43 protein-coding genes and 4 pseudogenes (1 of these 47 cut by a window edge) are annotated in these 57,671 nt (G+C 70.9%); 19 read left to right on the top strand and 28 right to left on the bottom strand.

The annotated features are described in order from the left end of the window. The 3 genes from ACIBJF_RS18475 to ACIBJF_RS18465 form a co-directional block, all read left to right on the top strand. Window positions 1-156, top strand: partial view of a shikimate dehydrogenase gene (locus tag ACIBJF_RS18475; RefSeq protein ID WP_399174803.1) — the final stretch only. It extends 738 nt beyond the left edge of the window; the window shows 156 of its 894 coding nt (coding positions 739-894); its start codon lies off the left edge, out of view; its stop codon occupies window positions 154-156. Between the two features lie 14 nt (window positions 157-170). After that, the gene (locus ACIBJF_RS18470) at window positions 171-1,952 is read left to right on the top strand and encodes a bifunctional sugar phosphate isomerase/epimerase/4-hydroxyphenylpyruvate dioxygenase family protein (RefSeq protein WP_399174852.1); all 1,782 of its coding nucleotides are present in this window, start codon (window positions 171-173) and stop codon (window positions 1,950-1,952) included. 184 nt (window positions 1,953-2,136) lie between these two features. Further along, window positions 2,137-4,083, top strand: coding sequence for an ArnT family glycosyltransferase (locus tag ACIBJF_RS18465; RefSeq protein ID WP_399174800.1), 1,947 nt, complete (start codon window positions 2,137-2,139; stop codon window positions 4,081-4,083). 62 nt (window positions 4,084-4,145) lie between these two features. Here the strand turns inward: ACIBJF_RS18465 and ACIBJF_RS18460 are convergent, their stop codons facing one another. From ACIBJF_RS18460 to tkt, 8 genes are all read right to left on the bottom strand, one after another. Continuing rightward, window positions 4,146-5,366 (bottom strand): RNA-guided endonuclease InsQ/TnpB family protein, encoded by a 1,221-nt coding sequence (locus ACIBJF_RS18460; RefSeq protein ID WP_399174798.1) that lies wholly within the window; start codon window positions 5,364-5,366, stop codon window positions 4,146-4,148. Window positions 5,367-5,589: 223 nt separating this feature from the next. Next, a complete protein-coding gene (locus tag ACIBJF_RS18455) occupies window positions 5,590-6,177 on the bottom strand; it encodes a histidine phosphatase family protein (protein ID WP_399174796.1) in 588 nt (195 codons plus the stop codon). Between the two features lie 6 nt (window positions 6,178-6,183). Beyond that, entirely contained in the window at window positions 6,184-7,062 is an 879-nt protein-coding gene (gnd, locus tag ACIBJF_RS18450; RefSeq protein ID WP_356311003.1) for a phosphogluconate dehydrogenase (NAD(+)-dependent, decarboxylating), read from the bottom strand. A 1-nt stretch (window position 7,063) separates the two neighbouring features. Next, on the bottom strand, window positions 7,064-8,725 hold the full coding sequence (pgi, locus tag ACIBJF_RS18445) for a glucose-6-phosphate isomerase (RefSeq protein ID WP_399174794.1): 1,662 nt from the start codon (window positions 8,723-8,725) through the stop codon (window positions 7,064-7,066). A gap of 1 nt (window position 8,726) precedes the next feature. Further along, window positions 8,727-9,653 carry a glucose-6-phosphate dehydrogenase assembly protein OpcA gene (gene opcA, locus ACIBJF_RS18440; RefSeq protein ID WP_399174791.1) on the bottom strand — a complete coding sequence of 309 codons (927 nt, stop codon included), beginning with the start codon at window positions 9,651-9,653 and terminating at the stop codon, window positions 8,727-8,729. Then, window positions 9,650-11,257, bottom strand: coding sequence for a glucose-6-phosphate dehydrogenase (gene zwf / locus ACIBJF_RS18435; protein WP_365322974.1), 1,608 nt, complete (start codon window positions 11,255-11,257; stop codon window positions 9,650-9,652). Before zwf ends, opcA begins: the two co-directional genes overlap by 4 nt. Continuing rightward, on the bottom strand, window positions 11,254-12,399 hold the full coding sequence (tal, locus tag ACIBJF_RS18430; protein WP_399174788.1) for a transaldolase: 1,146 nt from the start codon (window positions 12,397-12,399) through the stop codon (window positions 11,254-11,256). The genes zwf and tal overlap by 4 nt, the downstream gene beginning before the upstream one ends. Window positions 12,400-12,429: 30 nt before the next feature. Continuing rightward, window positions 12,430-14,505, bottom strand: a complete 2,076-nt coding sequence (gene tkt, locus ACIBJF_RS18425) for a transketolase (RefSeq protein WP_399174787.1) — start codon at window positions 14,503-14,505, stop codon at window positions 12,430-12,432. 146 nt (window positions 14,506-14,651) lie between these two features. On the opposite strand from tkt, the gene ACIBJF_RS18420 reads away from it, so the two are divergent. Further along, window positions 14,652-15,557: a helix-turn-helix domain-containing protein gene (locus ACIBJF_RS18420; protein ID WP_399174785.1), complete on the top strand. Its 906-nt coding sequence runs from the start codon at window positions 14,652-14,654 to the stop codon at window positions 15,555-15,557. A gap of 89 nt (window positions 15,558-15,646) precedes the next feature. On the opposite strand, the gene ACIBJF_RS18415 is transcribed toward ACIBJF_RS18420, so the two are convergent. From ACIBJF_RS18415 to ACIBJF_RS18365, 11 genes and pseudogenes are all read right to left on the bottom strand, one after another. Further along, window positions 15,647-17,047, bottom strand: a complete 1,401-nt coding sequence (locus ACIBJF_RS18415; protein WP_399174783.1) for a glycoside hydrolase family 16 protein — start codon at window positions 17,045-17,047, stop codon at window positions 15,647-15,649. A gap of 182 nt (window positions 17,048-17,229) precedes the next feature. Continuing rightward, window positions 17,230-17,457, bottom strand: a pseudogene (locus ACIBJF_RS18410) (hypothetical protein); the annotation flags it as partial. Window positions 17,458-17,618: 161 nt separating this feature from the next. Next, window positions 17,619-18,374, bottom strand: a complete 756-nt coding sequence (locus ACIBJF_RS18405; RefSeq protein WP_399174781.1) for an IclR family transcriptional regulator — start codon at window positions 18,372-18,374, stop codon at window positions 17,619-17,621. 127 nt (window positions 18,375-18,501) lie between these two features. Continuing rightward, window positions 18,502-20,334 (bottom strand): annotated as a pseudogene (locus ACIBJF_RS18400) (LamG-like jellyroll fold domain-containing protein). 75 nt (window positions 20,335-20,409) lie between these two features. Next, the gene (locus ACIBJF_RS18395; RefSeq protein WP_399174779.1) at window positions 20,410-21,630 is read right to left on the bottom strand and encodes an RNA-guided endonuclease InsQ/TnpB family protein; all 1,221 of its coding nucleotides are present in this window, start codon (window positions 21,628-21,630) and stop codon (window positions 20,410-20,412) included. A 202-nt stretch (window positions 21,631-21,832) separates the two neighbouring features. After that, window positions 21,833-24,751, bottom strand: a complete 2,919-nt coding sequence (locus ACIBJF_RS18390) for a glycoside hydrolase family 2 TIM barrel-domain containing protein (RefSeq protein WP_399174778.1) — start codon at window positions 24,749-24,751, stop codon at window positions 21,833-21,835. Then, window positions 24,748-25,719: an alkaline phosphatase family protein gene (locus tag ACIBJF_RS18385; protein ID WP_399174850.1), complete on the bottom strand. Its 972-nt coding sequence runs from the start codon at window positions 25,717-25,719 to the stop codon at window positions 24,748-24,750. The genes ACIBJF_RS18390 and ACIBJF_RS18385 overlap by 4 nt, the downstream gene beginning before the upstream one ends. An 84-nt stretch (window positions 25,720-25,803) precedes the next feature. Then, complete coding sequence (locus ACIBJF_RS18380) at window positions 25,804-26,673, bottom strand: carbohydrate ABC transporter permease (protein ID WP_399174776.1); 870 nt, start codon at window positions 26,671-26,673, stop codon at window positions 25,804-25,806. Further along, window positions 26,670-27,644 (bottom strand): carbohydrate ABC transporter permease, encoded by a 975-nt coding sequence (locus tag ACIBJF_RS18375; protein WP_399174848.1) that lies wholly within the window; start codon window positions 27,642-27,644, stop codon window positions 26,670-26,672. The genes ACIBJF_RS18380 and ACIBJF_RS18375 overlap by 4 nt, the downstream gene beginning before the upstream one ends. A 34-nt stretch (window positions 27,645-27,678) precedes the next feature. Then, window positions 27,679-28,956 (bottom strand): ABC transporter substrate-binding protein, encoded by a 1,278-nt coding sequence (locus ACIBJF_RS18370; RefSeq protein WP_399174774.1) that lies wholly within the window; start codon window positions 28,954-28,956, stop codon window positions 27,679-27,681. A 49-nt stretch (window positions 28,957-29,005) separates the two neighbouring features. Then, window positions 29,006-30,094 (bottom strand): carbohydrate kinase family protein, encoded by a 1,089-nt coding sequence (locus tag ACIBJF_RS18365; protein ID WP_399174772.1) that lies wholly within the window; start codon window positions 30,092-30,094, stop codon window positions 29,006-29,008. Between the two features lie 128 nt (window positions 30,095-30,222). Between ACIBJF_RS18365 and ACIBJF_RS18360 the strand changes: the two genes are divergently transcribed. From ACIBJF_RS18360 to ACIBJF_RS18345, 4 genes are read left to right on the top strand one after another with little or no spacing between them, the layout of a single operon-like run. Then, window positions 30,223-30,987, top strand: coding sequence for a DeoR/GlpR family DNA-binding transcription regulator (locus ACIBJF_RS18360; protein ID WP_399174846.1), 765 nt, complete (start codon window positions 30,223-30,225; stop codon window positions 30,985-30,987). Further along, entirely contained in the window at window positions 30,984-32,321 is a 1,338-nt protein-coding gene (locus tag ACIBJF_RS18355) for a 6-phospho-beta-glucosidase (protein WP_399174770.1), read from the top strand. Before ACIBJF_RS18360 ends, ACIBJF_RS18355 begins: the two co-directional genes overlap by 4 nt. Before the next feature lie 55 nt (window positions 32,322-32,376). Next, complete coding sequence (locus ACIBJF_RS18350) at window positions 32,377-35,418, top strand: alpha-mannosidase (protein WP_399174769.1); 3,042 nt, start codon at window positions 32,377-32,379, stop codon at window positions 35,416-35,418. 4 nt (window positions 35,419-35,422) lie between these two features. Further along, window positions 35,423-36,673: an alpha-L-fucosidase gene (locus ACIBJF_RS18345; protein ID WP_399174767.1), complete on the top strand. Its 1,251-nt coding sequence runs from the start codon at window positions 35,423-35,425 to the stop codon at window positions 36,671-36,673. Window positions 36,674-36,733: 60 nt separating this feature from the next. On the opposite strand, the gene ACIBJF_RS18340 is transcribed toward ACIBJF_RS18345, so the two are convergent. Beyond that, window positions 36,734-38,419 (bottom strand): carbohydrate binding domain-containing protein, encoded by a 1,686-nt coding sequence (locus ACIBJF_RS18340; protein WP_399174765.1) that lies wholly within the window; start codon window positions 38,417-38,419, stop codon window positions 36,734-36,736. A 122-nt stretch (window positions 38,420-38,541) separates the two neighbouring features. Continuing rightward, window positions 38,542-39,651: an ATP-grasp domain-containing protein gene (locus ACIBJF_RS18335; RefSeq protein ID WP_399174763.1), complete on the bottom strand. Its 1,110-nt coding sequence runs from the start codon at window positions 39,649-39,651 to the stop codon at window positions 38,542-38,544. Between the two features lie 318 nt (window positions 39,652-39,969). On the opposite strand from ACIBJF_RS18335, the gene ACIBJF_RS18330 reads away from it, so the two are divergent. Then, window positions 39,970-40,875, top strand: a complete 906-nt coding sequence (locus ACIBJF_RS18330) for a metallophosphoesterase family protein (RefSeq protein ID WP_399174762.1) — start codon at window positions 39,970-39,972, stop codon at window positions 40,873-40,875. Beyond that, window positions 40,823-41,518 carry a 4'-phosphopantetheinyl transferase gene (locus tag ACIBJF_RS18325; RefSeq protein WP_399174761.1) on the top strand — a complete coding sequence of 232 codons (696 nt, stop codon included), beginning with the start codon at window positions 40,823-40,825 and terminating at the stop codon, window positions 41,516-41,518. The genes ACIBJF_RS18330 and ACIBJF_RS18325 overlap by 53 nt, the downstream gene beginning before the upstream one ends. 83 nt (window positions 41,519-41,601) lie before the next feature. Here the strand turns inward: ACIBJF_RS18325 and ACIBJF_RS18320 are convergent. Then, window positions 41,602-42,788 (bottom strand): annotated as a pseudogene (locus tag ACIBJF_RS18320) (RNA-guided endonuclease InsQ/TnpB family protein). Window positions 42,789-42,799: 11 nt separating this feature from the next. On the opposite strand from ACIBJF_RS18320, the pseudogene tnpA reads away from it, so the two are divergent. After that, window positions 42,800-43,228, top strand: a pseudogene (gene tnpA, locus ACIBJF_RS18315) (IS200/IS605 family transposase). Between the two features lie 147 nt (window positions 43,229-43,375). On the opposite strand, the gene ACIBJF_RS18310 reads toward tnpA, so the two are convergent. The 3 genes from ACIBJF_RS18310 to ACIBJF_RS18300 all read right to left on the bottom strand — a co-directional run bounded on the left by ACIBJF_RS18310 (window position 43,376) and on the right by ACIBJF_RS18300 (window position 45,063). Continuing rightward, window positions 43,376-43,603, bottom strand: a complete 228-nt coding sequence (locus ACIBJF_RS18310) for a hypothetical protein (RefSeq protein ID WP_399174759.1) — start codon at window positions 43,601-43,603, stop codon at window positions 43,376-43,378. Window positions 43,604-43,834: 231 nt separating this feature from the next. Next, window positions 43,835-44,392 carry a toxin-antitoxin system, toxin component gene (locus ACIBJF_RS18305; RefSeq protein ID WP_399174757.1) on the bottom strand — a complete coding sequence of 186 codons (558 nt, stop codon included), beginning with the start codon at window positions 44,390-44,392 and terminating at the stop codon, window positions 43,835-43,837. Window positions 44,393-44,406: 14 nt separating this feature from the next. Beyond that, on the bottom strand, window positions 44,407-45,063 hold the full coding sequence (locus tag ACIBJF_RS18300) for a helix-turn-helix transcriptional regulator (RefSeq protein ID WP_351806899.1): 657 nt from the start codon (window positions 45,061-45,063) through the stop codon (window positions 44,407-44,409). 240 nt (window positions 45,064-45,303) lie between these two features. Here ACIBJF_RS18300 and ACIBJF_RS18295 point away from each other — a divergent pair, with 240 nt between their 5' ends. The 7 genes from ACIBJF_RS18295 to ACIBJF_RS18265 all read left to right on the top strand — a co-directional run bounded on the left by ACIBJF_RS18295 (window position 45,304) and on the right by ACIBJF_RS18265 (window position 54,341). After that, window positions 45,304-45,975: a hypothetical protein gene (locus tag ACIBJF_RS18295; RefSeq protein WP_399174755.1), complete on the top strand. Its 672-nt coding sequence runs from the start codon at window positions 45,304-45,306 to the stop codon at window positions 45,973-45,975. Between the two features lie 105 nt (window positions 45,976-46,080). After that, window positions 46,081-47,079 carry a LacI family DNA-binding transcriptional regulator gene (locus ACIBJF_RS18290; protein ID WP_351806903.1) on the top strand — a complete coding sequence of 333 codons (999 nt, stop codon included), beginning with the start codon at window positions 46,081-46,083 and terminating at the stop codon, window positions 47,077-47,079. Window positions 47,080-47,220: 141 nt separating this feature from the next. Further along, window positions 47,221-48,576 carry an ABC transporter substrate-binding protein gene (locus ACIBJF_RS18285; protein ID WP_399174753.1) on the top strand — a complete coding sequence of 452 codons (1,356 nt, stop codon included), beginning with the start codon at window positions 47,221-47,223 and terminating at the stop codon, window positions 48,574-48,576. Between the two features lie 5 nt (window positions 48,577-48,581). Further along, window positions 48,582-49,538, top strand: coding sequence for a carbohydrate ABC transporter permease (locus tag ACIBJF_RS18280; protein WP_399174751.1), 957 nt, complete (start codon window positions 48,582-48,584; stop codon window positions 49,536-49,538). Then, window positions 49,535-50,410, top strand: coding sequence for a carbohydrate ABC transporter permease (locus ACIBJF_RS18275; protein WP_399174749.1), 876 nt, complete (start codon window positions 49,535-49,537; stop codon window positions 50,408-50,410). Before ACIBJF_RS18280 ends, ACIBJF_RS18275 begins: the two co-directional genes overlap by 4 nt. A gap of 57 nt (window positions 50,411-50,467) precedes the next feature. Then, window positions 50,468-52,075, top strand: a complete 1,608-nt coding sequence (locus ACIBJF_RS18270; RefSeq protein ID WP_399174747.1) for an alpha-amylase family glycosyl hydrolase — start codon at window positions 50,468-50,470, stop codon at window positions 52,073-52,075. An 88-nt stretch (window positions 52,076-52,163) separates the two neighbouring features. Next, window positions 52,164-54,341 carry a discoidin domain-containing protein gene (locus ACIBJF_RS18265; protein ID WP_399174745.1) on the top strand — a complete coding sequence of 726 codons (2,178 nt, stop codon included), beginning with the start codon at window positions 52,164-52,166 and terminating at the stop codon, window positions 54,339-54,341. Between the two features lie 12 nt (window positions 54,342-54,353). Here ACIBJF_RS18265 and ACIBJF_RS18260 read toward each other — a convergent pair whose 3' ends face one another. The 3 genes from ACIBJF_RS18260 to ACIBJF_RS18250 are packed head-to-tail and all read right to left on the bottom strand — an operon-like array spanning window position 54,354 to window position 56,511. Continuing rightward, window positions 54,354-55,283, bottom strand: coding sequence for a PDR/VanB family oxidoreductase (locus ACIBJF_RS18260; RefSeq protein ID WP_399174744.1), 930 nt, complete (start codon window positions 55,281-55,283; stop codon window positions 54,354-54,356). Further along, window positions 55,280-55,450, bottom strand: a complete 171-nt coding sequence (locus ACIBJF_RS18255; protein ID WP_399174743.1) for a hypothetical protein — start codon at window positions 55,448-55,450, stop codon at window positions 55,280-55,282. The genes ACIBJF_RS18260 and ACIBJF_RS18255 overlap by 4 nt, the downstream gene beginning before the upstream one ends. Next, window positions 55,447-56,511, bottom strand: coding sequence for a Rieske 2Fe-2S domain-containing protein (locus ACIBJF_RS18250; protein ID WP_399174741.1), 1,065 nt, complete (start codon window positions 56,509-56,511; stop codon window positions 55,447-55,449). Before ACIBJF_RS18250 ends, ACIBJF_RS18255 begins: the two co-directional genes overlap by 4 nt. 137 nt (window positions 56,512-56,648) lie before the next feature. On the opposite strand from ACIBJF_RS18250, the gene ACIBJF_RS18245 reads away from it, so the two are divergent. Further along, window positions 56,649-57,194, top strand: a complete 546-nt coding sequence (locus ACIBJF_RS18245; RefSeq protein WP_399174740.1) for a Crp/Fnr family transcriptional regulator — start codon at window positions 56,649-56,651, stop codon at window positions 57,192-57,194. Window positions 57,195-57,671 lie beyond the last annotated feature (477 nt).

Here is a 57,671-nt window from a genome sequence, read left to right as displayed (position 1 = left end):
CGTGGCTGTGCCGCATTGGGCGGGGGCGGGATGGCCGTGTTCCAGGCCGCCGACGCGTTCCGGCTGTTCACGGGGCGAGAGCCGGACAGTGGGCGGATGCTGGCCGACTTCGAGGAACTGGCGGGCGTCGAGCGCTCGGGGAGTGCCGTCGGATGACGAGGAACACGGACATGCACACCTCCATCGCCACCGTCTCCCTCAGCGGCACCCTCACCGAGAAGCTCGCCGCCGCCGCGCGTGCCGGGTTCGGCGGGGTGGAGATCTTCGAGAACGACCTCCTCGCCTGCCCGCTCGCTCCCGAGGAGATCCGTGCCCGCTGCGCCGACCTCGGGCTGAGCATCGACCTGTACCAGCCGATGCGCGACGTCGAAGGCATACCCGAGGAGATCTTCGTGCGCAATCTGCGGCGCGCCCGGCACAAGTTCGAGCTGATGAACCGGCTCGGCGCGGACACCGTCCTCGTGTGCTCCAGCGTGTCGCCGGACGCCGTGGACGACGACGCACGAGCGGCCGGTCAGCTCGCACGACTGGCCGGACTGGCCGAGGAGTTCGGGATACGGGTGGCGTACGAGGCGCTCGCCTGGGGCCGGCACGTGAACACCTACGAGCACGCGTGGCGCATCGTCGAGGCCGCCGACCACCCGGCGCTCGGCGTCTGTCTGGACAGTTTCCACATCCTGTCCCGCGGCTCCGACCCGAAGGGCATCGAGGACATCCCCGGCGAGAAGATCTTCTTCCTGCAACTCGCCGACGCCCCGCTGCTCGCGATGGACGTCCTGCAGTGGAGCCGCCACTACCGCTGCTTCCCCGGCCAGGGCGGCTTCGACGTCGCCGGGCTGGTACGGCACGTCCTCGCCGCCGGATACCGCGGGCCGCTGTCCCTGGAGGTCTTCAACGACGTCTTCCGGCAGGCCGACGCCGGCCCCACCGCCGTCGACGCCCACCGCTCCCTGCTGCTCCTGCGGGAGGCCGTCGGCGCCGCCGAACTGCCGCCGCCCGTCGTGCCCACCGGGGTGGCCTTCGCCGAACTCCTCACCCCGGACGCCGAACCCGTCACCGCGCTGCTGACCGCGCTCGGCTTCACCCGCGCCGCCCGGCACCGCGGCAAGCCCGTCGACCTGTGGCAGCACGGCGAGGCCCGCGTCCTGGTCAACACCGCCGCCACCGCCCGCCGCGACGGCACCCGGCTCGCCGCGATCGGCCTGGAGTCCCCGGACCCCGCCCCTGCCGCCCGCCGCGCCGAGGCCCTGCTCGCCCCCGTGCTGCCCCGCCACCGCGCCCCCGGGGACGCCCCGCTCGACGCCGTGGCGGCCCCCGACGGCACCGAACTGTTCTTCTGCGCCACCGGCAACCCCGAACTCCCCGACTGGCGGGCCGACTTCGCCGACCTGCCGGACACCCCGGCGCCCTCCGCCACCCGCATCGACCACCTCGCCCTCACCCAGCCCTGGCACCACTTCGACGAGGCCACGCTCTTCCACCGCAGCGTCCTCGGCCTCACCGCCCAGGAGAGCGTCGACCTCGCCGACCCCTACGGCCTCATGCGCAGCCGGGCCGTCGCCAACGCCGACGGCAGCGTCCGTATCGCCCTCGGCGTCGGCGCGGCACCCACCGACGACACCGTGCACGCGGCGCACATCGCGCTGGCCACGGACGACGTGGTGGCCGCGGCCCGCGCCTTCCGCGCCGCGGGCGGCCGGCTGCTGCCGGTGCCGGGCAACTACCACGACGACCTCGCCGCCCGGTACGACCTCGCCGACGACGAGCTGGAGACCTACCGGGACCTCGGCATCCTCTACGACCGGGACGCGGGCGGCGCCTTCCGGCACTGCTACACCGAGACCGTCGGCCGGGTCTTCTTCGAACTCGTCCAGCGCGACCCCGGCTACCAGGGGTACGGCGCCGCGAACGCCCCGGTCCGGCTCGCGGCCCAGCACGCCGGGCGGCGCTGAGGGAGGCGGGCGAAGGAGCAGGACGGAAGAGGAGGTGAAGGAGCCGGTGAGCCCGCGGTGAAACCTCGGTGAGACCCGGCCCCGGCACCCGCCGCCCTTCGTTCCGGCGGCCGATACTCGCACGGTCCAGGACATACCCGGTGTCCCGGACCCGAGTGTCCCGTACCGGGTGCCTGGAACCCCCATGCCGATCCCCGCCGGCCGCCCGCTGCTGCGGCCCCACCTGCCGCCGACCGCAACCGCCCCGCCGCCGGCCACCCCGCCCCCCCGGCCCCCGGCCACCCGTGCCGACCGCTACGAGCGGCCGGTGCTCGCCGCCATCGCCGCACTCGCCGCCGTGCTGTGCCTGTGGGGCCTGGAGCACAGCACCTACCACGCCTTCTACGCGAGCGCGGTGCGCAGCATGACGGACAGCCCGGCCGGTTTCTTCTACGGCTCCTTCGACCCGGCCGGCTCCATCACGCTGGACAAACTGCCCGGTTTCCTGTGGCCGCAGGCGCTCGCGGCGCTGCTGTTCGGCTTCCACCCGTGGGCGCTGGTGCTGCCCCAGGCCCTGGAGATGGTGGGCTGTGTCCTGCTGCTGCATCTGCTGGTGCGCCGCTGGGCCGGGATGCCCGCCGGGCTGCTGGCCGCCGCGTTCCTGACGCTGACCCCGGTGACGGTGGGCCTCGGCCGATCGGTCACCGAGGACGCCCCGTTCGTGCTGCTCCTGCTGCTGGCCGCCGAGGCCACCTGGCGGGCCACCGAGAAGGCCCGCCCGCGCACCCTGCTGCTCGCGGGCGTCTGGGTGGGCCTCGCCTTCCAGTGCAAGATGCTGGAGGCGTGGGCGGTGCTGCCCGCGCTGGCCGCGACCTACCTCGTCGCCGCGCCCGCCGCGCCGCGCCGCCGTATCGGCCATGTGGCGCTGGCCGGAGCGGTGACCGTGGCGGTGTCGGTGTCGTGGATGCTGGTGGCCGCCCTCACCCCGGCGGGCGCTCGCCCGTACCTCGACGGCACCACCGACGACTCGCCGTTCGCGCTGGTCGTCGGCTACAACTTCCTGAACCGTTTCCACGCCGTCGGCATCGACGCGGCCGGCACCGGCAGCGTCGATGCCGGCCGCGCGGTCCGTGCGGGCGCCCACCTGGGGCCGGGCATGGGCGACGGCATGGGGAAGATGTTCAGCCCCGGCCTCGCCACCCAGACCGGCTGGCTGTACCCGCTGGCCGCGCTCGGTCTCGTCGGAGGGCTGCTGGCGCTGCGCCGGCGCAGGGTGCCGCGCACCGACCGGCTGCTCGCCGGACACGTGCTGTGGGGCGTGTGGCTCGTGACCTTCTTCGTGGTCTTCAGCCTCGGCAGCGTCACCGGCCACACCTACTACATGGGCGTCGTCGCGGTGGCCGTGGCCGCCCTCGCCGCGACCGGTGTCGTCCAGGCCCGCCACTCCCGCGCGCTCGCCGCCGTCATCGCCGTCAACGTCGTCTGGTGCGCGGCCCTGACGCTGTGGTACCCGCGCTTCCAGCCCTGGTCGGCGCCCTGCGCGGCCGTCCTCGGCCTGCTCGCGCTGCTGCTCGCGCAACTGCGCCGGCGCTCCGGCGAGGCCGCCCGCCGCATCCGGCCGCGGGCCGCGCTCGCCACCGCCCTCGCCGCAGTCCTGCTGGTCCCCGCCGTCTGGACGGCGTCCGCGCTGTCCCTGCGCTACAACCAGCCCGGCTCCTTCGGCCGGGTCGGCCCGACCAGCACCGGCACCGGCACCGCGTCGACCACCCTCGGCCCCCAACGCCTGCGGCTGCTGGCCTACTTGACCGCGCACCGCGACGGCGCCCGCTACCTGGCCGCCGTACCCGGCTGGCAGAGCGCCGCGCCGTACGTCATCGCCGCCGACGCGTCCGTGCTGCCGATGGGCGGCTTCACCGGCCGCGTCCCCTACCCGGCGCCGGCCGCCTTCCGGAAGCTGGTGGACACCGGACGGCTGCACTACGTCCTCGTGCCGCGTGCCGACCTGCGTCCCGGCGCCCTCGCGGCCGCCCGTCCCGTCGGTGTGCTGCTGCGCTGGACCGCCACCCACTGCGCGCTCGTCCCGCCGGCCGCCTACGACCCCGGCGACCGGATCCGGCTGCTGTACCACTGCGGCCCGGCTCACCAGGGTTGAAGGCTCCCCTCCCTGAAGGGAGGGGATGCGTCGCCCTCCAGGGCTGAGCGGGGATTTACGGCTCAGGCCGCCACCGGAGCCGGCGGCTCGGGTGGTCTTACGCCCTCGGCACCGTCCGGGTTCCAACCTGCCCGGACCAGCATCACGCGGGCGGAGTTCTTGTCCCTGGGGGACACCGCTGCGCACGCGGTGCAGGTATACGTTCTCATCGACAGAGGCAGTGCGTGCTTGGTTCTCGCTCCGCACGTGGCACAGTCCATCGTGGTGTGCGCCGGGTGCACGAGACGGACCTCCCGCCCGTGCTTGCGGCCCATCTCGACCAGGGCACGCTTCGTCGCGGCGATGGCGGCATCGGCCGCCTTGCGGGCCATGGTGGTCTTCGCCAGGAACCTCGGCCTGAAGTCCTCCACCGCAACCCCGTCGTGGCCGCGCATCACGGACTTGGCCCACTTGCGGGCGGTGTCCTCCCGCTGCCGCGCGATCTTCTTGTGCAGCTTCGCCGCCTGTGCCTGCGCCTTGCGGTAGCCGGCGGATGCGGGCTGTCCCTTCGAAGGCCGGCGCCGGGCCATCATCCGCTGGTACCTCGCCAGCCGCTGCGCGGCCCGCCTGCCGTGCTCGGCATGGGGGAGATCGTAGGCGTCGTCGGTGGTGGTGGCGGTCTCCTTCACACCCCAGTCCACCCCGAGCACGCGCCCCGTGGGGGCGAGCGGTTCGCTCTGCGCGGCAACGACGAAGGACACATACCAGTGCCCGAGCGTGTCCTGGTGCACGCGCACACTCGACGGGTCGGCGGGCAGGTCCCGCGACCACACCACCCTCAGCACAATCCCGCCCGCCAGGTGCAGGCGGCCGTCCCTGAGGCGGAAACCGCGCTTGGTGTAGTTGAGGCTGGGCCGCGCCTCCCGCTTCTTCTTGAAGCGGGGCATCCCGGCCCGGCGCTGCTGCGGCAACCGGTCCTTGATGTCCTTCAGTGCTTTCGCCCTCGACCTGGCGAAGTCCCGAATCACCTGCTGCTGCGGCACGCTCGCGCCCTCAGCCAGCCAGGGCGTCACCCTGCGGGCCTCGGTCAGCATCTTGTCGAGCTGAGCCGGACCACACGTCAGCTTCTCGCCACCCGCTTTGCCCTGCACGTGGACCTGCCGGGACTTGGCCACGCACTCGTTCCAGATCCAGCGGCAGCGATCCCACTCGGCTTCGAGCCGGCGCCTGGCCGTGTTCGACAGGCGCACACGGAAGGTGTACCGGGCATGCCCGGTGTCCTTCGTGGTCGCCTCTGTCGTCATGCATCCGAACCTACCTGAGAGCACTGACAGTTGAGAGTTCTTGATCATGGTGGGCGGCATCACCGCCGTGCGGGGCGGGGCGCCGGATCGCCCTGACAGCGATCCGGCTATCCCTGCCCTGCTCCGCAGGAGTCCGATTCCTCCCCGGCCTGACGGCCGGGGCATCCTCGGAGGAACACAGTAAACCGGGCCGCGCACAACGGGACTTGCCGAGCGGGAGCCGTTACGGCCGTCTGTTCCACTCGGCGATCACGGGCCGCCCGTGCTCGGTGGACAGCCGGCTGACCGTGCCCGTGGCCAGCTGGAACAGCCGGCCCTCGGCGGGCGGCAGACCCAGCCGGCGGGCGGTGAGCACCCGCAGGAAGTGGGCGTGGGCGACGAGGACCACGTCCCCCTCCGCCAGGGCCGGGGACAGCCGGGCCAGCACCCGGTCGGCGCGGGCGCCGACCTCCGGCGGTGACTCGCCCGGGTGCCCGTCGGGTCCGGGCGGCACGCCGTCGGTCCACAGGTCCCAGCCGGGGCGCGTGCGGTGGATGTCGACCGTGGTGACGCCCTCGTAGCCGCCGTAGTCCCACTCGTGCAGGTCGGGGTCGGGCACGACCCCGGTCAGGCCCGCCAGTTCGGCGGTGCGCAGCGCGCGGCCCAGCGGGCTGGCGAGTGCCAGGGCGTAGGTCCGGCCGGTGAGGAGCGGGGCGAGGGACTTGGCCTGTTCCTCACCGGGCCCGGTCAGGGGCAGGTCGGTCCAGCTGGTGTGCTGTCCCGACCGGCTCCACTCCGTCTCACCGTGGCGGACCAGCAGGAGGTCCCCCACGGCGGGTCAGCCCTTCTTCTCGACCGCGTGGCCGCCGAACTGGTTGCGCAGCGCGGCGATCATCTTCATCTGCGGGGAGTCGTCCTGCCGGGAGGCGAACCGGGCGAACAGGGAGGCGGTGATCGCGGGCAGCGGCACGGCGTTGTGGATCGCCGCCTCGACGGTCCAGCGGCCCTCGCCGGAGTCCTCCGCGTAGCCGCGCAGCTTCTGCAGGTGCTCGTCCTCGTCCAGGGCGTTGACCGCGAGGTCCAGCAGCCAGGAACGGATGACGGTGCCCTCCTGCCAGGAGCGGAACACCTCGCGGACGTTCTCCACCGAGTGCACCTTCTCCAGCAGCTCCCAGCCCTCGGCGTAGGCCTGCATCATGGCGTACTCGATGCCGTTGTGGACCATCTTGGAGAAGTGCCCGGCGCCGACCCGGCCCGCGTGGACGTAGCCGTACGGGCCCTCCGGCTTGAGCGCCTCGAAGATCGGCTTCAGCGGCTCGACGTGCTGCTTGTCGCCGCCGACCATGAGGGCGTAGCCGTTCTCCAGGCCCCACACACCGCCGGAGACACCGGCGTCGACGAAGCCGATGCCCTTGATGCCGAGGGCGGCGGCGTGCTTCTCGTCGTCCGTCCAGCGGGAGTTGCCGCCGTCGATCACGGTGTCGCCCGGCTCCAGCAGGTCGCCGAGCTCGTCGATGACGGTCTGCGTGGCGGTGCCGGCCGGGACCATCACCCACACGTGGCGGGGCGCGTCCAGCTTCTCGACCAGTTCGGCGAGGGACTTGACGTCGGAGACCTCGGGGTTGCGGTCGTAACCGAGGACGGTGTGGCCGGCGCGGCGGATCCGCTCGCGCATGTTGCCGCCCATCTTGCCGAGACCGATGAGACCGAGCTGCATATCAGTTCACTTCCGATGCGTTCTTGAGCGTGCGGTAGGCGGCGACGAGGGCCGTGGTGGACGGGTCGAGACCCGGGACGTCCGCGCCCTCGGTGAGCGCGGGCTCGACGCGCTTGGCGAGGACCTTGCCCAGCTCCACGCCCCACTGGTCGAAGGAGTCGATGTTCCACACCGCGCCCTGCACGAACACCTTGTGCTCGTAGAGCGCGATGAGCTGGCCGAGGACGGACGGGGTGAGTTCCTTCGCCAGGATGGTCGTCGTCGGCCGGTTGCCCCGGAAGGTCTTGTGCGAGACCAGTTCCTCGGGGACGCCCTCCGCGCGGACCTCCTCGGCGCTCTTGCCGAAGGCGAGGGCCTGGGTCTGGGCGAAGAAGTTGGCCATCAACAGGTCGTGTTGCGCCTTGAGTTCCTCGCTCAGCTCGCCGACGGGCTCGGCGAAGCCGATGAAGTCCGCCGGGATCAGCTTGGTGCCCTGGTGGATCAACTGGTAGTAGGCGTGCTGGCCGTTGGTGCCGGGCGTGCCCCACACCACCGGCCCGGTCTGCCACTCCACCGGCCGGCCGTCGCGCTGCACCGACTTGCCGTTGGACTCCATGTCCAGTTGCTGGAGATAGGCGGTGAACCTGGACAGGTAGTGGCTGTAGGGCAGGACGGCGTGTGACTGGGCGTCGTGGAAGTTGCCGTACCAGATGCCCAACAGACCTAGGAGCAGTGGGGCGTTGGCCTCGGCGGGTGCGGTGCGGAAGTGGTCGTCGACCAGCCGGAAGCCGTCGAGCATCTCCCGGAACCGCTCCGGGCCGATGGCGATCATCAGGGACAGGCCGATCGCGGAGTCGTACGAGTAGCGCCCGCCGACCCAGTCCCAGAACTCGAACATGTTGTCCGGGTCGATGCCGAACTCGGTGACCTTCTCCGCGTTGGTGGACAGCGCCACGAAGTGCCGGGCGACGGCCTTCTCGTCGCCGTCGAAGGCGGTCAGCAGCCAGGAGCGCGCCGAGGTCGCGTTGGTGATCGTCTCGATCGTGGTGAACGTCTTGGACGCGACGATGAACAGCGTCTCCGCCGGGTCCAGGTCACGGGTGGCCTCGTGCAGGTCGGCGCCGTCCACGTTCGACACGAACCGGAACGTCAACTCCCGTGCGGTGTAGGGGCGCAGTACCTCGTAGGCCATCGCGGGGCCGAGGTCGGAGCCGCCGATGCCGATGTTGACGACGTTCCTGATGCGCTTGCCGGTGTGGCCGGTCCACTCGCCGGAGCGGACCTTGCCGGCGAAGTCGGCCAGCTTGTCGAGGACGGCGTGCACCTTCGGCACGACGTTCTCCGCGTCGACCTCGATCACCGCGTCGCGCGGGGCGCGCAGCGCCGTGTGCAGGACCGCACGGTTCTCGGTGACGTTGATCCTCTCGCCGCGGAACATGGCGTCGCGCAGTGCGAACACGCCGGTGGCGGTGGCGAGTTCCTGGAGGAGGGCCAGGGTCTCGTCGGTGATCAGGTGCTTGCTGTAGTCGATGTACAGGTCGCCGACCCGTACGACGTACCGCTCGGCTCGGCCGGGGTCCGCCGCGAACAGCTCGCGCAGGTGCGGCTGCCCCTCGGCGCGGTGGTCGGCGAGGGCCGTCCACTCGGGCCGGTTGGTGAGCTTCACAAATTCGGACTCGGCCATCTCAGGCGTTCTCCTTGGCGGCCTCGCCCTTGAGGGCGATGGCGTACATCTCGTCGGCGTCGAGGCGGCGCAGTTCCTCGGCGATGAGTTCGGAGGTGGGGCGGACCTTCAGGGCCAGGGTGCGCGGCGGCTGGCCGGGCAGGGACAGCGTGGCGAGGGGGCCCTCGGGGCGGTCGATGCGGATCTCGCCGTTCTGGGTGCCCAGCCGTACGGCGGTGACGACCGGTCCGGCGGTGACCACGCGGTCCACGGACACCTGCAGGCGGGCCTCCAGCCAGCGGGCCAGCAGCTCGGCGCTGGGGTTGTCCGCCTCGGCTTCGACGGCCGCCGACGTGATCCGCACCCGGGCCTGGTCCAGGGCGGCCGCCAGCATCGACCGCCACAGCGTGAGCCGGGTCCAGGCGAGGTCGGTGTCGCCGGGGGCGTAGTTGCGGGCGCGGGTCTCCAGGACCTCCATCGGCCGCTCGAACGCGTACAGGTCGGTGATCCGGCGCTGTGCGAGCGCACCGAGCGGGTCCTCGGACGGGGCGTCGGGGGCGTCCACCGGCCACCACACCACGACGGGCGCGTCCGGCAGCAGCAGCGGCAGCACGACCGAGTCGGCGTGGTCGGACACCTCGCCGTAGGTGCGCAGCACGACCGTCTCGCCGGTGCCGGCCTCGGAGCCCACCCGGACCTCGGCGTCCAGCCGCGAGTGGGTGCGGTCGCGCAGGGTGCGGACGTGCCGCTTGATGACGACCAGGGTCCGCATGGGGTGCTCGTGCGAGGCGTCCTCCGCGGCCTTGATCGAGTCGTAGGCGTTCTCCTCGTCCGTGACGATGACCATCGTCAGGACCATGCCCACGGCCGGGGTGCCGATGGCGCGGCGGCCCTGCACCAGCGCCTTGTTGATCTTGCTTGCCGTGGTGTCGGTCAGGTCGATCTTCATGGCCTGCGCCAGCTCCGTCCGTCTCGTGCGAGCATCTCGTCCGCTTCCCTCGGTCCCCAGCTGCCCGACGCGTACTGCGCCGGCCGCCCGTGCGCCGCCCAGTACTCCTCGATCGGGTCGAGGATCTTCCAGGACTCTTCCACTTCCTGGTGACGGGGGAACAAATTCGCGTCGCCGAGCAGCACGTCCAGGATGAGCCGCTCGTACGCCTCCGGGCTGGACTCGGTGAACGACTCGCCGTACGCGAAGTCCATGGACACGTCCCGGATCTCCATCGAGGTGCCCGGCACCTTGGAGCCGAACCGCACGGTCATGCCCTCGTCGGGCTGGACGCGGATCACGATCGCGTTCTGCCCGAGTTCCTCGGTGGCGGTGGAGTCGAAGGGGGAGTGCGGGGCCCGCTTGAACACCACCGCGATCTCGGTGACCCGGCGGCCCAGCCGCTTGCCGGTGCGCAGGTAGAAGGGGACGCCCGCCCAGCGGCGGTTGTCGATGCCCAGCTTGATCGCGGCGAAGGTGTCGGTCTTCGACTTCGGGTCGATGCCCTCCTCCTGGAGGTAGCCGACGACCTTCTCGCCGCCCTGCCAGCCGCCCGCGTACTGGGCCCGCACGGTGTGCCTGCCCAGGTCCCGCGGCAGCCGCACCGACTTCAGCACCTTCAGCTTCTCGGTGAGCAGCGCCTCCGCGTCGAACGCGATCGGCTCCTCCATGGCGGTCAGCGCCATCAGCTGCAGCAGGTGGTTCTGGATGACGTCACGGGCGGCGCCGATGCCGTCGTAGTAACCGGCGCGGCCGCCGATGCCGATGTCCTCGGCCATGGTGATCTGGATGTGGTCGACGTAACTGCGGTTCCAGATCGGCTCGTACATCTGGTTGGCGAAGCGCAGCGCCAGGATGTTCTGGACGGTCTCCTTGCCGAGGTAGTGGTCGATGCGGAACACCTGGTCCGGTTCGAACACGTCGTGCACGATCGCGTTCAGCTCGCGGGCGCTGGCCAGGTCGTGGCCGAACGGCTTCTCGATGACCGCGCGCCGCCAGGAACCCTTCGGCGGGCTCGCCAGGCCGTGCTTCTTCAGCTGCTGCACGACCTTCGGGAAGAACCGGGGCGGCACCGAGAGGTAGAACGCGAAGTTGCCGCCGGTGCCGCGGGAGGCGTCCAGCTCCTCCACCGCGTCCTTCAGCTGCTTGAAGGCGGTGTCGTCGTCGAAGTCGCCGGGGATGAACCGCATGCCCTCGGCGAGCTGCTGCCACACCTCCTCGCGGAACGGGGTGCGGGCGTGCTCCTTCACGGCGTCGTGCACGAGCTGCGCGAAGTCCTGGTCCTCCCATTCGCGGCGGGCGAACCCGACGAGGGAGAAGCCCGGCGGCAGCAGGCCGCGGTTGGCGAGGTCGTACACGGCCGGCATCAGCTTCTTGCGGGACAGGTCACCGGTCACACCGAAGATGACCAGCCCGGACGGGCCGGCGATCCGCGGGAGCCGGCGGTCGCGGGTGTCCCGCAGCGGGTTCTCCCAGTCGGCGGCCGGGGCCACCGGGACCTGCACCGCCTCGGGTGCGGGAGCCTTGGGTGCGGGCGGCTCGGCGGCGGGGGCGTTCTCGGTCATCGGGCGTCAACTCCCTTGCTCTTCAGGGACGTCGTCACGGCCTCCAGCAGCTCCCGCCAGGCCGCCTCGAACTTGGCGACGCCCTCGTCCTCCAGCTGCTGGACGACCGCGTCGTAGGAGATGCCGAGCCGCTCGACGGCGGCCAGGTCGGCGCGGGCCTGCGCGTAGCCGCCGGTCACCGTGTCGCCGGTGATCTCCCCGTGGTCGGCGACGGCGTTCAAGGTGGCCTCCGGCATGGTGTTGACCGTGCCCGGCGCGACCAGCTCGTCCACATACAGGGTGTCCTTGTAGGCCGGGTCCTTCACCCCCGTGGAGGCCCACAGCGGGCGCTGCTTGTTGGCCTTGGCACCGGCGAGCGCGACCCAGCGGTCGGAGGCGAAGACCTCCTCGTACGCCTCGTAGGCGAGCCGGGCGTTGGCGAGGGCCGCGCGGCCCTTGACGGCCAGGGCCTCGTCGGTGCCGAGGGCGGTGAGCCGCTTGTCGATCTCGGTGTCCACACGGGAGACGAAGAAGGACGCCACCGAGTGGACCGTGGCGAGGTCGATGCCGCGTTCGCGGGCCTTCTCCAGGCCGGCCAGGTAGGCGGCCATGACCTCACGGTAGCGCTCCAGGGAGAAGATCAGCGTGACGTTGACGCTGATGCCGAGCCCGATGACCTCGGTGATGGCCGGCAGACCCGCCTTGGTCGCCGGGATCTTGATCATCACGTTGGGGCGGTCGACCAGCCAGAAGAGCTGCTTGGCCTCGGCGACGGTCGCCTTCGTGTCGTGCGCCAGGCGCGGGTCGACCTCGATGGAGACCCGGCCGTCCCGGCCGCCGGAGGCGTCGTACACCTCGCGCAGGATGTCGGCGGCGTCGCGCACGTCGGCGGTCGTCATCATCCGCACCGCCTCGTCCACGGTCACACCGCGTACGGCGAGGTCGGCCAGCTGCTCCTCGTAGCCCTCGCCGGAGCCGATGGCGGCCTGGAAGATCGAGGGGTTCGTGGTGACACCGACGGCGCTCCCGCTCGCCACCAGCTCGGCGAGGCTGCCCGAGGTGATCCGCTTGCGCGACAGGTCGTCGAGCCAGATCGACACGCCCTCGTCGGCGAGGCGCTTGAGGGCTCCCGGGGTCGCGATTGCTTCGGTCACAGTGATCATTCTTCTTTCGGGTCGTATCGGGCGTCGGTGTCAGGCGCGCGCGGCGGCGAGGGACTCGCGGGCCGCGGCGGCGACGTTCTCGGGGGTGAAGCCGAACTCGGCGAACAGGGTCCCCGCGTCGGCGGAGGCGCCGAAGTGCTCGAGGGAGACGATGCGTCCCGCGTCGCCCACGTACCGGTACCAGGTCAGACCGATCCCGGCCTCGACGGCGACCCGGGCCTTCACGGCCGGCGGCAGCACCCGCTCGCGGTACTCGCGGGGCTGCTCCTCGAACCACTCCACGGACGGCATCGACACCACGCGCGTGCCGATCCCCTCGGCCTGGAGCTGCTCGCGTGCGGCCACGGCCAGCTGCACCTCGGAGCCCGTCGCGATGATGATCACCTCCGGGACCTCGGTCGAGGACTCGCGCAGCACGTAGCCGCCCTTGGCCGCGTCCTCGTTCGGCGCGTACACCGGCACGCCCTGGCGGGTGAGCGCGAGCCCGTGCGGGGCGGGGTTCACGGTGTGCCTCTTCAGGATCTCGGCCCAGGCCACCGCGGTCTCGTTGGCGTCGGCCGGGCGGACGACGTTCAGGCCCGGGATCGCGCGCAGCGAGGCCAGGTGCTCGACCGGCTGGTGGGTGGGGCCGTCCTCGCCGAGACCGACGGAGTCGTGCGTCCACACGTACGTCACCGGCAGCTGCATCAGCGCCGCCATGCGGACGGCGTTGCGCATGTAGTCGGAGAACACCAGGAAGGTGCCGCCGTAGATCCGGGTGTTGCCGTGCAGGGCGATGCCGTTCATCTCCGCGGCCATGGAGAACTCGCGGATGCCGAAGTGGACGGTACGGCCGTAGGGGTCGGCCTCGGGCAGCGGGTTGCCCTTCGGCAGGAAGGAGCTGGTCTTGTCGATGGTGGTGTTGTTGGAGCCGGCGAGGTCGGCGGAGCCGCCCCACAGCTCCGGGATGACGGGGCCGAGGGCCTGCAGCACCTTGCCGGAGGCGGCACGGGTCGCGACCGACTTGCCCTCCTCGAACACCGGCAGCGCGTCCTGCCAGCCCTCGGGCAGCTCGCCCTTGCTGACGCGGTCGAACAGCTCGGCGCGCTCCGGCTGCGCGGCACGCCACTCGGCGATCCGCTTGTCCCAGGCGGCGTGGGCCTCGGCACCCCGGTCCAGGGCCCGCCGGGTGTGCTTCAGGACGTCGTCCTCGACCTGGAAGGTCTGCTCCGGGTCGAAGCCGAGCACGCGCTTGGTGGCGGCGATCTCCTCCTCGCCGAGCGCGGAGCCGTGGGAGGCCTCGGTGTTCCGGGCGTTCGGGGCGGGCCAGGCGATGATCGTGCGCATCGCGATGATGGAGGGCCGCTGGGTCTCGGCCTGCGCGGCCGTCAGCGCCGCGTACAGGGCGGGCACGTCGATGTCGCCGTCGGCGGTGGGCTCGATGCGCTGGGTGTGCCAGCCGTAGGCCTCATACCGCTTCAGCACGTCCTCGGAGAAGGCGGTCGCGGTGTCGCCCTCGATGGAGATGTGGTTGTCGTCGTAGAGGAAGACCAGGTTGCCGAGCTTCTGGTGGCCGGCGAGCGAGGAGGCCTCGGCGGAGACGCCCTCCTCCAGGTCGCCGTCGGAGACGATCGCCCAGATGGTGTGGTCGAAGGGGGAGGTGCCCGCGGGGGCCTCCGGGTCGAACAGGCCGCGCTCGTAGCGGGCCGCCATCGCCATGCCGACCGCGTTGGCGACACCCTGGCCGAGCGGGCCGGTGGTGGTCTCCACGCCGGCGGTGTGGCCGTACTCGGGGTGGCCCGGGGTCTTGGAGCCGTGCGTGCGGAACGCCTTCAGGTCGTCCAGCTCCAGCTCGTACCCGGAGAGGAAGAGCTGCGTGTACAGCGTCAGCGAGGTGTGGCCGGGGGACAGAACGAAACGATCCCGGCCGGTCCACTCGGGGTCGGCGGGATCGTGACCCATCACCTTCTGAAAGATCGTGTAGGCGGCAGGTGCCAGGCTCATCGCCGTGCCCGGGTGCCCGTTCCCCACCTTCTGCACCGCGTCGGCCGCCAGCAGACGGGCGGTGTCCACGGCACGCCGGTCGAGGTCGGTCCACTCGAAGCCGTCGGAAGTCTGCGTGGTCATCTTCAAGAAGTCCTCGTTCAGTGCGGGATGGCTGGCCTGACGCGTTCAAACTTAAAAGTCTGACTTTTTCGAGGAAAGGTCGGGGTGTGTCAGCCTGTGGTGAATCTGGGACAGTGATCGCGCGACAGGGACGGCTCGAAAAGGACATGGCTGACAGAACGCCCCGAGGTGAGGGACCGAGCGCCGGCGGCGAGGGCATCAAGACCTTCCCCTTCCCGACCGAACTGGCCGTCGGCGGCGTCGGCATGCAGGTCGGCCCCCTGGGCGACGACCACACCTGGCACGCCGACGCCCCCCTGCACCGCGTCCACCGCATCGACTTCCACGTCATCATGCTGTTCACCGACGGCCCCGTACGGCACATGATCGACTTCGCCGAGTACGAGGCCGACGCCGGCGACCTGCTGTGGATCCGCCCCGGACAGGTCCACCGCTTCTCCCGCGAGGCCGTGTACCGCGGAACCGTCCTGACCATGCAGCCCGGCTTCCTGCCGCGCGCCACCGTCGAGGCCACCGGCCTGTACCGCTACGACCTCCCGCCCCTGCTGCACCCCGACCCGGACCGGCTCGCCGCGCTCCAGGCCTCCCTCGACCAGCTGCGGCGCGAGTACGAGGACACCGCCACGCTCCCGCTCAGCCTGCACACCGCCGTCCTGAGGCACACCCTCACCGCGGTCCTGCTGCGCCTCGCGCACCTCGCGGCCAGCTCCGCCGAGGCCGACCGGCAGCAGACGGACAGCACCTTCACCCGCTTCCGGGACGCCGTCGAGCAGGGCTTCGCCGCCAACCACAGTGTCAGCGCCTACGCCGACGCCCTCGGCTACTCCCGCCGCACCCTCGTCCGCGCCGTCCGCGCCGCCACCGGCGAGACCCCCAAGGGCTTCATCGACAAACGGGTCGTGCTGGAGGCCAAGCGCCTCCTCGCCCACACCGACCTGCCGATCGGCCGTGTCGGCGCGGCCGTGGGCTTTCCCGACGCGGCGAACTTCACCAAGTTCTTCCATCTGCACACCGGTCAGACGCCGGTGGCGTTCCGGGCGGAGCTGCGGTAGCGCACCCGTTCCCCCCGCCCCGACCGTCCCGCACACGACGAGTCGGGGGTTGGCCCATGGGTGCGGGCCAACCCCCGGTCGCCGGCCGATCAGTGGCCGAAGTCGAACCAGTTGACGTTCACGTAGTCGGACGGCTGGCCGCTGGTGAAGGTCAGGTACACGTCGTGGGTGCCGGTGACCGAGCCGATGTTGGCCGGGATCGTCCGCCAGGACTGCCAGCCCCCGGTGTTGCCGACGGCGAAGCTGCCGATCGGGGCGTTGCTCCGGCTGTCCAGGCGTACCTCGACCAGTCCGCTGACGCCGTCGGCCGCGCCGCTCGCCACCCGGGCGTAGAACTGGGTGGCCGCCGTGGAGCCGAAGTTCACGCCCTTGTACAGCGCCCAGTCGCCGTTCGCGATCCAGCCGATGTCCTGTCCGCCGCCGGTGTCCGTGGTGGCCTCGGTGCTGATGCCGGACTGGCTGTCGTAGGACTCGGCCTGGACGGCGCTGTAGGCGTCGCGGTTGCCGGGCGGCGGGGGAGTGGTGCCGCCGCCGCTGCCCGAGGACTGCAGGACCTGTACGTAGTCGACGACCATCGGGTGACCGGGCTCCGTGGCGCTGGTCGGGCCGCCGCCGAAGGCCCCGGGGAAGCCGCCGCCCATCGCCACGTTCAGGATGACGAAGAAGCCGTGGTTCGTGGCGTTGGCCCAGGTGGTGGCGTCCATCTGGTTCGCCGTGACGGTCTGGTAGTTGACGCCGTCGACGTAGAAGCGGATCGCCTCCGGGCTCACCGAGCGGTCCCACTCCATGGTGTACGTGTGGAAGCCCGACTGGCACGTGGTGTTGGGACACGCCGTGGAGTTGCCGAGGCCCGTGGTCTCGTTGCAGGGGCCGCCCGGGTTGGTGCCGCAGTGCATGGTGGCCCAGGTCTTGTTCAGGCCCTGGACGTTCTCCATGACGTCCAGCTCGCCGACGCTCGGCCAGTTCTGGTAGTTGCCGCGGTAGGGCGCGCCCAGCATCCAGAAGGCGGGCCAGTAGCCGGCGGCCGCGTTCCCGGTCACGTTGGGCATCTGGACGCGGGCCTCGACGCGCAGCTTGCCGCCGGCCGGGGGCTGGAAGTCGGTCCGGGTGGTCTCGATCCGGCCGGAGGTCCAGTTGCCGGAGGCGTCGCGGCGCGGGGTGATGAGCAGGTCGCCGCTGCCGTCGAGGGCCACGTTGTTCGTGCTGGAGGTCATCGTCTCGACCTCGCCGGTGCCCCAGTTCGCGGCCCCGCCCGGATACGAAGTCCCGGTGTCGTACTGCCAGTTGGACGTGTCCACGCCGGAGCCCGCCGCGCCGTTGAAGTCGTCCAGGAAGACCTGGGACCAGCCCGACGGAGGGGTGGGCGCGGTGGCGCCGGCGGGTGCGGTGGCGGCCGAGGCGACGGCCACCGCCAGGCCGAGCGTGGCGACGGCGGCGACCAGCGCGCGCCGCAGGGGGCGGGGTCTGGGGATGCCGGAGGATTCGCTCATGGGAGGCCTCTCGGTAGGTACGGGGAGTGTGCGGGGGGATGTGAGAGCGCTCCCACGCCGAGCCTGAGAGCGCTCTCAAGGTGCCGCCAATGTGCTCCCCGCCCCTGCGGCCGTCAAGATGTGAAACAAAGAAAGTCCTTGAACCGCAAGGGAGTTCACGGGGTGAAGCCGCCCGTACCGGCTCAGACCGCGCTGCCCGCCTGCCAGTCGGCCCAGGACAGATTCCATCCGTTGAGCCCGTTGGCCGGGTCGACGGTCCTCTCGCCGGAGTTCTGCACGATCACCACGTCACCGAGCATCGAGCTCGCGTAGAACTCGTAGCCGGCCACCGAGGTGTCGCCCGCGCCCTTGGCGTCGTGCAGCCCGACGCAGCCGTGGCTGGTGTTCCGGTGCCCGAACACCGCGGTGGAGTGGGCGACATCACCGCCATGCGGGATGGACACCGGACCGCCCTCACGGCGATCCGGCCATCCCTACCCTGCCCCGCAGGAGTCCGATTCCTCCATGGCCTGAAGGCCGGGGCATCCTCGGAGGAACCCGGTGAACGGCACCCCGCCCGCGTGCGCACTTCTCATGCCCGCCGCTCCGGCCGCCAGCCCAGCGCCCGCGAGATCCCCCGGGCCGCCAGCCGTACCGCCGGAGCCAGCGCCGGCACCTGGGCGCCCGCCCGGGGCACCACCACCGACACCGCCGCCACCACCTCCCCGTCCGGCCCACGCACCGCCGCGGCCACCGACAGCGCGTCCTCCGTCACCTGACGCTCGCTCACGGCCACGCCGACCCGGCGCACTTCGGCGAGCGTGCGCCGCAGTCGCACCGGATCCGTGATCGTGTACGGCGTGAACGCCACCAGCGGCCCGACGCAGTACTCCTCCTGCAGATCCGGGTCGGCATGGGCGAGGAGGACGAGCCCCACGCCCGTGGCGTGCAGCGGCCAGCGCGCGCCGACCCGGATGTGCACGCCCACCGCCGACCGGGCCGACAGCCACTCGATGTAGACGACCTCCGCGCCGTCGCGCACGGCCAACTGCACGTTTTCGTGCGTCGCCTCGTACAGGTCCTCCAGGTACGGCAGCGCCAGCTGTCTGAGGCCCAGGCCGCGCGGCGCGAGCGCGGCCACCTCCCACAGCCGCAGCCCCACGTGGTACACCCCGGACGCGTCCCGCTCCAGCGCGCCCCAAGCGGTCAGGGCCCCCGCCAGCCGGTGCGCGGTGGTCAGGCTGAGCCCGGCCCGGCGGCTGATGTCCGTCAGGGACAGGGCGGGGTGCTCGTGGTCGAACGCGGCGAGCACGGCCAGCAGACGGTCGGCCGCGGAGCGCTCGCTCACGGACCACCTCACCCTGCCGCCGTTCGTCCCGGCCGGGATCGTAACCGACGACCCCGCTCCGCGCCGCTCGGCCGCGGCCGGTGGGCGCAGGACGACGAGCCGGTGTCGCACCGGCCCCGCGTGCCGGTCAGTGAGTCATGAAGGAGGTGACAGGCAGCGGCCGGGAGACGATCCGGACGTCGCCGAGGCGCCCGTGCAGGATCTGGTCGATCCTGTCCGCGTACTCGTAGCCGCCGAGCAGCCAGGGGCGCCCGGACGAGGCGATGCCGATCGCGGGGGCGTGCGGGTTGCGCGCCACGGGGCAGCCCTGGACGTACATGGTCTGTGCCGTCCGTCGTTGACCACGGCCAGGTGCCACCAGGTCTCGCGGGCGGTCTCGTCGCCCCAGTTGGTGACGAGCTGCTGCTGGTTGAGCGGGTGGACGGCCCACTGCGGGCCGGGACCGTCGGAGAGGGACAGCGTGGCCAGCGGCTCGTCCGGGTCGTCCGTGACCGTGCCCACCGAGCCGTTGCGGCCGGTGCGGCTCACCAGGCCGGACCAGGCGTTGCGCGAGGCGTCCCAGTCGGCGGGCAGCCAGTAGAACGCCTCGATGGTGTAACCGTTCTCGAAGGTGGCCGCATTGAGCGGGGCACCGTCGACCGTCTTCAGATACGCGCCTGTCAGCGGCGACTTGTAGCCCTGGAACTCCAGGCTGCCGTGGCCGGGCTGGTCGGGGTGGTGGTCCGCCGACCAGGCGAGCGTGCCGCCGCCCACCGAGACCACGGTGAGGTCGTTGCCGTGGCCGGACAGGTCGCGGACGGTGCCGGACACGGGCGACTCGAAGCGCCAGTACGCGACCGTCCCCCGGACCAGCATCTGCGAGGCCGGGCGCGCCGGGCGGGCCGGTACCGGGTCGAAGCCGGAGAAGCGGTCGGCGAAGTCGATCTCGACGGAGAAACGGTCCGCGTCGCCGCTGAGCTCCATCTCCTGCCGTTCCAGCTCGTTGAGGCCCTTCTTGGCCCGGCCGAGGATCCACGGCGAGACCGTCTCCACGTCGATGACGTTCCGGTCCAGGTCGAAGTGGTAGAGGCGGATCATCGCCGCGCCGCCGAAGTAGCGGTTCTGGTAGTTCGTGAGGTGCAGATGCACCTCGTTGCCGGCCGCGTTCTTGCGGGTCGCGCGGCCCGCGGGCCAGTAGTGACCGTTCAGGGTCAGGAAGATCTGTTCATGGTCGGCGATCAGCTGGTCCCACAACTGCTGTCCGTAGTCGGACAACTGGTCGCCCGCCACGGCGAGTTCGTGCGTCGTGAGAATGACCGGCGTCTTCGGGTGCCGCGCCAGCACCTCCCTCGCCCACGCGTAGCCCTTGGCCGACAGCCGACAGCCGCCAGTCCAGCGCCAGCACCAGCCACTCGCGGCCGGCCGCCTTGAACAGGTGGTAGGTGTTGTAGCCGTCCGGGGAGGCGCCCCCGAACGTCGGCTCGCCCTTGAACCGCTGCGGTCCGAAGGCGTCCAGGTACGAGGTCGGGCCGCGCTGGTCGTCCGTCGACGACCGGATGTCGTGGTTGCCCGCCAGGACGCTGTAGCCGACGCCCCGCCGGTCGAGCAGCCCGAACGCCTCGCTGATCGCGGCGAACTCCTCCTTGGCGCCGTTCTGCGTGAGGTCGCCGAGGTGGGACAGGAAGACGATGTTCTCTTCCCCGCCGTGCTCCAGCAGATAGCGCAAAGACGCCTCGATGGGCGCGGGGTTGATGCTGGGCCCGTCGAAGAGGTACTGGGTGTCGGGCATCACCGCGAGGGTGAAGCGGCGGCTCTGCGCGTCGGGCCGCCAACCGCTCTGCGAGGCGGCCTCGGCGGCGGCCGGCAGGGCGACCGAGGCGGTGGCGGCGGCGCCCAGCAGCGCGGTGGCCCGAAGGAAACCGCGTCTTCCGGCACCGGCCTGCGCGGCCTCGCCCTGGCTGTGGTCATGCGACGTACACACGTGTGCTCCTTGAAGGCTCCCCTCCCTGGAGGGAGGGGGTTGGTCACCCTCCAGGGTTGAGCGGGGATTTACGGCTCAGGCCGCCACCGGAGCCGGCGGCCCCGGTGGTCTTACGCCCTCGACACCGTCCGGGTTCCAACCTGCCCGGACCAGCATCACGCGGGCGGAGTTCTTGTCCCTGGGGGACACCGCTCCACACACGGTGCAGGCATACGTTCTCATCGACAGAGGCAGTGCGTGCTTGGTTCTCGCTCCGCACGTGGCACAGTCCATCGTGGTGTGCGCCGGGTGCACAAGACGGACCTCCCGCCCGTGCTTGCGGCCCATCTCGATCAGGGCACGCTTCGTGGTGGCGATGGCGGCATCGGCCGCCTTGCGGGCCATGGTGGTCTTCGCCAGGAACCTCGGCCTGAAGTCCTCCACCGCAACCCCGTCGTGGCCGCGCATCACGGACTTGGCCCACTTGCGGCCGGTGTCCTCCCGCTGCCGGGCCACCTTCTTGTGCAGCTTCGCCGCCTGTGCCTGGGCCTTGCGGTACCCGGCGGATGCGGGCTGTCCCTTCGGACGGCGCCGCCGGGCCATCATCCGCTGGTACCTCGCCAGCCGCTGCGCGGCCCGCTTGCCGTGCTCGGCATGGGGGAGATCGTAGGCGTCGTCGGTGGTGGTGGCGGTCTCCGTCACCCCCCAGTCCACCCCGAGGACGCGGCCGGTCTCACAGAGCGGCTCAACCTGAGCCGGGACGACGAAGGACGCATACCAGTGGCCGAGGCTGTCCTGGTACACCCGCACACTCGACGGGTCGGCGGGCAGCTCCCGTGACCACACCACCGTCAGCACGATCCGGCCCGCAAGGTGCAGGCGGCCGTCCCTGAGGCGGAAACCGCGCCGGGTGTAGTTCAGGCTGGGCCGCGCCTCCCGCTTCTTCTTCCACCTGGGCATCCCGGCCCGCCGGTGCATCGGAAGCCGGTCCTCGATGTCCTTCAGCGCTTTCGCCCTCGACCTGGCGAAGTCCCGAATCACCTGCTGCTGAGGCACGCTCGCGCCCTCAGCCAGCCATGGCGACACCCCGCGGGCCTCGGTCAGCATCCTGTCGAGCTGCCCCGGACCACAGGTCAGCTTCTCGCCACCCGCTTTGCCCTGCACGTGGACCTGCTGGGACTTCGCGACGCATTCGTTCCAGATCCAGCGGCAGCGATCCCACTCGGCTTCGAGCCGGCGCCCGGCCGTGTTCGACAGGCGCACACGGAAGGTGTACCGGGCATGCCCGGTGTCCTTCGTGGTCGCCTCTGTCGTCATGCATCCGAACCTACCCGAGCGGACTGACAGTTGAGAGTTCTCGATCATGATGGGCGGCATCACCGCCGTGCGGGGCGGACGCCGGACCGCCCTGACGGCGATCCGGCCATCCCTGCCCTGCCCCGTAGGAGTCCGATTCCTCCCCGGCCCGAAGGCCGGGGCATCCTCGGAGGAACCCGGTGACGGGGAAGGGCGCGGGGGGTTACAGAACGCGCAGCGTCCAGCTCCAGCGGTGGACGCCCGCCTTGATGCGGTACTCGGGGAAGGTGTCCGGGCCGCACGACGCCGTGCCCAGCCCTCGGTGCGCCGCGTCGATGTGCACCACGCACCCGGGACGCGGCACCAGCTCGTCATGGTGCGCCGCGGCGGTCAGATCCTCGGCGCGATGCCGGGTGACCGAGACCTGCCGCGGCTGGTCCAGCTCGACCGCCAGGCCGGTCGCGTCCGGCGCGGACAGCGTGAACCGTCGTACGCCGTGCCGGCCGCCGCTCTCCTGGGGCCGCAGGTAGGGGGTGAACAACTCGTCGACGGGGAGGCGGTGGTGGCCGACGGGCGCGCCCGCGCTGCGGTCGGGATACGACTCCCACGGCCCCTGCCCGAACCACTCCAGCAGGTCCAGGCCACCCACCGTCTCGAAGACCGAGCCGACCCGTGCCACGTCGTGGAACTCGTCCGGCAGCTCGGCCTCCTCGTCGATCCGGATGCCTCCGTCGACCGGAGTGAACACCTGCCGGTGCCGTACGACGCCGACCGTGCCGGCGTACTCGGCGTCCACGGTCGTGCGGTCGCTGTCCCGGCGGACCGACACGACCTTGCGGACGAGCGTGTCGAGCCCCCAGTCCCGCCAGCGCGGGGCGAGGCCGCCGAGTTCGTCGTTGTCGGTGGGCGCCCGCCACAGCGAGAGCGTCGGGGCGGCCGTCAGCAGCGGATGGACCAGCAGGCCCTCGGCGTCCACCTCGACGGGCCGGTCCACGAGGACCTGCTCGCGTACGGCGGGCCCGCGCAGCCGCACCTGCGGCACGCACACCTCGGTGCCGCGCGGCGCCCAGGGCTGGTCCTCGGCCACGGTCACCCGCAGCGTCAGCCAGGCCTCACCGCCGTCCTGCGGCACCTCGAAGGGCAGCGGCACCGCGGCCGTCTGGCCGGGGCACAGGTCGGGCAGGTCCGCCGGCGCGGTCAGCCTCCTGCCGTCGGCCAGAACCAGCTCCCACTCGCCGGCCAGCCAGCCCAGGCCGCGGAAGTGCTGGTGGTTGCCGAGGACGATGCCCTCGTGCCGGAAGCACTCGATGCGGACGGGCGCCGCGATCTCCCGGTGCTCGAACATCGCCGGCTTAGGGGTGCGGTCGGGGAAGACGACCCCGTCGGCGACGAAGGCGCCGTCATGGATCGTCTCGCCGAAGTCGCCGCCGTAGGCCCAGCGGTGGCCGGGTGCGGTGACACCGTTGTCGTACAGCCCGGCGCCCGCGCGCCCGGCGGGTCTGCCGTCGTTCACGCGTTGCAGAATTCCGTGGTCCCAGAACTCCCAGATGAACCCGCCCTGAAGACCCGGCGTGGACTCGATGGCCGCCCAATGGTCCGCCAGCGTGCCGTTGCTGTTGCCCATCGCGTGGCTGTACTCGCACTGGATGAGGGGCCTGGTCTGCCGGCCCGACAGGGCGTGGGCGACGCAGTCCTCGATGGGCGCGTACATGGGGCAGGCGATGTCGGAGGCGTCGTCGGTCGCCGACCAGTCGAGCTTGGCGGCCCCCTCGTACTGGATGGGCCGGGTGGGGTCGTGCCGGCGCAGCCAGCCCGCGGTGGCGTCGTGGTTCGCGCCGTAGTCGGACTCGTTGCCCAGCGACCAGATGATGACCGACGGGTGGTTCTTGTCGCGCAGCACCATCCGCGAGACCCGGTCCACGAAGGCGTTCAGATAGCGCGGGTCGTCGGCGATCTCGTGGGCGTGGTCGTGTGACTCGATGTCCGCCTCGTCGACGACGTAGAGGCCGAGCTCGTCGGCGAGGTCGTACAGGGCCGGGTCGCCCGGGTAGTGGGAGGTGCGGATCGCGTTGAAGCCGAAGCGCTTGAGCAGGACCAGGTCCGCGCGCATGTCGTCGCGGGAGACCGTGCGGCCGGTCAGCGGGTGGAAGTCGTGCCGGTTGACGCCCCGGATGTAGACGCGCTCGCCGTTGACCAGGAGGTCGCGGCCGGTGATCTGGACGTCGCGGAAGCCGATGCGGTGGTGCGAGGCGTCGGCGACGGTTCCGTCGGGGCGGTGCAGGCGGACGGTGAGGTCGTACAGCTCCGGCGTCTCGGCGTTCCAGGTGCGCACCTCGGGCACGGTGGTCCGGACGCGGGCCTCGCCGAGGAAGTCGGAGACCCGCTCGTCCTCGGCGTTGAGGCGGTCGAACTCGGCGTCCTGTGCGAGGAGCTCTCCCTCCAGGTCGGCGCTGACGTACCACCCGCCGGGCAGCGTGCCGCGCGCGTCGCGCACCCGGCAGTCGACGCACAGCTCGCCGTCGTACCCCGCCCGCACGGTCACGTCGGCCAGATGCAGCGGATCCGTCGCGTACAGCAGCACCGAGCGGGTGATCCCGCCGTGCCACCAGTGGTCCTGGTCCTCGATGTGCGAGGCGTCCGACCACTTCACCACGGTCAGCCGCAGTACCGACCGCCCACCGGCGCGTACGACGTCGGTGAGGTCGAACTCGGCGGCCAGATGGGAGTCCTTGGAGATGCCGACGGGCCGCCCGTCGACGTGCACCAGGAGCACGCTCTCGGCGGCGCCGACCTGGAGCACGATCCGGCGTCCGGCCCAGTCGGCGGGGACGTCGACCTCGCGCTCGTACACACCCGTCGGGTTGGCGGCGGGGGTGCCGGGCGGGACGTCGGGGAACGGCATGCGGACGTTGGTGTACTGCGGCAGGTCGGCGGTGTCCTGCAGGGTCCAGGCGCCGGGGACGTACGCCGAGGACCAGGCCCCGCCGACCGGTGCGTCCGGAGCGGGCAGCAGCTGGAAGCGCCAGTCGCCGTCCAGCGAGAGGGCTCCGGAGCGCCGGTCGACGGCGTTCGTGGGCAGGCGCCCCCAGGAGGTCAGTTCAGGGGCCTGCCAGGGGCGCAGGGCGAGGAGTGCGTCGGTCATGGCCATTCCGGAGTCGGTGGTGACGAAAGTGGCGTGGAGCCGGCCAGGACGCGGCCTTGCAGGCCCCAGGCGGGGTCGACGGGGATGCCGAGTCGGTCCAGGACGGTGGGGGCGATGTCGATGAGGCGGGGCGTGGTGAGCCGGGTGCCGCCGGGCGCGCCGGGCTCGGCGAGGACTACGAAGACCTCTCGCTCGGCAGGCGTGTCGCCGCCGTGGCCACCGGTGTCGAGGTGTCCGTGGTCCGTGGTGACCAGCACGGTCCAGTGCTCGTCCGCATGGGCGGGGTCGAAGCGCCGGACGTCGATGGCCTCCAGCAGCCGCCCGAGGTGGGTGTCCTGGGTGAGGAGGGCATGGTCGTAGGCGGGGCTGAGGGGTCCCGTGGCGTGGCCGGCCTCGTCGGTGGCGCCGAAGTACACGAACACGACGTCCGGGTCGTCCTCGGTGAGCCAGCGTGCGGCGGTGCGGGCGACGAGGCGGTCGGCGGTGTCGTAGCCGTCGGACTCGCCGTCGTAGTGCACACGTCGGCCGATGGCGGGGCCGAGGGTGCCGCGGCGGACCAGTTCCGGCCAGGACACCGCGGCCGCGGCGCGCAGACCGGGCCGGGCGGTGACGGCGCGGCTGAGGAAGTCGGGATGGCGGGCGTAGTCGGCGCCGGCGAAGTCGTTGCCCCTGACCCCGTGGCGGTCGGGCCACACCCCGGTCAGCACGCTCGACCAGCCGGGCCCGGAGTCGGTGTAGGCCATGCTGGTCGACGGCCCGGCCTCGGCCTGACCGTCCACCTCGCCGTAGGGCAGCAGGCTGGTGCCGAAGGCGCCCGCTGCCATCAGGCCGTGCAGCACGGGTGCCGTGGACGGCGAGCGCAGCGAGATGGGGGTCCCTCCGGCTGGAGGCTGGGGGAGAAGCGGTACGTGGGCCCCTCCGGCCGGAGGCCGGGGGAGGGGCAGCCGGTCGACGCGCACCCCGTCCATGCCCACCACGAGCACCTTGCCGCGCCCCGGCCGCCCCCCGCCGACGTCGTACGTCACCGGTCACCTCTCTCTCGCGACACCGGTTCAGCTGCCCTGTACCGCTCCTTCGGTGGCGCCCGCGATGAACCCGCGGGCGAAGATGCTGAAGACCACGACCAGCGGAAGGGCCGCCATCAGCACACCCGCCATGACCATGCTGTAGTCGGTGGTGTGGCCGACGTTCAGCTGGGCCAGCTCCACCTGCAGGGTCACGTGGTCGGGGTTGGTGAGCACGACCAGCGGCCAGATGTAGTCGTTCCAGCAGTTGACGAAGGCGTAGATGGCGAGGAAGGACAGAGCGGGCCTGATCATCGGCAGCGCGATGTTCCAGTACTGACGGAAGAACCCGGCGCCGTCGATGCGCGCGGCGTCGAGCAGTTCGTCGGGAACGCCGTTCTGGATGTACTGGTGCAGCCAGAAGATGCCGAAGGCGTTGGCGAGGGAGGGCAGGGCCAGCGCCTTGAGCATGCCGACCCAGCCGATCTTCGACATGAGGATGAACTGCGGCAGGATCGCCAGCTGCAGCGGCAGCATCATGAACAGCAGCAGGGTGCCGAAGAGCAGCTTGCGGCCGGGGAAGTCGAACTTGGCGAAGGTGAAGGCCGCCAGGGAGTCGATGAACAGCACCAGGGTGGTGGTGACACACGCGACGACGACCGTGTTGAGCATCGACCCGAAGAAGTCGATGGTGTGGAGCACGTGCCGGATGTTCTCCAGCAGGTGGGAGCCGAACGTCAGCTTCGGTGGGCTCTTGTAGATGTCCTGCGTGGTGTTGGTCGCCATGACGATCGTCCACACGAAGGGGAAGACCGAGATCAGGACGGCCAGCATGAGGATGATGTGCGCGGTCAGGCCCTTGGGGCGGCGCAGCCGCCGCGCGCCCGTGGCCGGCCGCGTCGTGTCCGCTGTCGTCATGACTTCCTCCCTCCTCGCGTGATGCGCCAGTTGATGGCGACCAGCACGATGATCAACACGAAGAAGGCCCATACGATGGCCGCGCCGTAGCCGTAGTCGTTGTTCAGGAAGGCCGACTGGTAGAAGTACAGCAACGTGGTCAGACCGGCCTGGCCCGGGCCGCCGAGGTTCGCGTTGGCGGCGTTGCTGGCGAACAGGACCTGGGGTTCGCTGAAGCTCTGCAAGCCGTTGATGGTCGAGATGATGACCGTGAACAGGATGATCGGCCGCATGATCGGGATGGTGATCTGGAAGAACGTGCGGATGGGGCCGGCGCCGTCCATCTTGGCCGCCTCATAGATCGAGGTCGGGATCGCCTGCAGGCCGGCCAGGTAGATGATCATGTTGTAGCCGGTCCACATCCAGGTCATCAGCAGCGCGATGACCAGCTTGATCAGCCACGGGTTGCTGAGCCACGGGACGGGCGAGATGCCGACCGTGCTCAGGATCGCGTTGACCAGACCGAAGTTGTTGCTGAACACCGCGCCGAAGAAGATCGCCACCGCGACGATCGACGTGACGTTCGGCACGTAGAGGGCGATGCGGTAGAAGCCCTTGAAGCGGCGCACCGAGTGCAGCAGCGTCGCCAGCACCAGGGCGCCGAAGAGCGTGGGAACGGTGGACAGGACCCAGATCACCAGGGTGTTGCGGATCGACAGCCAGAAGACCGGGTCCGCCCACAGGAACCGGAACTGCTGCAGGCCCACGAACTGCATGGTGCCCATGCCGTCCCAGCGCTGGAAGGCCAGATACAGCGAGTAGAAGACGGGGAAGAACGAGAAACCGATGAAGACCAGGTAGAAGGGCGAGATCGCGAGGTACTGCCGCCAGTACGACAGCGGCCCGCGCCGCCCGGGCCGGGCGGCGCCCGCGGGCGTGGCACGCCGCGGGCGGAACCGGGCGGGGCCCGGCCCGCCACGGTGCTCGGGCACCGTGGCGGGGTCGGTGACCGGAGGTGACGACACCTCAGCTCACCCCCTGTCGCCGGGCGATCTGCCTGGCCTGGCTGACCGCGTCCTTCCAGGCGTCGTCGGGCTTCTTGCCCTTGGCCTCGATGTTGGTCAGCTCCGTCATGTAGGGGGCCATGACGGCGGCGTCGGCAGGTGCCTCGTAGCTGTCCGGGATGGCCTTGGCGGCCGGACCGAAGACCTCGATGATCTTCTGCCCGCCGAAGAAGGCGTCGGGGCCCGTCATGGCCGGCATGGAGTACGCGGCCGGTGCGGCGGGGAAGATGGCGGCGTCGGTGAAGCCGCGGGCGTCGTTGGCGGGGCTCAGGATCCAGCTGATGATCTTGAACGCCTCTTCGGGGTTGCGGCACTGCCTGGGCAGGGCCAGGTAGGAGCCACCCTGGTTGGCCGGTCCGCCGGGATTGGCGCAGACCCGCCACTTGCCCTTGGTCTGCGGGGCGGCCTGTTCGATGTCCAGCGCGTGCCAGGCCGCGCCGAGTTCGGTGCCCAGGTTCTTGCCGACGGCGGCGTTCCAGGTGTTGTCGTTGATCTTGGCGTCGATGCCGAGCGTGTAGGGACGGACCGCCGTGGTCCACGCCGTGCGGATGTGGTCCTGGTCCCCGATGAAGTGGTTGTTCTTGTCGATGAACCGCTGGGCTCCCTGGCCGACCGCGATGTTGAACACCGAGCTGATGTTGTTGACCAGGAAGGTGCCGGGCACCTTGCCCTTCAGTTCGGTGCCGAGCGCGAAGTAGCCGTCCCAGGTCTTGACCCGGTCGGCGACCTTGTCGGGATCGGTGGGCAGCCCGGCCTTGGCGAACAGGTCCTCGCGGTAGAAGAGCGCGGTGGGTCCGATGTCGATCGGGAAGCCGATCTGCTTGCCGTCGGCGGTCTGGGCGAGCTTGGTCTTCCAGTCCAGGTACTGGTGCGAGATCGTTTTGAAGCCGAGGTCGTTGAGGTCGAGGAAGCGGCCGGCGTTGGGCAGGAAGGACGCCATGTCCTCGCCCTTGATGCCGGTGATGTCGGGCACGGAGGTGCCCGCCGCGAGGGTGGTGGTGAGCTTCTGCTTGAAGTCGCCGCCGATGGACGAGACGGTTAGTTTCACCTCGCTGCCGAAGTGCGTCTTGGCCTCCGCGACCACCTTGTCGCTGAGCGCGCCGCCCCAGTACCACAAGGTGAGGTCCTTGCCGTTCTTGGTGCCGCTCGATCCTGAGCCGCCGCCGCATGCGACGGTCAGGCCGGACGCGGCCGCGGTGAGCGCGGCGGCCTGGAGGAAGCCTCTACGAGAAAGGTCCACGGGTTACTCCTGTTGTTCCTGTTCGCGGTGCTGAGGGGCGTGATGGGAGTCAGTGCTGCCGTGCGGAAGCCCGTGGGCCGACGGGCGGGTGAGGGTTCGGCGGAGTCACGGGGGCATGGCGGACCGGCGGGCCGACGTCCGCCGGGAGCCGGTCCGCGAGGAAGCCGTACGCGCGCTTCAGGTCGGGGTCGGTCAGGGAGCGCCACCAGCGGTCGACGCCGTACCAGCCGGGGGCGGCGAGTGCGCCGCCGTGGTGGCGGACGGACAGCCCGGCGGCGAGCACCGCGAACCGCAGCCGCTCGGCCAGCGGCCAGCCACCGAGCGAGGCCGCGAGGAAGCTCGCGCCGAACACGTCCCCGGCGCCCGTGGCGTCCAGCACGTCGACGTCGAGGGCCGGGACCTCCGCGTACTCGCCGGTCGTCTGGTCGGCGGCCATCGCCCCGTCGCCGCCCCGGGTGACCACGGCCACCGGGACCAGCTCGCTGAGCGCGCCGAGTGCCGCCCGCGCGCTGTCGGTGCGGGTGTAGGCCATCGCCTCGGTCTCGTTGGGGAGGAAGGCGTGGCACAGGGAGAGCTGGTCGAGGAGGTCGGTGGACCACCGCTGGGTGGGGTCCCAGCCGACGTCGGCGTAGATGCGGGTGCCGTTCGCGGCGGCCTTGGCGAGCCACTCGCGGGGCTCGGCCTCGATGTGCACGAGGGCGGTGCGCGCCTCGGGCGGGTCGCCCATGAGCGCGTCCTGCGAGTACGGCGGTTCCTGGCCGTGGGTGACCAGGGCCCGGTCGGTGACGGGGGGCCCGCCGCGCGAGCCGGGCAGGGCGTGGGGGAGGGCGAGCGCGACGGTGACGGGGGTGGGCCAGCCGTCGGCGGTGCGGGAGAGCGAGAGGTCGATGCCCTCCTGGTCGCGCAGGACGTCACGGCAGTACGCGCCGTAGAAGTCGTCCCCGAAGACCGTGGCCAGCGAGGTGCGCAGACCGAAGCGGGACGCGGCCACCGCGAGGTTCGCGATGCCGCCCGGGCCGCAGCCCATGCCGGCCGTCCAGATCTCCTCGCCGGGCGTCGGCGGCTTCCCGAGTCCCGTGAGGACGAGGTCGTAGAACAGCAGTCCGGTCAGGAGCACGTCGGGCCTGTCGTCGTCCACGCGCACCGCCTCTCGTCAAAACTCGTCATTTTTAATGACCGGAATCGTGCGCCGCCTCGCGGGATTGGTCAATACCCGAGCAGAAGTGAGCATGGAAATGATTGAAGATGACGAGTAGTGTTCACGGCGTGCTGGCAGAACGACGACACCAACTCATCCTGCGCGCCCTGCGCTCCGGCGGTCCCGCGTCCGTGACCGACCTCTCCGAACACCTGGGCGTGAGCCCCGCCACGATCAGGCGCGACCTGGTCAAGCTGGAGGAGGACGGTCTGCTCACACGTGTGCACGGCGGTGCGGTCGTCGAGGAGGGCGACCAGCCCTTCGCCGAGGTCGCCGAGGTGCGGGTGGCCGAGAAGGACGCGATAGCCGCGCGGGCGGCGGCGATGGTCGGCGACGGCCAGTCCGTGCTGCTCGACATCGGGACCACCGCCTACCGGCTGGCCCGTCAGCTGCACGGCCGCCGCCTCACCGTGATCACCAGCAACCTGGTGGTCTACGAGGAACTCGCCGACGACGAGGGCATCGAGCTGGTCCTGCTCGGCGGCATGGTCCGCCGCGAGTACCGCTCCCTGGTCGGCTTCCTCACCGAGGACAACCTGCGTCAGCTGCACGCCGACTGGCTCTTCCTCGGCACCAGCGGTGTGCGCCCGGGCGGGCAGGTGATGGACACGACGGTCGTCGAGGTGCCGGTGAAACGGGCCATGATCAAGGCCGGCGACAAGGTCGTCCTGCTGGCCGACTCCGCCAAGTTCCCGGGTACGGGCATGGCGAGGGTCTGCGGTCCCGAGGACCTGGACGTGGTGGTGACGAACGCGCCGGTCGACCCGGTGACCCGCTCCTCGCTGGAGGAGGCGGGCGTCGAGGTGGTCCTGGCAGGAGAGGTGCAGACGTGAAGCTGACGATTCTGGGCGGCGGCGGGTTCCGGGTGCCGCTCGTGTACGGGGCGCTGCTGGGCGACCGCGGCGAGGGGCGGGTCACCGAGGTCGTGCTGCACGACCTGGACGCCGGCCGGCTCTCCGCGGTGACCCGCGTGCTCACCGAGCAGGCCGCCAGGGTCGGGGACGCTCCCCGGGTGACCGCCACGACCGACCTCGACGAGGCCCTGCGCGGCGCCGACTTCGTCTTCTCGGCGATCCGCGTCGGCGGCCTGGAGGGCAGGGCGAACGACGAGCGCGTGGCCCTGGCCGAGGGCGTGCTCGGCCAGGAGACGGTCGGCGCGGGCGGCATCGCCTACGGCCTGAGGACCGTCCCGGTCGCCGTCGGCATCGCGCAGCGCGTCGCCCGGCTCGCCCCGGACGCCTGGGTCATTAACTTCACCAACCCGGCCGGTCTCGTCACCGAGGCCATGTCCCGCCACCTCGGCGACCGCGTCATCGGCATCTGCGACTCGCCGGTCGGCCTCGGCCGCCGTATCGCCCGTGTGCTCGGCGCGAACCCGAAGGAGGCGTGGATCGACTACGTCGGCCTGAACCACCTCGGCTGGGTCCGCGGCCTGCGCGTCGCCGGCCGCGACGAACTCCCGCGCCTGCTCGCCGACCCCGGCCTGCTCGGCTCCTTCGAGGAGGGCAAGCTCTTCGGCGTCGACTGGCTCCAGTCGCTCGGTGCGATCCCGAACGAGTACCTGCACTACTACTACTTCAACCGCGAGGCCGTCCGCGCCTACCAGCAGGCCGAGAAGACCCGCGGCGCCTTCCTGCGCGACCAGCAGGCGCGCTTCTACGAGGAGGCCGTCCGCTCCGGCGTGTCGGCCCTCGAGGCCTGGGACCGCACCCGCGCCGAGCGCGAGGCGACGTACATGGCGGAGAACCGGGAGACGGCCGGCGCCGGCGAGCGCGAGGCCGACGACCTCTCCGGCGGCTACGAGAAGGTCGCCCTGGCCCTGATGCGGGCCATCGCCCGCGACGAGCGCACCACCCTCATCCTGAACGTCCGCAACCAGCACACCCTGTCGGTCCTGGACACGGACGCCGTGATCGAGGTGCCCTGCCTGGTCGACGCCAACGGCGCCCACCCGGTCGCCGTCGACCCGCTGCCCGGCCACGCCTCCGGCCTGGTCTGCGCCGTGAAGGCCGTCGAGCGCGAGGTCCTCGCCGCGGCCGAGTCCAGCTCCCGCACGACGGCCGTGAAGGCCTTCGCGCTGCACCCGCTGGTCGACTCCGTGAACGTGGCCCGTCGGCTGGTCGAGGGGTACACCGAGGTCCATCCTGGCCTCGCGTACCTCAAGTGAACGCCCGCCGGAAAGCGTTTGCCCACCGCTTGCTCCCCCGCACTGGAGACCTCTGATGCACGACGAACGCCGCCGGATCGAGGAGCGCGCCGAGCGCCTCCACAACCAGCGCATCAAGCCCGCGGCCTATGCGGCCACCACGCCCCTCGCGGTCGAGGCCTGGCAGGCGCCGGGCGAGCCGGTGCCCTTCGAGGAGGCCGCCGCCGCGCCGTACGAGCCCTTCGCCATGGGCACTCCCTGGGGGCCGCCCTGGGGCACGACCTGGTTCCGGATGAGCGGACAGGTGCCCGCGGAGTGGGCCGGCAGGCGCGTCGAGGCGGTCATCGACCTCGGCTTCGTCGGGGACTGGCCCGGCAACCAGGCCGAGGCCCTGGTCCACCTCGCCGACGGGACCCCGCTGAAGGCGGTCAACCCGCTCAACCAGTACGTGGCGATCGCCAACCCGGCGGAAGGGGGCGAAGCCGTGCACTACCTGGTCGAGGCCGCCTCCAACCCGGACATCCTGGCAGGCGACTTCGCGGCGCCGACTGCGCTCGGCGACGTCCTGACCGCCGGCGCCGAGCCGCTGTACACCTTCAGGCGCGCCGACCTCGCCGTCCTCGACGAGGAGGTCTGGCACCTCGACCTCGACCTTCAGGTGCTGCGCGAGCTGATGGCGGAGCTCGGCGAGCACGAGCCGCGCCGGCACGAGATCCTGCACGCGCTGGACCGCGCCCTGGACCTGCTGGACCTGGACGACATCTCCGGTTCGGCTCCCGCCGTACGCGAAGCCCTGGGGCCGGTGCTGGCCAAGCCCGCCCACGCCAGCGCGCACATCATCTCCGGCGTCGGCCACGCGCACATCGACTCGGCGTGGCTGTGGCCCATCCGCGAGACCAAGCGCAAGACGTCCCGGACGTTCTCGAACGTCACGTCCCTGGCCGACGAGTACGAGGAGTTCGTCTTCGCCTGCTCGCAGGCCCAGCAGTACGAGTGGGTGCGCGACAACTACCCGCAGGTGTGGGCGCGGATCAAGAAGTCCGTCGAGAAGGGCCAGTGGGCGCCCGTCGGCGGCATGTGGGTGGAGGCCGACGGCAACCTGCCCGGAGGCGAGGCGGTCGCCCGCCAGCTGATCCACGGCAAGCGGTTCTTCATCGAGCACTTCGGCGTCGAGACCAAGGGCGTCTGGCTGCCCGACTCCTTCGGCTACAGCGCCGCCTACCCGCAGTTGGCCAAGCTCGCGGGCAACGACTGGTTCCTCACGCAGAAGATCTCCTGGAACCAGACCAACAAGTTCCCCCACCACACCTTCTGGTGGGAGGGCATCGACGGCACGCGCATCTTCACGCACTTTCCGCCGGTCGACACCTACAACGCCTGTTTCAGCGGCGAGGAGATGTCCCGCGCGGTGCGCAACTACGCCGAGAAGGGCGGCGCCACCCGGTCCCTGGCCCCCTTCGGCTGGGGCGACGGCGGTGGCGGCCCCACCCGCGAGATCATGGAGCGGGCAAGGCGTCTGCGGGACCTGGAGGGTTCGCCCAAGGTCGTCGTCGAGCACCCGGACGCCTTCTTCGCCAAGGCCCGCGAGGAGTACCCGGACGCCCCCGTATGGGTCGGCGAGCTGTATCTGGAGCTGCACCGGGCCACGTACACCTCCCAGGCCCGCACCAAGCAGGGCAACCGCCGCTCCGAACACCGCCTGCGCGAGGCCGAGTTGTGGGCGACGACGGCCGCGCTGCACGCACCGGGCTACGCCTACCCGTACGACAGGCTCGACCGGCTGTGGAAGACGGTGCTGCTGCACCAGTTCCACGACATCCTGCCGGGCTCCTCGATCGCCTGGGTGCACCGCGAGGCGGAGGCCGAATACGCCCGGGTCGCGCAGGAGGTGGAGGAGCTGACGGCCGAAGCGGTGGCCGCGCTCGGCGGCGGCGGGACCCGCGTGTTCAACACCAGCCCGTTCGACCGCGCCGAGGTGATCCGCACGGCGGCGGGCGCACCGGCGTACGTGCGGGTGCCCGCGAGCGGCAGCGCGCCGCTGGCGGACGCCGAGCCCGCGCGGCCGGTGACGGTCGACGGAAGGGTCCTCGACAACGGCCTGGTCCGCGTGGAGCTCGCCGCGGACGGCACCCTGTCCTCCGTGGTCGACCTGCGCGCCGGCCGCGAAGTCCTCGCCGGCCAGGGCAACCTGCTGCGCCTGCACACGGACCTCCCGAACTACTGGGACGCCTGGGACATCGACAAGCACTACAAGAACCGCTACACGGACCTGTTGGAGGTCTCGGAGATCGAGGTCGTCGACGAGGCCCCGCTGCTCGGCTCGATCCGCGTCTCGCGGTCCTTCGGCAAGGGCTCGACGATCACCCAGACGATCACGCTCCGCGCCGGCAGCCCCCGCATCGACTTCGAGACCGACATCGACTGGCACGAGGCCGAGAAGATTCTCAAGGCCGGCTTCCCGGTGGACATCCGGGCCCCGCACTCCTCAGCGGAGATCGCGTACGGTCACATCCAGCGGCCGACGCACACCAACACCAGCTGGGAGGCGGCCCGTTTCGAGGTCTCCGGCCACCGCTGGGTGCACATCGCCGAGCCCGGCTACGGCGTCGCGGTCCTCAACGACTCCACCTACGGCCACGACGTCTCCCGCACGGTCCGCGAGGACGGCGGGACGACGACCACGGTCCGCCTCAGCCTGGTCCGCGCCCCGCGCATCCCGGACCCCGGGGCCGACCAGGGCCGCCACCGCTTCACCTACTCCCTGCTCCCCGGCGCGAGCATCGAGGACGCCGTCGCCGAGGGCTACGCCCTCAACCTGCCCCTGAGGCTGGCGGATTCGGCGGGCGAGCCCGAGCCGGTCGTCTCCGTGGACGGGGAGGGCGTGACCGTGGAGGCGGTGAAGCTCGCCGACGATGCCTCGGGCGACGTGGTGGTACGGCTGTACGAGTCGCGCGGCGGCCGGGCCCGGGGCGTTCTGCGGACCGGCTTCCCGCTCGCGGGCGTATCGGTCACCGACCTGCTGGAGCGGCCGCTGGAGGACGCCGAAGCGGCCGACGGCGGTGTGCCGGTCGAGCTGCGGCCCTTCCAGATCCTGACGCTCCGCCTGCGAAGGGGCTGACGTCGTGCCCATGCAACCCTGGTTCACCGACGCCAAGTTGGGCATCTTCGTCCACTGGGGCATCTATGCCGTCGACGGCGTCCAGGAGTCCTGGTCGTTCTACGACGACATCGTCCCGCACGACCGGTACATGTCCCAGCTGGAGCGCTTCACCGGCGCGCACTACGACCCGAAGGCGTGGGCGGACCTGTTCGCCCGCGCCGGGGCCCGGTACGCCGTCCTGACGAGCCGCCACCACGACGGGGTGGCCCTGTGGGACACCCGGTACGGCGACCTCAACCTCGGCGAGGACTACGTCGGCCCCTACGCCCGGGCCCTGCGCGACAAGGGCCTGAAGGTCGGCCTCTACTACTCGCACTCCGACTGGAACCACCCCGACTACGCCTCGACGCGCAAGCCGGGCCGCCCGCCGGAGCTGGAGGACAACCGCTACTCCGAGGTCGCGGCCGAGGACGAGGACCTGGAGGCCTGGGAGCGTTTCCTCGCCTACCGGGACGGCCAGATCCGCGAGCTGGCCTCCCGCTACCGGCCCGACCTGATGTGGTTCGACGGCGAGTGGGACCGCAGCGAGGAGCAGTGGCGCATCCCGGAACTCGCCGCGCTCATACGGTCGTACGTGCCCGACGTCGTCTTCAACGCGCGCATGCTGGGCGAGGGCGACTACGCCACCCCCGAGCAGGGCGCTCCCATCGTGCCGCCGGACGGCCCCTGGGAGCTGTGCATCACGATCAACGACTCGTGGGGCTACCAGCACCACGACCACAACCACAAGTCGGTGTCGCAGCTCGTCCGCACCTTCACCGAGACCATCGGTGGGGGCGGCAACCTGCTCCTCGACGTCGGCCCCATGGAGGACGGCACCATCCCGCAGCCGCAGGTCGAGCGCCTCGAAGCGCTGGGGGAGTGGATCCGCGGGCACGCGGAGGCGGTGTACGGCACGGTCCGCGGCCTGCCGGCCGGGCACCACTACGGTCCCAGCACCCTCTCCGCGGACCGCCGCACGCTCTATCTCACCCTGTTCGACACCCCGCGCGCCGAGATCGGCGTCCGGGGCCTGGCGACGGCGGTCCGCAAAGTCACCGTGCTCGGCACCGGCACCGAGCTCGGCCACCGGGTGATCGGCGGGCTGCACGAGGCGGTCGGCGTGCTGTGGATCGACCCGCCGGCCGCGGCGGACCTCGACCCGTACGCCACCGTGCTGGCCGTGGAACTCGACGGGGAACTGGAGCTGTACCGCGGTTCGGGCCGGTTCTGATTCCCGGTTCGCGCGTGGGGGCGCCCGGCCTGGGCACCCCCACACGCTCGACCGTACGGATCAGCCGGTGAAGCCGGCCGTGATCGAGGTGAACTGCCAGTTGTTCTGGCTGATGCCGGAGCAGTTGCTCACCACGCCGCCGCCCGGGCACGGCCGGTCACGGTTGACCGACCAGAAGGCGAGCCGCGCGATGTGGTGGGAGTTCGCCCAGTCGCGGACCTGGGTCCAGATCGCCGCGGTGGTCGTCTCCTGCTGGTCGGACAGGCCGTTCATGCCCGAGATGCCGATGTGCGCGTAAGCGGTCGCGTCGTCCCAGCCGAAGGTCGACTTCAGCTTGTTCTTCAGGCCCTCCGCGGCGTTCACGGTGTTGCCGTACATGTCCGAGCCACCGCCGAAGTCGAACGGCATGATGGTGAACACGTCGATGTTCGCGCCGAGCGACTGCGCCTGCTCGATCAGCCGGTTGCCGTAGTACGTCGGCCCGGTGGTCGAGGTGCCGAAGGTGACGATGGTCTTCAGCCCCGGGTTGTTGGCCTTGACCGTCTTCAGCGCGGTGAGGATCTTCGCCTGCACGGCCTCGTTCTCGAACTCGTCCGTGTTCTCGATGTCCATGTCGACGGCCTTCAGGCCGTAGGCGTCGATCACCTTCTGGATGGCGCCGGCGAGCGCGGCGGCCGAGGAGCAGTTGGCGCCGAGCTTGCTGCCCTGCCAGCCGCCGAAGGACGGGACGATGTCACCGCCGGCGGACCGGACGGCGTTGATCGCGCTCTGGTCGGCGCCGCCGGTGAGCGGCCGGCTGCCGTCCCAGGCCGGGGTGCAGCCGCCGGAGTCCAGCACGAACGCCATCGTGAACCACTTGATCCCGGTCGCGCTCATCACCGTCGTCGGGCTCGGCGGATCGCCCCAGCCCTCGTACAGATACGGCGCGGCCTGCTTGAACCCGGTGCCGCCGCCGCTGCCCGCGTTCGTGGTCACGGAGACGGCGTTGGAGGCGGCCGAGACGTTCCCGGCCGCGTCGTGCGCCTTCACCGTGAAGGTGTACGACGTGCTGGGCGACAGCCCGCTGACCGTGGCGGAGGTGCCGGAGACGGTCAGCACCTGGTTTGAGGCGCTGTAGATGTCGTAACCGGTGACGCCCACGTTGTCCGTTGCCGCGTTCCACGACAGCGAAACGCTCGAGGACGTCTTGCCGGTCGAGATCAGGCCCGTGGGAGCGGTCGGCGCCTGGGTGTCGCCGCCGCCCCCGCCGCCCGGGCCGTCCAGGCTGACGTCGTCGGCCCAGTACGTGCCCTGGGCGTACCAGCCGTGGACGTAGATGGTGGCGCTGGTCTGCGAGGCACCGGTGGTGAAGGAGACGCTCAACTGGCTGTACGCCGTCGGCGAGGTGGTCCAGGTCGAGGCGCCGCCGTTCACGCCCAGGTACACATAGCTGCCGCGTACCCAGCCGCTGAGGGTGTAGGTCGTGTTCGGCTGCACGGCGACCGTCTGGGTGCACTGGGCGTTGTCGCTGTCCGTCACCGCGCCCTGCAGCGCCTTCGAGCCGCTGTGCACGGGGGAGGAGACGACCGAGCCGAGATTGCCGGTGCAGGTCCAGGGGGAGAGGCCGCCGGACTCGAAGCCGGGGTTGGTGAGGATGTTGGCCGCCTGAGCGGTACCCGGAAGGGCGATGGCGCCGCCGACCGCGAGAGCGACGGAACCGAGGAGAGCGAGAAGCCGACGTCTGTGACGTCCGAGTGGATTGCGCACACGATCTCCCTGTGGGGATGGGGTGTTCGGGAGTGCACGGCTGTGCAGAGGTGCGCTGAAGAATTTGGTATGGACCAATCCGGCTGTCAAGAACAGACGCAGAATTGGTCCATACCGGCGGACTAAAGAGGCAGGATCTCCACCGCCGAAGCCCTCTGCACGGGCAACGCCGGAAGCGCGATCTCCGCATCCCGCTGCCGGGGAAGCACCGCAGGCAGAAGCGACCGTGGCCCCGAAACCACCGTGTAGTCCTGCCCCAGGAACGGCGGCTCGATCACCCCGGGGTCCTCACCCAGCGCCAACTGCACCGCGGCCCAAGGCGCGTTCACCCCACACAGTGACAGCTGATGCAGGCCACCCGCGGGCCGCGTGTTGACGTCCATCAGCACCGGACGGTCGCCGAGCATGCGGAACTGGATGTTGGACAGGTGGTGCAGCCCGAAGCCCTCCGCGATCATCCGGGCCGGCTCCAGCCAGCGCTCGTCCAGGGTGAAGCCCCTCCGACGGCCGTTCTTGGTACGGCCCACCGAGAGCCGCAGCCGGTTGTCGGGCCCGGTCAGGCAGTCCACCGACACCTCGGGCTGCTCCAGGCGCGGCATCACCAGCCAGTCCACCGGCTGCCCGGACCGCCGCAGCGCCTCGACGACGAGGTCGAGCTGGACGTACGGGCTCGGGAACCCCTCCAGGTTGGCCAGCGAGAACGGGGCACGGGTGATCACCCGGAAACCGACCCCGCCGGCACCGGCGGCCGGTTTGAAGCAGGCCCTGTGCCCGGCGGCCTCCAACTCCTCGACGGCGGCGAGGAGTTCGTCCGCCGTACGCACCCGCCACCACGGCGGCACCGGCACGCCCACCGAGCGGACCGCCTCGTACGCGGTCGCCTTGTCCTCGAACACGGCCACCGCCTCGGGCGTCGGCGCCAGCAGCGCCGTACCCGCGGCGGCGAACTCCGCGCGGTGCCGCACGATCGCCGCCTGGTGCAGCCGGGGCACGAACACGTCGATGCCGCGCCGGGCGCACTGGTCGAGCGCGTACTCGACGTAGGCGGCCGGGGACAGGCCCTCCGGCTCCAGGTCGGCGGTGTCGGCGGCGGCCAGGACGGGGGAGTCGGGGTCGCCGTGCGTGGCATGGATCTCCACCGCGCGATCGCTGGGATTTCTGCGCAGCTGATCCATGAAGAAGACGTTCTCCGCGTACGTGCGGTTGAGCCAGACGCGTACGCGAGAGAGCATGCAGGCCGCCTTTCATGGTGTGCGGGCAGGGCTCGGCGGCCCGTGCCCGGGCAGGAGGGAGGAAGGGACACCAAAGAACCCCTGCGAAAAGGGAGGTTGGGGTGATGGTGTCGGGGCGATCATACGGCTTTCAAGAGCCCGCGCGTGCAACGCGGATGTTACGGATTTCCGGGGCTCGTCCAGTAGGCTCGCCGGGGCCCGTCCGGTCGTCGTCGAGCGCTGCCGGGCCCGCGCGACACGGGGCCGGGTGCCTCTTGTCGGGGCGTGAGGGAATGTGTTCTCGTGGTCCCGGCGGACGATGATCGAAAGGGGTGCGGGGTGGAGTCTGCGGCCGGGGCCGGGCAGCTGCTGGCCATCAGCGACCTGCACATCACCTATCCGGAGAACCGCGCGCTGGTCGAGGACATGCGGCCCACGAGCGACGAGGACTGGCTGATCGTGGCCGGTGACATCGCCGAGACGGTGGCCGACATCCGCTGGACCCTCGAGAAGCTCGCGAGCCGTTTCCGCAAGGTCCTGTGGGCCCCCGGCAACCACGAGCTGTGGACGCACCCGAAGGATCCGGTCACCCTGCGCGGCGTCGCCCGCTACGAGCACCTGGTCGGACTCTGCCGCGAGCTGGCCGTCGTCACCCCCGAGGATCCCTACCCGGTGTGGCACGGCCCCGGCGGCCCGGTCGTCGTCGCCCCGCTGTTCCTGCTGTACGACTACTCCTTCCTGCCGGCCGGCTGCGCCACCAAGGCCGAGGGCCTGGCCTACGCGCACAGCACCGGCGTGGTCTGCAACGACGAGTACCTGCTGCACCCCGATCCGTATCCGACCCGTGACGCCTGGTGCCGGGCGCGGGTCGCCGAGACCGAGCGCAGGCTCGCCGAGCTGCCCGCGGACCTGCCGGTCGTACCGGTCAACCACTATCCGCTGCACCGGCATCCCACCGAGGTGCTGTGGTATCCCGAGTTCGCCATGTGGTGCGGCACCGAGCTGACCGCCGACTGGCACCGCCGGTTCCGCGTGGCGACCATGGTCTACGGCCATCTGCACATACCGCGCACCACCTGGCACGACGGAGTCCGCTTCGAGGAGGTCTCCGTAGGCTATCCCCGAGAATGGCGCAAGCGCCCGGAGCCGCCGGGAAGGCTGCGCCGCATCCTGCCGATGGAGGTCGAACCCGGTGATCGAGGAGCTGCTCCCGGAGTCGGTCGTGGCCGTGGAGGCACACCGTGACGACCCGCTGTGGGACACCCCGCTCTTCCCCGAGGAGGCAGCGCTCGTCGAGCGCGCGGTGACCAAGCGGCGGCGCGAGTTCGCCGCCGTACGCGGCTGCGCCCGGCGCGCCATGGAGAAGCTCGGCGTCCCCGCGCAGTCCGTCCTCAGCGGTGAGCGGGGCGCGCCGCGCTGGCCGGCCGGCCTGATCGGCAGCATGACCCACTGCGACGGCTACTGCGCCGCAGCGCTGGCCCCGGCCGGCGATCTGGCCTCCCTCGGCATCGACGCCGAACCGCACGGACCGCTCCCGGACGGTGTCGGCGAATCCGTCTTCCTGCCCGCCGAGGCCGCGCGGCTCGCCCGGCTCCACGGGCGGCGGCCCGCCGTGCACTGGGACCGGATCCTGTTCAGCGCCAAGGAGTCCGTCTACAAGGCGTGGTTCCCCCTGACCCGCACCTGGCTGGACTTCTCCGAGGCCGACATCACCCTCGACCCGAGCCCCGGCGACCAGCCGCACGGCACTCTGCGCGCCGAACTCCTCGTCCCCGGGCCCCGGGTCGGCGACCGCCGGCTCCAGGTCTTCGACGGCAGGTGGGTCGTACGCGACGGAGTGGTCGCCACCGCCGTGGTCGTCCCGCATCCGTCAACTACTCGGCCGTAATCGATCGAGCTTGTTGACTCGGTTCGATACAGCTTTGCTTATGCTCCCGACTGCCCCTACGGCAGGGCGGTCACGGGTCACATCTACCGGTCTCCGTGTGGTGCGGGGAGCGGATCGGGCATGTTGGCGAATACCCACGCCGTGGCCCCTCGGTCGGCGATGTTGACCCCGGCGATGTGGTCGGCCGACCCAGCGAGGCCGCACCGACGACAGGAGAAGTGGTCCCGGGTCGGCCGGTTGGCTTTCCCGGTGTGGCCGCAGCGCGGGCAGCGCTGCGAGGTGTAGGCCGGGTCCACCTCGATGAACGGCACCCCGGCGCGTTTGGCCTTGTAAGCGATGAACGAGCCGAGCTGGTGGAATGGCCACGAGGGCTGGCGTGCTCGCTGGTCGCGGGAAACCGTGACCCGCTCGCGGATGCCCCTGAGTTCTTCGAGGGCGATGTCGCGTTCGGTGCGTTGGGCGACAGCAACGACAGTCTTGGAGATCTTGTGGTTGACGTGGGTGGCATGCCTCGCTTCGCGGCGGGCGCGCTTCTTGAGGAGCTGCCTGGCGCTCCTGGTGTGCCTGGCCTGGAGTTCGGCCTTCTTGCGGGCCTGCCACCTGCGGTAGCGACCCAGGCGGCGGCCTGTGTGATTGTCCCCGTCGGAGGTGGTGGCGAGGTTGTTGATGCCCCGGTCCACACCGATGAAGCCCTTCGGCTCGAACGCCTCCGGCTCGGGGATGTCGATGGTGGCGACCAGGAACAGCTTCCCGTCACGCGCCATCAGGTCGGACTCGCCCTTGCGGTGCTCGGCGAGCTGCTTGAGCGCTGTCGCCGAGCAGGCGAAGCGGACGTTCTTGAACCGGCCGTCCAAGGTCCAGATGCTCACCGTCTGAGCGTCGTAGTTCCACGACAGACGGCGATCGTCATAGTGTGTGCCGCGTCCGGGCGGAAGACGATCGGCCGGGACTGGGCCTTTTGGCGGCGCTTCGCCCCCTCGGGGCCGAGGTTCCCGGCCTTGATGCTCGCCCGCAGCGTGGTGTACGGGTCTGCGACCCGCTTGATGATGTGCTGCGCGGCCTGCGCGCCGAACCCACGGGCCTTCAGCTGGCCATAACACAGCTTGCGCAGCTCACGAACGCAACCCTTGAGCCTGAAGTGCTCGAACGAGATCTCCGACACCCAGTTGGCTGCCTCGTTCGCCGCGTGCAGGGTCCGCTCAACAGCCGGTGCCTGCACGGCATCCGGGGTGAGTTTGACCCGCACGGTGATCTTCACGCACCCGACCATACCAGTGATCCATGTCACCACGATGGGAGCCAAACCCCTACGTACGCAGGGGAAGAAGCGTCGTTTACACCTGCACGCGCACTTGGTCTTCACCCCGAAGTACCGGCGGCGGCGTCTTCACCGACACCATCCTCGTCGGGTGCGAAGAGGTCATGCGCAAGGTGTGCGAGGACTTCGGCGCGGAACTACGGGAGTTCAACGGCGAAACCGATCACACCCTCCTGCTCGCGCGCTATCCGCCGTCCGTTGCTTTCTCCCGGCTCGTCGGCAGCCTCAAAGGCGTCTCAGCCCGCCGCCTCCGCTAGGAATTTCCCACCCACGTCCGCAAGTACCTGTGGGGCGAATGCCTCTGGTCACCCTGCTACTTCGCAGGCTCCTGCGGTGGAGCGCCACTGGCCGTGGTCAAGGAATACATCGAGAACCAGAAGCGTCCGGACTGAGCGCCCCCGCCGTGGGAGCATCCCGAAGTGATACGGCGGCGCTCCGCGCCGCCCCCACGGCATGCGATTCCTCCCGGGCGTGAACACCCCGGGGTTCCTCGCAAGATCAAGCTGCACCCCGGCGGCGGCTCGGACCGCCCGGCCCGGTCAGGCCGGCGGGCACCAGTCGCGCAGCAGCCGGAAGAACTGCTCCTCGTTCCCCGTGAGGCCCGCGCGCGCCAGGGCCTGTTCCGCCTCGGCCAGCACGACGGGCGGTACCACGGCGGGCCGGCCGCCGTCCGATGGCCCGTCGAAGGCGGCGCGCACGGTGTGCAACAGCCGCAGATAGGCCTGCACGGCGGTGCGCTCGCGGTCGGTCAGTACGGCGGTGGGCATCGGTCGGCTCTCCCCGAGTAGGTGTCACGGTCGCGCGCCCTGCGGCGCACCTCTCCAGCTTGCCGCCCACCACTGACAACGCCGTTCGGCCGCGTCCCGGTTCGCCCGCTCAGCCGAGGCCGAATCCTTTCGCCCCTGCGCCGTACGGCCCCGGACCGGCCTTGCGGCCCCGGACCGGCCTTGCGGCCCCGGACCGGCCTTGCGGTCCGGGACCAGCCGTGCGGCCGGGGATCAGCCCTGTAGCCCCGGATATCCCAGGGACGCCTCGATGCGCCCGGCCACGTCGTCGCGGTGCACCGGGCCGCGCAGGGCCGAACCGGCCAGCCAGGTACGGCACTTGCTGGCCAGCAGCAGACCGAAGGTCTCGGCGTCCCGCTCCTCGGCGAGATCGAAACGGGTCCGGGCCGCGACCCGCTGCACCGTGGCCTGGAGCGCGTCCTGGTCGGTGTCGTCGTGCAGCAGCCGCGTGGCGACCCCGACGCCCTCGACGTGGTGTCCGCGGTGGTCGGCCTGCATGTGCCACAGCTCGTGGCCGAGGATGACCAACTGGTGGTCGGGCGCGGTGCGTTCCTCCACGACGACGAGGTCGCGGTCGGTCAGGTCCAGCCACAGGCCGCTCGCCGTGCCCGGCGGGAAGGGTGCCGCACGGAAGTGCACCGGGCGGCCCCGGCGGCGGCTCATCGCCTCGCACAGCGCGCCGTACAGCTCGCGCGGCGGCGCCGGCGCGGGCAGCGCAAGACCGCCCACCAGCTCGTTGCACAGCCGGCGCATGTCCCTGCCGATGCCCACAGTCCTCCCCCGGCTCACGACTCGGGCCGTTTGACGCTCTCCAGGAGCATGTCGAGCCACTCCGCGACCTTGTCCCGGTGCTGGTCCGTGGGCAACTGCGCGGCACGCCAGGCTATTCCGCGCACCCCGTGGTCCTGCAGCAGCCGCTCCAGCGGATCCTCGTCGGCCCCGGCGGCGGCCCGCTCCCGGTCGGCGAGCTTCGTCAGCAGCTCCTGCTCGGTGCGCTGCAGCGCGCCCGCCAGCGCCTCGGGGTCCTCCGCGGTCAGGAAGCCGGCGTGCACCCGGAAGAAACGCTGCAGCGCGTCGCAGTGCTCCATGGTCGGCCGCCGGTCGCCGTTGATGAGGGCGCCGGCCTGCTGCCGCGACATGCCCGCGCCGTCGGCGATCTCCTGCTGGGTGTACTTGCGGCCGTTGGGTTTCAGCCGAGTGCGCCGCAGCAGGCCGAGGCGCTGCAGAAAGCGCGCCTGCACGTCCGGTTCACCGGCGGGCCGGCCGGCGAGCAGGGCCTTGACCACCGGCTCCGGCACCCCGCAAGCCACGGAGAGCCGCCCGACGTCGAAGACCTCGGCGTGCGGCACGCCGAGCCGTTCGGCGAGCGCGGTGACGCGGGCGACGACGGCCGGCAGCTGGGCGGTCGCCGTGGCGCCCGGATCCTCGTAGCCATCCGTCACCGACAGAACTCCTACGTCTCTCGAGGGCTTCAGATGCGTCCGTGCTTCTCACGAGCGATCGCCGTGAACTTCCCGGAGAGTAGCGGGTGCGTCGAACTCACATCCAGGTGTCGCCACAACTGTGGCGAATTTCAGCCGTCAACGGGAACGGAATGCCACGATAGTTGACACGGTCTTGTCGCGGGCCGCAGGATCGCAGGGCCGCGTGAAGGCCGCAGAGGCAAGAGGGGTGACCTCCCGATGGCACATCAGGCAGGAGGGCAGCGGCCGGAACCGCGGCCCGTCCCCGACACCTGCGAGACCCAGGCGTACCTCCAGGACTACGCCGTACTGCTGGAATCCCAGGTCTGCCCGTCCCTGGTCGTCGACCACCGCTGGGACGTCGTCATGGCCAACGGCGCGTTCGAGACACTTTTCCGCGGGATGCGCCGGCAGGCGACGGCCATGCCCGGGGACAACTTCCTGCGGTTCGTCCTCTTCCATCCGGACGCGGGCGACATCCTCGGCGAGCACGAGCAGGGCTGGTGCCTGCCGATGCTGGCCCACCTCAAGGCCGCTCTGGAGACGTACGGTCACGACCACGAACTCCAGGCCATCCGCCGGGACATCGCCCAGGACCCGCTCATGGAGGCCGCCTACCGCCAGGGCCTGCCGCACTGGATCCATGCCGTCGGCGAGCGCGCGACCCGGCTCGACGGGGCCGTCCGGCTGCTGCTCCACCCCGACCCGCGGCGCGGCCCCACCGAGTGCCGCGTCGTCGAGGAGACGCCGGAGGCCCTGCGCGACCTCGGTTACCGGCGCCTTTCGATGGTCCTGCGCGAGAACCGCCGGCCCGCCGCCCCCGTACGCCGCCCGCGCCGCTCGCGAGGCACGGCGGCCCATCTCACGGTCGTCCCGACCCCCGAGAACTGACCCGGCACCGCCGGCGTTCAGGTCGCCGGCGGCGCCGGGTCGAAGGGCGAGCGCCCTGCCACCCTTCCGCAAGCCACTTGCATGACTTGCGCTACGCTTGCGTGCATGACACGACGACTTGCGGAAGTGGCGAAGAAGGTCGGCGTCAGCGAAGCGACCGTCAGCCGGGTGCTCAACGGCAAACCCGGGGTCTCCGACGCCACCCGGCAGGCCGTGCTGACGGCCCTGGACGTCCTCGGTTACGAGCGCCCGACCCAGCTGCGCGGCGAACGCGCCCGGCTCGTCGGCCTGGTCCTGCCGGAGCTGCAGAACCCCATCTTCCCGGCGTTCGCCGAGGTCATCGGCGGCGCGCTGGCCCAGCTCGGACTCACCCCGGTGCTGTGCACGCAGACCAAGGGCGGCGTCTCGGAGGCGGACTACGTCGAACTGCTGCTGCAACAGCAGGTCTCCGGCGTCGTCTTCGCCGGCGGCCTGTACGCGCAGGCGGACGCCCCGCACGACCACTACCGGCTGCTCGCCGAGCGCAACATCCCCGTGGTGCTGGTCAACGCAGCCATCGAACACCTCGGTTTCCCGGGCGTGTCCTGCGACGACGCCGTCGCCGTCGAGCAGGCGTGGCGGCATCTGGCCTCCCTCGGCCACGAACGCATCGGGCTGGTCCTCGGCCCCGGCGACCACGTGCCCTCGGCGCGCAAGCTGGCCGCCGCGCGGGCGATCGCCGCCGACCTGCCGGAGGAGTTCGTCGCCCGGGCGATCTTCTCCATCGAGGGCGGTCACGCCGCCGCCTCCCGGCTGATCGACCGGGGTGTCACCGGCATCATCTGCGCGTCCGACCCCCTGGCGCTCGGCGCGGTCAGGGCCGCCCGCCGCAAGGGGTACGACGTGCCGGGGCGGATCTCGGTCGTCGGCTACGACGACTCGGCCTTCATGAACTGCACCGAGCCCCCGCTCACCACCGTCCGCCAGCCCATCGAGTCCATGGGCCGCGCGGCCGTGGAGCTGCTGAACGCGCAGATCGGCGGCACCGCCGTACCAGCCGAGGAGCTGCTGTTCGAGCCCGAGCTGGTGGTACGCGGATCCACCGCGCAGGCCCCGCGCGGCTGAGTTCCCGAGGGTGATCGGAAAGATCCAGCTCGGTGTCAAATAATTACAGAACTCGCGCGACATCTTGCGGACCGATGTCGGCGGTGCTTGAGTGTGCGGCGCCCACCGCTCCTGCCATGAGTGCCATCAGGGGGTCCACCGATGACAAGCACCGGGTTCCGCCGTACCTTCGTTGCGATCGGCGTGTGTTCCTCGCTCGCCCTCGCCGCCACCGCCTGCGGCTCGGGCAGCGGCGACGACTCGGCCGGCGGCAAGACACGCATCACCGTCAACTGCGAGCCGCCCAAGAGCGCCAAGGTCGACCGGAGGTTCTTCGAGGACGACCTCGCCTCCTTCGCCAAGCAGAACCCGGACATCGACGTCGTCGCACACGACGCCTTCCCCTGCCAGGACCCGAAGACCTTCGACGCCAAGCTCGCCGGCGGCCAGATGGAAGACGTCTTCTACACGTACTTCACCGACGCCAGGCACGTCGTGGACATCAACCAGGCGGCCGACCTCACGCCGTACCTGAAGGACCTGAAGTCCTACGACACCATCCAGAAGCAGCTGCGCGACATCTACACCGTGGACGGAAAGGTCTACGGCATACCGCGTACCGGATACAGCATGGGGCTGATCTACAACCGCAAGCTCTTCCGGAAGGCCGGCCTCGACCCCGACAAGCCCCCGACGACGTGGGACGAGGTCCGCGCCGACGCCAAGAAGATCGCCGCCCTCGGAGACGGCACCGTCGGCTATGCCGACTACAGCGCCCAGAACCAGGGCGGCTGGCACTTCACCGCCGAGCTGTACGCACAGGGCGGCGACGTCGTCGGCGCCGACGGCAAGAAGGCCACCATCGACACCCCCGAGGGCCACGCCGTCCTGCAGACCCTGCACGACATGCGGTGGACCGACGACTCGATGGGCAGCAAGCAGCTCCTCGTCATCAACGACGTGCAGCAGATGATGGGTTCGGGCAAGCTCGGCATGTATCTCGCCGCCCCCGACAACATCCCCATCCTGGTCAAGGAGAAGGGCGCGAACTACGACGACATCGCCATCGGCCCGATGCCCGGCGGCAAGGCCACGCTCATCGGCGGCGACGGCTACATGTTCAACAAGCACGACACGCCCGCCCAGATCCGGGCCGGCCTGAAGTGGCTGGACCACATGTTCCTCACCCCGGGAACCGGTTTCCTCGGCGACTACGCCCGCGCCAAGAAGAACGACGCCCCCGTCGGCCTGCCCGAGCCGCGCCTGTTCACCGGCGCCGCCGACACCAAGGACCAGCAGGTCAAGAAGGCCAACGCCAATGTGCCGGTCGGGAACTACCAGGCCTTCCTCGACGGCAACCAGCAACTGCAGATGAAGATCGAGCCGCCCGACGCCCAGCAGATCTACTCCGTCCTCGACTCCACCGTCTCCGCCGTCCTCACCAAGAAGGACGCCGACATCGACCAGCTCCTCAAGGACGCGTCCGGCAAGATCGACGGCATCCTGGCCCGGAGCTGACCGCCATGACGAAGACGGCCGAACGGCGGCCCGTGACGCCTGCCGCCGTCCACCCGGTCCCGGCGCCGCCCCCGGTAGGGGGCCGGAGGCGGCGCCGCCTCGCCGACCAGGCCCGCGCCTACGCCTTCCTCCTCGGCGGCCTCGTCTGCTTCGCCCTGTTCTCCTGGTACCCGGCGATCCGCGCGGTCGTCATCGCCTTCCAGAAGTACACGCCGGGCTCGGATCCGGAGTGGGTCGGCACCGCCAACTTCACCCGTGTCCTGCACGACCCCGAATTCGGCGCGGCCTGGCGCAACACGCTCACCTTCACCCTGCTGGCCCTGCTGATCGGCTTCGCGATCCCCTTCCTCCTCGCCCTCGTCCTGGGCGAACTCCGCCACGCCAAGGCCTTCTTCAGGGTCGTGGTCTATCTACCGGTGATGATCCCGCCGGTGGTCAGCGCCCTGCTGTGGAAGTGGTTCTACGACCCCGGAGCCGGTCTCGCCAACGAGGCGCTGCGCTTGGTGCACCTGCCGACGTCCAACTGGTCCAACGGCGCCGACACCGCGCTGGTCTCCCTGGTGATCGTGGCGACGTGGGCGAACATGGGCGGCACCGTCCTCATCTACCTCGCAGCCCTGCAGTCGATCCCCGGCGAGCTGTACGAGGCCGCCGAACTGGACGGCGCGAACCTGCTCCAGCGCGTCCGGCACGTCACCGTCCCGCAGACCCGGTTCGTGATCCTGATGCTGATGCTCCTGCAGATCATCGCCACCATGCAGGTGTTCACCGAGCCGTTCGTCATCACCGGCGGCGGACCGGAGAACGCCACGGTGACCGTGCTCTACCTGATCTACAAGTATGCCTTCCTCTACAACGACTTCGGCGGCGCCTGCGCCCTCAGCGTCATGCTCCTGGTCCTGCTCGGCGCCTTCTCCGCCGTCTATCTGCGGCTCACCCGCACCGAGGGGGACAGCGCATGAGCACCCGCACCCTGATCTCCCCGGCCACCCTCGCCCGCCCGCGCGGCAGGGCGGTCTACTGGACCGTGTTCACGGCCGTCGTCGTCCTCTTCGCGATGGCGTTCCTCTTCCCGGTGTACTGGATGGTGACCGGCGCGATGAAGTCGCCGGACGAGGTGGCCCGGACGCCGCCGACGATCGTCCCGGAACACTGGCGCCTCGGCGGCTACACCGACGCCTGGGACCTGATGCAGCTGCCGCAGCACCTGTGGAACACGGTGGTGCAGGCGGCCGGCGCCTGGGCCTTCCAGCTGGTGTTCTGCACGGCCGCCGCCTACGCCCTGTCCAAGCTGAAGCCCGCCTTCGGCAAGGTGATCCTCGGCGGCATCCTGGCCACCCTCATGGTCCCGGCGCAGGCCCTGGTCGTGCCGAAGTACCTGACGGTCGCCGACCTGCCGCTGCTCCACACCAGCCTGCTCAACGACCCCCTCGCCATCTGGCTGCCGGCGGTCGCCAACGCCTTCAACCTCTATCTGCTCAAACGGTTCTTCGACCAGTTGCCGCGCGAGGTCCTGGAGGCGGCCGAGATCGACGGCGCCGGCAGGCTGCGGATCCTGTGGTCGGTGGTGCTGCCCATGTCCCGGCCGGTGCTCGGCGTGGTGTCGATCTTCGCGCTGGTCGCCGTCTGGCAGGACTTCCTGTGGCCGCTGATGGTCTTCTCCGACACCGACAAGCAGCCGATCAGCGTGGCCCTGGTCCAGCTGTCGCAGAACATCCAGCTCACCGTGCTCATCGCCGCGATGGTGATCGCCAGTGTGCCGATGGTGGCGCTGTTCCTCGTCTTCCAGCGGCACATCATCGCCGGGATCAGCGCGGGCAGCACCAAGGGCTGATGCCGCCGCGCCGCCTCACCGAAGGCGCCGCACCGCCTCACAGAAAGGTCAAGCTCCGTGGGACAGCCCACCCATGCCCGAAAGGACCGCGACTGGTGGCGCTCGGCCGTCATCTACCAGGTCTACGTCCGCAGCTTCGCGGACGGCGACGGCGACGGCACCGGCGACCTCGCGGGCGTCCGCGCCCGGCTGCCGTATCTCGCCGAACTCGGCGTGGAAGCCCTGTGGTTCACCCCCTGGTACCTGTCACCGATGAAGGACGGCGGCTACGACGTCGCCGACTACCGGACCATCGATCCGGCCTTCGGCACCCTCGCCGAGGCGGAGAAACTCATCGCCGAGGCGAGCGAGCTGGGCATCCGGACCATCGTCGACATCGTGCCCAACCACGTCTCCGACCGGCATCCCTGGTTCCGCGCGGCGCTCGCCGCCGGGCCCGGCAGCCCGGAGCGCGCACTGTTCCACTTCCGGCCGGGACGCGGCGCGCACGGCGAACTCCCGCCGAACGACTGGCCGTCGCAGTTCGCCGGCTCCACCGAACCGGTGTGGACGCGCCTGCCCGACGGGGACTGGTATCTGCACCTGTTCACGCCCGAGCAGCCGGACCTCAACTGGGCCCACCCGGCCGTCCGCCAGGAACACGAGGACATCCTGCGGTTCTGGTTCGAGCGGGGTGTCGCCGGCGTCCGCATCGACTCGGCCGCCCTGCTCGCCAAGGACCCGGCCCTGCCCGACCTCGCCTCCCACCCCGAACCGCACCCGTTCGTCGACCGCGACGAACTCCACGACATCTACCGCTCCTGGCGGCGTGTGGCGGACGACTACGACGGCGTCTTCGTCGGCGAGGTGTGGCTGCCCGACGCCGAGCGCTTCGCCCGCTATCTGCGCCCCGACGAACTCCACACCGCCTTCAACTTCTCCTTCCTGTCCTGCCCCTGGGACGCCGGCCGGCTGCGTGCCGCGATCGACACCACCCTCGCCGAGCACGCCCCCGTCGGCGCCCCGGCCACCTGGGTGCTGTGCAACCACGACGTCACGCGCACGGTCACCCGCTACGGCCGCGAGGACACCGGGTTCGACTTCGCCGCCAAGGCCTTCGGCACGCCGACCGATCCGGCGCTCGGCACCCGGCGGGCCCGGGCCGCCGCCCTGCTGTCGCTGGCCCTGCCGGGCGCGGTGTACGTCTACCAGGGGGAGGAGCTGGGGCTGCCGGAGGCCGAGATCCCCGTCGAGCGGATACAGGATCCGATATACCACCGCTCGCAGGGAGCCGACCCCGGCCGGGACGGCTGCCGGGTGCCGCTACCGTGGGCCGCCGGTATGCCGTATGCGGGGTTCGGCGCACAGCAGGAGCCCTGGCTGCCGCAGCCGGCCGACTGGCCCTCGTATGCGGTCGACCTTCAGCAGCGGGACCCCGGCTCCATGCTCTCCCTCTACCGCGAGGCCATCGCCACCCGTCCGGTCTTCGGCGAGGGCCCCCTGACCTGGCTGCCCGCCCCCGAGGGGGTCCTGGCCTTCACCCGCGCCGCGGGAGCGATGTGCGTGGTCAACTTCGCGCCCGCGCCCGTCGACCTCCCCGCGCACTCCCGACTCCTGCTGAGCAGCGGCCCACTGGACGACGCGGGCCGGCTGCCCCAGGACACGGCGGCCTGGCTGCACGCCTGAGCCGCGCCCGCGCGCCGGACCCGGGCTCGGCCGGTCCGGTGCTCCGCACCAGCTGTCCCGCACACCCCCACCACGAAGGGATCAGCACATGCACAGCAGCACGAGCGGATATGTCAGGCGCATGCTGGCCATCGCGGCGGTCGTCGCCCTCGCGGCCGGCATGCTGACCGCCATGGCCCCCGCCGCCCACGCGGCCTCGGGCGCCGCCCTCCCCTTCACCTCCGTGGAGGCCGAGTCGGCGACCACCACCGGCACGAAGATCGGCCCCGACTACACACAGGGCACCCTGGCCTCGGAGGCCTCCGGACGGCAGGCGGTCCGGCTGTCGGCCGGGCAGCGGGTGGAGTTCACCGCGCCGCGGGCCTCCAACGCGCTGAACATCGCATACAGCGTCCCGGACGGTCAGTCGGGCTCGCTGAACGTGTACGTCAACGGCACCAAGCTCGCCAAGACCATCCTGGGCACCGCCAAGTACTCGTACATCGACACCGGATGGATCCCCGGCGCCAAGACGCACCACTTCTTCGACAACGCCCGGCTGCTGCTGGGCCGGAACGTCCAGCCCGGCGACAAGGTCGCCGTCGAGGCGACCGGTACCCAGGTCACGGTCGACGTCGCCGACTTCGAGCAGGTCGCGGCGCCCGCCTCCCAGCCCGCCGGCTCGGTGTCCGTCGTCTCCAAGGGCGCCGACCCCAGCGGCAACGGCGACTCCACCCAGGCCTTCCGGGACGCCATCGCCGCCGCCCAGGGCGGGACGGTGTGGATCCCGCCGGGTGACTACCGGATCACCTCGTCGCTCAACGGCGTGCAGAACGTGACCCTCCAGGGGGCCGGCAGCTGGTACTCGGTGGTGCACACCTCCCGGTTCATCGACCAGTCCGGCTCCTCCGGGAACGTCCACATCAAGGACTTCGCGGTGATCGGCGAGGTCACCGAGCGCGTCGACTCCAGCCCCGACAACTTCGTCAACGGCTCCCTCGGCCCGAACTCCTCCGTCTCCGGCATGTGGATCCAGCACATGAAGTGCGGCATGTGGCTGACCGGCACCAACGACAACCTGGTGGTGGAGAACAACCGCTTCCTCGACACCACCGCCGACGGCATCAACCTCAACGGCACCGCCAAGGGCGTCGTCGTCCGCGACAACTTCCTCCGCAACCAGGGCGACGACGCGCTCGCCATGTGGTCGCTGTACTCGCCGGACACGAACTCCAGCTTCGAGAACAACACGATCTCGCAGCCCAACCTCGCCAACGGCATCGCGATCTACGGCGGCACGGACCTCTCCGTGAAGAACAACCTGATCTCCGACACCAACGCCCTCGGCAGCGGCATCGCGATCTCCAACCAGAAGTTCATGGACCCCTTCCAGCCGCTGTCCGGCACCATCACGGTCGACGGCAACACCCTGGTCCGCACCGGGGCGATGAACCCCAACTGGAACCATCCGATGGGCGCGCTGCGGGTCGACTCCTACGACAGCGCGATCAACGCCACCGTCAACATCACCGACACCACGATCACCGACAGCCCGTACAGCGCCTTCGAGTTCGTCTCCGGCGGCGGACAGGGCTACCCGGTGAGGAACGTCAACGTGACCGGCGCGACGGTGAGGAAAACCGGAACGGTCGCCGTCCAGGCCGAGGCGCAGGGCGCGGCCACCTTCAAGAACGTCACCGCCACCCAGGTCGGCGCCGCCGGCGTCTACAACTGCCCCTACCCGGCGAACTCCGGCTCCTTCACCCTCACCGACGGCGGCGGCAACTCCGGGTGGAGCAGCACCTGGTCGGACTGCTCGACCTGGCCGCAGCCCGGCCAGGGCAACCCCGAACCGGACCCGAACCGCAACCTCGCCAAGGGCCGGCCGGCCACCGCGACCGGCTCCCAGGACGTCTACACGCCCGGCAAGGCGGTCGACGGCGACGCGAACTCCTACTGGGAGTCCACCAACAACGCCTTCCCGCAGTCCTGGACGGTCGACCTCGGCTCGTCCTACGCCGTACGCCGCCTGGTGCTGAAGCTGCCGCCGTCCTCGGCCTGGGGCGCGCGCACCCAGACCATCACGGTGCTCGGCAGCACCGACGGCTCGGCCTACTCGACCGTCGTGGGCTCCCAGGGCTACCGCTTCGACCCCGCCACCGGAAACACGGCCACGGTCGCCCTGCCGAGCACCACGAACCTGCGGTACCTCCGCCTCACCGTCAGCGCCAACACGGGCTGGCCGGCAGGGCAGTTCAGTGAGGTGGAGGCCTACCTGACGTCCTGATTCAGGCCCGCGTCACAGATCCAGCACCAGACGGGCGCCCCGGCAGCGGGACACGCAGATCATCATCGTGTCACCCGCCGACCGCTCCTCCTCGGTGAGGACCGAGTCCCGGTGATCCGGGGCGCCCTCCAGCACATCGGTCTCACAGGTGCCGCAGGTCCCCTCCGTGCAGGAGTACAGCACCTCGGCCCCGGCGGCGCGCACCGCGTCCAGCACGGACACCTCCGGCGGGACGGTGACGGTACGACCGCTGCGCGCCAGGACGACCTTGAACTCCTCGTCACTGCCAGCCTGTTGGTGCTTCGGCTGGAAGCGCTCCACCCGCAGCACTCCGGCCGGACAGCGCTCCTCGACGGCGTCCAGCAGGGGCCCCGGACCGCAGCAGTACACCAGGGTGCCGTCGGGCAGGTCGTCCAGTACCGGTCCCAGGTCGAGCAGGCCGGTCTCGTCCTGCGGGGCGAGGGTGACCCGGTCGCCGTAGCGGGCCAGCTCCTGCGTGAACGCCATCGAGGAGCGGGTGCGCCCGCCGTAGAGCAACGTCCAGTCGGTGCCCGCCTGTTCCGCCGCCGCGAGCATCGGCAGGATCGGGGTGATGCCGATGCCGCCCGCGATGAACCGGTAGCGGGGCGCGGGCTCGTGCCGGAAGTGGTTGCGCGGCCCGCGCACCCGTACCTTCCCTGCCTCGCCCAGCTGCTCGTGCACATGGGCCGATCCACCCCGCCCGTCCCATTCCCGCAGCACCGCGATCCGCCACGCTGACCGGTCCGCCGGATCGCCGCACAGGGAGTACTGCCGTTCCAGCCCCGGCCCGAGCAACAGGTCCACATGGGCGCCGGGCTCCCAGGAGGGCAGCTCATGGCCCAGCGGATCGCGCAGCGTCAGGGCCAGCACCCCGTCGGCGGCGAACTCCCGGGCGGCGACGACGAGTTCCAGTTCGGTCACCGTACGGCCTCTTCGCTGTCGTGTCCTTCGGGATGCGCCAGCATCCACTCCCACATCCGCACCGGGTCGTCAGCGGTGTGCTGCGCGCCGCAGTGGCAGGTGCCGTGCAGCAGATCGGTGCCCGGCAGCCAGTGGATCCGGTAGACCTCGCCGGTGCCGGGGCTCACCGGACCTCCTCGGCCGGCTTGTCGCCCTCCTCCACCAGCCGGGCCAGGATCCGGCGCGCGGCCAGGCCGCCGGTGTCGATGTTGATGCTCAGCTCCTGGTAACCGGTGCGTTCGGTGCCGAGGGTGCGCTGCAGCAGGTTGAGCGCGTCCACGTCCTGCATGACGACGGTGTGGTTGTTGGCCCGCAGGAACTCGGTGACCTCGGCGTCCTCGGTCGCCCAGTCCCGGGACACGGCCCAGAAGTCGTACACCTTGCCGTCGCCCGAGGGCGTTATGGCGTAGGTGATCTCGGTGTGGAAGCCGTGCGGGTCGCTGCCGTCCGGCTCCGGTACCGCGCCCACCGGCGCGATCCGGCTGTGCAGCAGATACAGGCAGGGCGCGTGGTACTCGATGTCCTGCCAGCGGGTGATCCGGCCCGCGATGCCGGTCGAACGGGCGTAGAACGGCGGGCACTCGGCGTCGTCCATGTGCCGGCTGACCCGGACCACGCCCGCACCCTCGTCCACCTCGGTGGTGATGGGCGTCTCGGCGACCTCCGGAGTGCCGATGTAACCGCCGTGCAGATACGTCTCGTGGGACAGGTCCAGGAGGTTGTCGACGAGCAGGCCGTAGTCGGCGTCGATGGGCTCCATGCCGCGTACGGTGGTCCAGCCGGGGGAGTCCAGATGGCGGGCCCGCGGGATCGTCTGCGGGTCGGCGAGCGCCGGGTCGCCGATCCACACCCAGACCAGCGAGTCCTGCTCCACCACCGGGTAGGAGGCGACGCGCGCGGTGCGCGGGATGCGTTTCTGGCCCGGCACGTACACACAGGCGCCGGTGCGGTCGTAGGTGAAACCGTGGTAACCGCAGACGATCCGGTCGCCGTCCAGGCCGCTCGAGGAGAGCGGGTAGCGTCGGTGGACGCACCGGTCGTGCAGGGCGACCGGGCTGCCGTCCTCCTCGGCGCGGTAGAGGACGAGCGGCTCCCCGAGGATCGTCCGGCCGAGCAACTCGCGCCCGACCTCCTCACTGTAGGCGGCGACGTACCACTGATTCCTTGCGAAAGCGGTCATGTGCGGCATGCTTGCGGCTCCCGTCAGTGGGTGGTGGCCACATCGTCGGGAGGCCCCGGCCCGGCCGCAATGCCCGCTTCCGCCTCGCGGAAGAACCGTTCGCCAGAGGTCTTAGCCGTCCGCCGCCGAAGCCCTATCGTCGAGAGGTGACGTACGCACCGTCGCACGACGCGGACCACGGGGCCGGCTGGCCGAGAGGCAGCTTCCTCGGCAGGCTGTCCGACGCGGCGCTCGAAGACCTGCTGGCGCTCGGGCGCCCACGCGACTTCGGCGCCAAGGACCTGCTGATCCGTCAGGGAAACACCGACCGCCACACGCTTCTGCTGCTCTCCTGCCTCGCCAAGGTCACGGCGACCGCGGAGAACGGCCGGGAGTCCCTGCTGGCCATCCGGCTCGGCGGGGACATCATCGGGGAGATGGCGGCGGTCGCGGGCATGCCGCGTACGGCGACGGTCACCGCGTGCGGACCGGTGACCGCGCGGTCCGTGTCCCACGAGGCGCTGCGTGCGTTCCTGCTGCGCCGCCCCGATGCCGCGGTGGAGCTGGCGGGCATCGTCTCCGAACGGCTGCGCTGGGCGAACAACCGGCGGCTGGAGTTGCGCGGTTACAGTGTGACGAACCCTTTCCGCTCATCCTGTACTCCACCAGCCTGCGCTGTGCGATCCTGCACGACGCCCATTTGGAGAAGGTGATTTTGACCGGTTGGGCAGGGCAATGCGATGGGGAACGCGGTGCTGTTCGGTCCCATGGCCGCCCTGACCAACCTCGTCTTCCTGACCACGACGTCGGCTCCGAGCGACTGACAGGGGTTTGTTCCTCCCGCGCCGGCGAATTCCTCGTCTCGCCGGCCCGGCGGAGGCGACGACGCTGAGGCCGGCGTGCGGGGCGGTGCCGCCTGCTCGCCGGCGTACGTCAGGATGTGCGCGGTGGTGCAGGCGTGTCCCTCGTCGTTGGGGGCGTTCGGGCCGCTCGCGCCGCTACCGGTCCACCGGCCGCAGAGGGTCCGTGCCGCCTTCCTTGGCCGGCCCCGGCTGGATGGCCGAGTCTGTCGATCAGGCGTACCACCAGAGTCGCGCACACCTGCTGCCGGACGAACTGTGGGAGCTGTTCCAGCGGGTGGTGCCGGAGGCGCCGACCCGCCCGCAAGGAGGTGGCCGAGGCAGTTTCCC

It is taken from the genome of Streptomyces sp. NPDC050743 (assembly GCF_044456925.1).
In the GTDB taxonomy this organism is placed as follows: Bacteria; Actinomycetota; Actinomycetes; order Streptomycetales; family Streptomycetaceae; genus Streptomyces.
The sequence above is the reverse complement of the archived record's forward strand: the minus strand, read 5'-3'. Positions and strand labels throughout refer to the sequence as shown.

Bases quoted from the DNA above. Each gene is read 5' to 3' on its own strand.
- ACIBJF_RS18470 (WP_399174852.1), top strand. From the start codon at position 171: ATGCACACCTCCATCGCCACCGTCTCCCTCAGCGGCACCCTCACCGAG.
- ACIBJF_RS18465 (WP_399174800.1), top strand. From the start codon at position 2,137: ATGCCGATCCCCGCCGGCCGCCCGCTGCTGCGGCCCCACCTGCCGCCG.
- ACIBJF_RS18460 (WP_399174798.1), bottom strand. From the start codon at position 5,366: ATGACGACAGAGGCGACCACGAAGGACACCGGGCATGCCCGGTACACC.
- gnd (WP_356311003.1), bottom strand. From the start codon at position 7,062: ATGCAGCTCGGTCTCATCGGTCTCGGCAAGATGGGCGGCAACATGCGC.
- pgi (WP_399174794.1), bottom strand. From the start codon at position 8,725: ATGGCCGAGTCCGAATTTGTGAAGCTCACCAACCGGCCCGAGTGGACG.
- opcA (WP_399174791.1), bottom strand. From the start codon at position 9,653: ATGAAGATCGACCTGACCGACACCACGGCAAGCAAGATCAACAAGGCG.
- zwf (WP_365322974.1), bottom strand. From the start codon at position 11,257: ATGACCGAGAACGCCCCCGCCGCCGAGCCGCCCGCACCCAAGGCTCCC.
- tal (WP_399174788.1), bottom strand. From the start codon at position 12,399: ATGATCACTGTGACCGAAGCAATCGCGACCCCGGGAGCCCTCAAGCGC.
- tkt (WP_399174787.1), bottom strand. From the start codon at position 14,505: ATGACCACGCAGACTTCCGACGGCTTCGAGTGGACCGACCTCGACCGG.
- ACIBJF_RS18420 (WP_399174785.1), top strand. From the start codon at position 14,652: ATGGCTGACAGAACGCCCCGAGGTGAGGGACCGAGCGCCGGCGGCGAG.
- ACIBJF_RS18415 (WP_399174783.1), bottom strand. From the start codon at position 17,047: ATGAGCGAATCCTCCGGCATCCCCAGACCCCGCCCCCTGCGGCGCGCG.
- ACIBJF_RS18395 (WP_399174779.1), bottom strand. From the start codon at position 21,630: ATGACGACAGAGGCGACCACGAAGGACACCGGGCATGCCCGGTACACC.
- ACIBJF_RS18390 (WP_399174778.1), bottom strand. From the start codon at position 24,751: ATGACCGACGCACTCCTCGCCCTGCGCCCCTGGCAGGCCCCTGAACTG.
- ACIBJF_RS18385 (WP_399174850.1), bottom strand. From the start codon at position 25,719: ATGGACGGGGTGCGCGTCGACCGGCTGCCCCTCCCCCGGCCTCCGGCC.
- ACIBJF_RS18380 (WP_399174776.1), bottom strand. From the start codon at position 26,673: ATGACGACAGCGGACACGACGCGGCCGGCCACGGGCGCGCGGCGGCTG.
- ACIBJF_RS18350 (WP_399174769.1), top strand. From the start codon at position 32,377: ATGCACGACGAACGCCGCCGGATCGAGGAGCGCGCCGAGCGCCTCCAC.
- ACIBJF_RS18335 (WP_399174763.1), bottom strand. From the start codon at position 39,651: ATGCTCTCTCGCGTACGCGTCTGGCTCAACCGCACGTACGCGGAGAAC.
- ACIBJF_RS18310 (WP_399174759.1), bottom strand. From the start codon at position 43,603: ATGCCCACCGCCGTACTGACCGACCGCGAGCGCACCGCCGTGCAGGCC.
- ACIBJF_RS18295 (WP_399174755.1), top strand. From the start codon at position 45,304: ATGGCACATCAGGCAGGAGGGCAGCGGCCGGAACCGCGGCCCGTCCCC.
- ACIBJF_RS18290 (WP_351806903.1), top strand. From the start codon at position 46,081: ATGACACGACGACTTGCGGAAGTGGCGAAGAAGGTCGGCGTCAGCGAA.
- ACIBJF_RS18285 (WP_399174753.1), top strand. From the start codon at position 47,221: ATGACAAGCACCGGGTTCCGCCGTACCTTCGTTGCGATCGGCGTGTGT.
- ACIBJF_RS18280 (WP_399174751.1), top strand. From the start codon at position 48,582: ATGACGAAGACGGCCGAACGGCGGCCCGTGACGCCTGCCGCCGTCCAC.
- ACIBJF_RS18275 (WP_399174749.1), top strand. From the start codon at position 49,535: ATGAGCACCCGCACCCTGATCTCCCCGGCCACCCTCGCCCGCCCGCGC.
- ACIBJF_RS18265 (WP_399174745.1), top strand. From the start codon at position 52,164: ATGCACAGCAGCACGAGCGGATATGTCAGGCGCATGCTGGCCATCGCG.
- ACIBJF_RS18250 (WP_399174741.1), bottom strand. From the start codon at position 56,511: ATGCCGCACATGACCGCTTTCGCAAGGAATCAGTGGTACGTCGCCGCC.